This window comes from Terrisporobacter glycolicus ATCC 14880 = DSM 1288 (assembly GCF_036812735.1).
GTDB classification, from domain to species: Bacteria; Bacillota; Clostridia; order Peptostreptococcales; family Peptostreptococcaceae; genus Terrisporobacter; species Terrisporobacter glycolicus.
The window spans coordinates 865070-922740 of sequence record NZ_CP117523.1 but is presented as its reverse complement, the minus strand read 5'-3'; the positions used below and the strand labels follow the sequence as shown (position 1 = coordinate 922740).

Genomic DNA, 57671 nt, shown 5'->3' with positions numbered 1-57671 from the left:
AAGTGATAACATTGATTCATATCCTGCTTGTATTGTTGCACCATATGCATCAGTTAATGCTCCTGATGCTCTACATGGTAACTTATACATTTTAGCAAGTCTAGAAGCATATGCTGATTGTAATGCATATCCTGAAGAACCTATAGCTGCTTTTCCTGTTTTCATGTCAGTAGTCATAGCTGCTGAACCATATATTACTGGATTACCTGGATTAAGCATCTGAGCATATACTATAATAGCTAAAGCTTCTGCATGAGCTAATGCTATATTTCCAGCTAAACTTATAGGTCCTGTACCTCCTGCCATTGGTGCTGGAACTACTAATAATGGTTGGTTATATTTTACACAAGTTCTTAAACATCCTTCTGCGCTTTCATCTATTTTTAGCGGACTTAATGAGTTTACTATTGTAGCAAATCTTGGCTTTTCTTTTAATTTTTCAACTCCACCAAATAATATGGACATAAGTCCTGCTAGTTCTTCTATACGCTTTGCACTTCCATTAACAGATAGTATGCATTTATCTGATTTAGTTATAGTTGAATACATCATTATTAATTGTGAAAAACGTGCTTCCACATCTGCTGGCTGGACAAGTATTCCTCCATTGCACTTATATTGTTGTGATGAATGTACAATTTCTACTAATTTTAAGTAATCATCTAACATAGCATCTCTTACTGTCCCATCGTATTCCCTTATTTTAGGACAACCATATCCTGGCACATAATATACATCTTCTTGGTTAAGATTCATATCATACTCTGGATTTCTTGCACAAAGTTTGAACTCAGATGGACATTTAGCCATATATTCCATAATTTGATCTCTTGTAAAAAATGCTCTATCCTTTTCTATTTTAACACCATGTTCTCTAAGTACTTCCTTTGCCTCTGGACTAACAAATTCCATTCCTATAGTTTCTAACATTTCTATAGATGCATCATTAATTCTATTTAAATTTTCATTTTTAATCATTATTCTCCCCCCATACTTTTATTAATGGTACAAAAAAATTATGCTTTTCTTATGCTGTTGCTTCTGAACTTAACATATTTTTACAAAGTAAAACTGCTCCTGTAGCATCTTCAGAATAACCATCTGCTCCTATTTCAGCTGCAAATTCTTGACTTACTGGCGCTCCACCAACTGCAATTTTTACGTCTAAACCTTTTTCTCTAATAAGCTTAACTGTATCTCTCATTGCAGACATTGTAGTTGTTAATAAAGCAGATAATCCTACAATTTGAGCATTATGTTCTATTGCTGCATCCACGAAAGCTTGAGCTGGTTGATCTATTCCTATATTTATTACTTCAAATCCCGAACTTTCTAACATCATTGCTACTAGATTTTTCCCTATATCATGTAAATCTCCTTCAACAGTTCCTATAACTATTGTTCCTAAAGAGGTCATATCTCCTTCTTTTAACATTGGTTTTAAATAATTTAATCCTATTTGCATTGTTTCTGCACTCATTAATACCTCTGGGACAAATAATTCTCCACTTGCCATCATTGGCCCTATAATATTCATTGCCTCTATTAATGAATTGTTAACTATGTCACTTATATTAACATCACTTTCTATAGCTTCTTCTATAGCATCAACTATATCTTCATCCTCCCCATCAATAACTAATTGTTTAATATCCTCAATATAATTTTTCATAAAATAACCCTCCATAACCCTAAATTTTAATTTACTCTAACAGTCCTTTTCTATGTGCTTTTAAGTATTTTTTCGTGAATTTATCTTTATTTAATAAAGCTTCACTTGCAATTATCATGCTCATCATTTTTTTATTTCCTGGGTCTAAAACTGCTCCGTCAAGTCCAGCATACATACACATTGCAAGATAAGTTCTATTTAAAAGACCTCTTTGTGGAAGCCCAAAAGATACATTGCTAAGTCCACACATAAAATGTACATTAGGAAACTTTTTCTTTATTTCTGATATTGTACTAAGTGCCACATTTCCCATTGTGGAATCCGTACTTATTGGCTGAATAAGTGGATCCAAATATATGTCCTCATATTCAACACCATCATCTTTTAATTTATTAACCAAGTCTATTCCTATTTGAATTCTCACTTCATACTTAGGGCTTATCCCATGTTCATCATCTATCAATAAAGCAACAATCTTTGTATCATATTCTTTAACTAGTTTAATAACTTCTTCATATCTACTTTTTTCTGCTGTTATTGAGTTTAACATTGGTCTGCCTTTGTGAACTTTTAGAGCTGCTTCTAATGCTTTTGGATTTGGGCTATCTATACAACAAGGCTTATCAACAACCTCTTGTACTACTTCTACTAACCACGGTAAGATTTCTACTTCTTCATCTATCAAGGTACCACAGTTTACATCAATATAATCTGCACCTTGGTCACTTTGCCTTATGGCTAGTTCTTGTAAAAATTCTTTATCTCTATTTTTAATTGCTTCCGTTATACCTTTTAAACTAGTATTTATTTTTTCACCTACAATAACCAACTCTTCTTCCTCCTTTAAGTAAATATTTCCTTTATTAATTAAAGTATATGGTAGAAGAGTCTCTTATGTAGTTGCTTAATCTTGCTTATATTTGCTCTTTTTTGTTTTCAGTAGTTTTTTTATATTTTTATTTAAAAATATCTTCATTTCCATTGCATTGTCTGTAAAGTAGTCAGCGCCTATTTCTTTTGCATATTCTTGAGTTACAGGAAAGCCACCTACAAATATAATCACATCATCTCTTAGTCCTTCCTTTTTAATTTCATCTATTATTGACTTCATTTCATAAATTGTTGTTGTCAAAAGTGCTGATATCATAACAAAATTAGGTTTATACTCTTTAATCTTTTTTATAAAAGTTTCTTTTGATGCATTTACTCCCAAGTCGTAAACTTTTATACCCATAGTGGAAACAATTGCCTTAATAATATTCTTTCCTAGATCATGCACATCTCCTTCTACCGTTCCTATTATTGCTATTCCCGCATTTCTTTCTATATTTGGTAGATATTCCTCTATTATGTCTATTCCTGCATTCAGAGCCCTAGATACCATAAGTGCTTCTGGTACCAATACATCACTAGTCGTAAACTTTTCAGCCAATATATTAATCCCATTTACTAGACCTTTTTGAAAAATATGTTCTGCAGGATATTTCATTTTAATTGCCTTTTCTATTAAATCACATACTTCCTCTACTTCACCTTCTAATAACTTTTCTCTTATCTCTTCATAAACATCCATAACCCTTCCCCCTATAAGTATTTATTTCTATATACCCCTGGTGTAACGCCTAATATTTTTTTAAAGGTCTTTGTAAAATGGCTTTGACTTCTAAATCCCACCTCATACATTATATCTTTTATATTCATCTCTCTATTGTCCATAAGCTCAACTGCTTTTTCAATTCTAACTCTTGTTATATATTCATTTACTGTGTAATTTAAGTTTTCCTTAAATAAATGACATAAATAATAGTCACTAATATATAAGTAAGATGCTATTTTTTTTATAGTAATATCTTTGTTATAGTTGTCATTTATATATTCCTTTGCTTTTTTTAAGGTAGAGTGCTGATTATTATTGATCAATAAATATACCATATCTATCAATTTCAATATTATCTTATATATTCCATCAAATAATTCTTCTGATGACTTATAAAAATCTATTTTTATAGTAAATTCTCTGCATGTATCAAGAGATGTATTAATTTCTATACCTCCATCTATGGCTGCTCTTGATATTAATGTTATTAATTCCAAAGATGCCTTCTTTACGCCTTCTAAATTAAAATCAAATAATATTTCCATATCTGTACATACTTTTGGTAATAACTCTTCAACTTTTTCCCTATTTCCTGTTCTAATATATTGAAGTAAGCTTTTTTCTCTTTTCACATAAACGCTATTATCAAATTTTGTATTTTTATATTTTTCTTTTCTTTCTTTTATCTGCTTTGTCATGTAACTTCGCCATTCATTAATTTCATTTTGTCTATAAAAAAAACCTGTGTTAGATTTAGTTAAATAATTTACAAAAATATATAGCATGTTAGCTATAGATTTGCATTTTTCAGCAGAAATAATATTTAATTTTTCTACTTTTTCTTTTAAAATATCTATGTCTGATATATCATCATTGAATTGTTTTAATTGTTTATAAAAGTATCTATCTGGCTTCCACAACAAAACTTGTCCACAAACTATTGCTCCAACTTGTTCTTCCTCAATTACTATAGGAAAAGACCAAAGGACAATCCCTGCATGACAAGTAGAAAAATATGTATCCTTCCATCGATAACATTCTTTGCTTACGTTTTCATAAGATCTTATACATTTTTCCATACCTTTCTCAGTACTTTGTATATATTTACAAAATTCACATTTACCATAATTTCTATCTAATAAAAAACTCTTTCCTTTTGTATCTACTGCATCTATATAAATTCCTACTGACTTTGAAAAATCATCAAGTAATTTCGTTAAATCTCTTTGATCTATATAATCAGTTAGCCTCAATATGACCCCTCCCACTTACATAACTTAAATACCAAATAGTTTAGGCATTATCTAACGCAAAGATAGTATGCATTAAAAAATATGCATACTATCTTTTTATACACTTAAAAATCTTTATTGTTTATTTCTTCCCCTATATCTTTTACTATAAAATTTGCATCTACAATACCTAATAAAACATTTTCCATTATGGACAGATCGCCATCTATAATTTCATAGGATAAATCTAAATCATTACACAAATATTTTACTTTCTCCATTATGTCTTCCACATCATAAGCCTTTGTATTTATAATCCTTATGTATTCATAATTATCCATCATCATCCTATACATCTTTATTGTTTTTTTATCTCCGTACTTTTCTTTCATTTTTATAATCTCATTGTAAAGGCTATTATCATTTTCCATATATTTTTTTGTGAAAAAATAAGTTCTTTCACTTTTTTTTAATTTTTTTCTTTTCTCATCTCCACCCAAATATAAAGATACACAGTCACTTACTTTTGGCAAAATTAGTTTAGAGTAATCTGATTTAAGTCCTAAAGTTGCATTTCCACATTGTCCATATAATAAAGTTATAGTTTCATATTCTTTATTTTCATCTATTATTTCTTGTAACTTTAAATTTAATTTTTCTGGCATATTGTGATATTTTGAGTCCACATATATTATTTGTGAAGTATATTTTATATTATTATTTGGAACTATTTTTTCACTAAGTAAGGTAACTTCGTCCTTTAAATTATCACATATTATAATTAAATTTTTCAAAGTACTCTCTCCTTCATATATTTTATAACATTAAACAATTTGTAAAAATTTTATTGAAGTCCTTATGATTAGCCAATTCAACATGCTTTATATTATCAGTTAATTTTTTCATACTATCATATTTATTCTTATATAGAAGAATTTGAATAGCGCCACTTCCTGCCGCATTTCCTATTATCTGAACCTTTTTATTTTCAATATTTGGTATCATTTTTATTTTTTTTATGTTATCAATATCTAAGTTACTTCCAAAAGCTCCTGCTATAAGTATTTTATCTAATTTTTCTACCTTTCCTTCTCTCATAAGTAGCTCTATACCTGCTCTTACCGCTGCTTTTGCCAGTTGTAAATTAGCTATATCTTGTTGAACAATACTAATTTTTTTATTATTTTTATCATTAGAAAGTACAATTTCATAAGACTTTCCGTCCTTATTTATTCTTTCTTTAATTTTTTTAGATACATATTCTTCTAATTTTTGTGGTTTAACTATTCTTCCTTGTGGAAGAATTATATTTTTTTCTACTAAACAGCTTATTAAATTTATATATCCACTACCACAAATACCTACAGGGTTTTCTTTATTTTCTATTGTTTTTATATTAATATCATTTTCTAAATCTATTTCACATGAATATATTGCTCCATCACTGGCTCTCATTCCATATTTCATATTAGCACCTTCAAAGGCAGGACCAGCAGCCGTAGAACAAACTAAAATTTCCTTATCTGTTTTTAATGCCAGTTCACAATTAGTTCCAATATCTATAAGCAATATATTTCCTTTCATGTTTTTCATGTCACTACTTATTATTGCTCCTAAAGTATCCGAGCCCACATATCCACCTATATTAGGAAGTAATATAAATCTAGTATTTTTCTCTAGACTATGTAGATTTAATAAATTCAATTTTCCAAAAATTTCATCTGAAAATACTGAATTAAATGGAGCTCTTGCTATTCCATTTACACTGGCCCCCATAAGTAAATGACTCATCGTTGTATTTCCAACTATGCTGATAATGCTTATATTTTCCTTATTTATTTTGTTATTAGTAATAAGTTTTTCTGCTATTTTATCAATAGTTATTGATATTTCATTTTTAAGTTCTTCTTTATTTTTATTATTTTCTGTTGAGTAATTTATTCTAGATATTACATCTGCTCCGTATTTCTTTTGTTCATTAAGATTTGATTTAGCGTCTATAATTTCTCCATTAACTAAATTTATAAGATATGCTGCTACAGTAGTTGTCCCAATATCTATGGCAATACCATAGTTTTGATTTTCATGATTATTTCCTTGTATTTTAATTATTTCATCATTTAAAATAGTTGCTGTTACTTTATAGTAATTTTCTAATAAAATTTCTTGTAATTTTGGAATTAAGTTTATATCAAATTTATAGTTTCTTTTATGTTTTATCTTCAAATAATCCAATATTCTTTTAACATCACTTCTTTGATCTTCTAGTGAAGGCAAAGGTAATTCTAAATATATTTTTTCTACTATAGTATTTATATTTTCATTACTTTTTATGATTTTACCTTTTTCAACTATATCCTTATTTTTATCAATAATTTTTATGGTTATATCTCCAAATATACGTCTTTCACAAGCCAATACTATTTTTTCATTTATTTCTTTTTCGCTTAATAATTTTTTTTCATTCTCTGTTATATTACTAATTTTTCCTTCGAGTACTTTAACCTTGCATTTTCCACACTTTCCCTTTTTTGCACAAGTTGATTCCACTGATATATTATTTTCATTTAACACATCTATTATCTTACTGCCAGCTTCAACTTTTATATTACAATTATCTGGCAAAACCTTCAAATTAATTTTTTCCCCCATAGATTTTCCCCCACCTGATAAATTTTATTATCTAATTTTATTCTATATCATTAGATATAAATTCACAATTTCAATATAATATCTCTTAAAAAATTTATAATATCAAAATAGAGCTTGTAATTTATCAATATTAGATAATTTACAAGCTCTATTATATATTTGAAAAATATAGTAACTTTTGTGATAATTATATAAACCCATTATGCTACTATTCCTTTTCTAGTTTTTTCAATGCTAATATACACAGGAGTTCTTTCTTTAAACATACAAACATATCTGTAATCTAAGAATTCTAGCATATCATAAACCTTATAGAAATCCTTACAAAGATCCTTCGCTTGGTGTGAATCTGAGCCAACTGTAATAATTTCTCCCCCTAACTCTTTATATCTTTGAAGAATATTTTGATTAGGATGCATAGATTCCAGGTTGTATCTTATGCCAGATGTGTTTATCTCTATACCTTTTCCTCTTTCAATAATTGTCTTTAGCAAAATATCTAGCACATCTTTATAGTCATTATAAATTACCTTATTATTTTCATAATTTCCATATCTTACAATATAATCTAAGTGCCCATAAGTATCAAAGTTCTTAAATGTAGTTACTGTTTCCAAAATACTTGTAAAATACTTTCTATAAGCTTCTTCTTTGCTATATCCCTCAAAGAACTTAGAATCAGGCACATTAATTTTATCTACTGTATGAGTTGAACACAATACAAAATCAAAAGCATATTTGTTTATTATATTATTTATTTCATCTTTTAAATGATTTTGGTAACCTACTTCTATTCCTTTGTAAAGATTAATATAATTTTTATACTTCCATTGAAACTCTTCAATAGTCTTACAGTATTTTTCAAAATCAATACTAAATTTATCTGTGTTGTACTCCATATGATCCGTAAAAGTTAAATGAGCCACTCCCATATCCATAGCCTTTTTTATTACTTTTTCCATAGAGTCCTTCCCATCTCTTGAAAAAGTTGTGTGTACATGATTATCTAACATATTCATAATATCAATCTCCTTTATATTTTTTATTACAATAAATATCTTTTAATATGTGTTTTCCATCTTAATAAGATTATTGTATACACTTATATAATATATATTTTTTATGAGATTTCCATTAAGGCAATGTAAAGACTTTGTTATAAATAAGTTAAAATTCGCTTAGCTCATATCGCCAACGATATATCCTCGTTGCCACTTCGGATAAATCCGTTGCTCAAAATTCATTGCAATAAGCGCCAACTTTTATAGTTGGCGCTTTATGATTATTTTGCTGATTTTAGTGATCCTGATGAATTCGATTTTAATGATTTTTCATATCGTCTCCACATCATTAATCCAGAAATAATTACTAATGCTCCCCCACCTATCATTTCTATTTCATATATTATATTGTCTTTTAGAGTAGACATAACTGGAGTTGCTGTTAATATAACACCTAAAAGAGTAACTACTAATAAAAAGCGTCCTATATTTATAGCTACAAAATCGTTCTTAGTCATTGTATAATCTCTCTCTATATTTTTATTATCCTTTCTCAATTTTATATAAGATAAGAATAATAAAACATAAGGGAACAATGATGTTAATGCAGTCATTGTAACTAAAATATTATATATTGTGTCTACATTAGGTAATAATGCAGTTAGTGTTAATATAGATGAAACTAACACTGCTTGGAACATTACCGCATTTGCTGGTACATTATGTTCATTAATTTTAGTTAATTTCTTAGGAAATATACCTTCATTTACTGATCCAAATAACATCTTTATAGGAGAAGCTATGTAAAGTACTATTGCTCCCAGTACAGATATTGCTATACCTGCTGCTATTACTTGTATAAATACTGCTGGTATACCTAAAGCCTCACATGCTACTGCAAGAGAATCCAGTATTCCTTTTGATGCTGTGATTTCGTTAGGACTCATTAAAGATGTAATTGCAATTGATCCTAATACATACAGTGTTGCCACTATCAAGGCTGATACAATTACAGCTTTAGGGAAGTTTTTCTCTGGTTTATCTATTTGAGTTATGAAGTTTGCCAATGTTTCAGCTCCAGTAAATCCAAATATAATAGCAGAAATTGCTACAAGTGAATTTGGGTTAAAATCTGGAGTTATAGTTTGTACAGTGTAAGTTGAAGCACTTGGTATTTTTTTCAGTACAACTACTGCTAAGAAAGCAAATACTATAATCAAAATACTTGGTATTGTTGATCCTAATGCTCCTGTATTAGTGAACAATTTAGCAAATTTTATATCTTTTGTTGATATAAATGATAAGCCCCAAAATACTATTAAAGATAATACTAGAACAAAAATTTTATTATCTGCCAAGCCTTGATTTCCTATAGCATAAGAAACATTTATAGCTAAAAATGTTAAAAAAGAAGAATACCAAAATAATTTAGCAGTCCAATTTAACCAAGAAACCATAAATCCATATTTTTCTCCATAAGCCTCTACAACCCAATCATGAAGACCACCATCTTTTGATTTATATGTTGAAGCAAGCTCTGCGCATATTAGTGCACCAGGAATAAAATATAAAATTGCAAATATAAACCACATTGGAATAGCTCCTAAGCCTAATCCAAAGCTCGATGATGTAGATTTTGCAATCCATCTTATCCCATATAGTGCAGACACATTCATAAAAATTAAACTACTTAATCCAATTTTCTTTTTTGACATTTAGATCACCTCTATATTGTTAATAAATTTACTTTTATTAGTTACTTTGTTACTATTTTAGTGTTATACTAATATAACAATAATCTATAAAAAGTAGGGTTTGATATATGAATAATAGTAATAATAAAACTAGTATTAAAAAGAAGACTACATATACCACAATTACAAAGTTAATGGATGCTACTCAAGCTATAATTGACGAAAAAAGTGTTAACTCTGTAACAATCCGTGAAATTGCAAGCCGCTCTGGGTTTAATAGTGCAACAATATATAAACATTTTAAAAACCTTGATCATTTAATCTTTTTTGTTTTAATTAAATATACAGAAGAATATAACCAAGCTCTTACTGAGTATGTTAAAAACGCAACCTCTTCTATAGATTTTTTCCTAAGAGGATGGGAATGTTTCTTAATATATTCATTTAAAGATCCTGATATTTATTATAAGTTATATTTCACCAATTTAGATAACGATGATTCAACTTATATGGATGAATATTACAAGATATTTCCTTATGACCATAAAAATCTTAATTATGTTTTATCCAATATTTTATTTAACAAAAGTATTTCAGATCGTAACACAATTATACTTGACCCATGTGTCAAAGATGGTTACTTTAATGCTGATATAATAACTGAATTAAGCGAAATACAAATGTATATATACGAATCCCTTATTGCTCGTGTTAGTAAAAATAAAATGACTAGTGAAGTAGCTATGTATAAAGGTCTAAAATATATATATCATATAACAAAAAAATACTCAAATATTGATTTCACTTATGTAAGCCCAAAGTACGGAAATATTGAATAATGCCTAAACAATTTGTTTATTATAAAATTTGCTACCAATAAAATATTGGTAGCAAATTTATTTTTATCTAAAATCCATTTATCTTTATTTAAATATGTTTTTCTTAAAGCCCATTTCTCTTTACTTTAAAATCATATTCTCTTTCAAAGACTTGTTCTTCATTTAACTTAATTTTCATGTGACCTGTTATATAGAAGTTATCCATATCAGAACTTTGAGTAACAACTATATCTGCATCTGTCATCCAACCTTCTCTTCCTAATTTCATTTGTTGGTAAATTGTGTATTTAGCTGACAATGGATCTCCATTTGTTAAAGTTAATTCTCTCTTTAAGTTATGTTCAACCATTACATCAACTTCATCAAATCTGTAAACTCCTTCACCGAAAACTCCACCAACACCATCTGTAATACAAGTCCAAGTGTCAGTTAATATATCATAAGATACACTTCTATCAACTCTACCTTCTGATAAGAAAGTAGTAGGAGTAAGAGCCGCACACTCAGGGTTCATATTTGGTCCTACGGAATCAGAACCATTGAACTCTGGTAATATAAATTTAGCTGTTGATAAATCTAAGCTTAATGTGGCATCTTCAGGCATAGGCCAGAACATTGGCCAAAATGTAGTTGCTAAAGATAATCTTATACGATGTCCTTTAGGAAATTTATGACCACAGCAGTCAAGTCCTACAAAAGCCTTAACTTTTTCTCCTGGAGTTAATTCTACAACTTTTCCATGACCTTCAAGATGAGTTAAATTCATAACCCCGTATGAAACTCTAGTAACAGCGCCATCTTCATCCACATCAGATAATTGTGCAAATAACATAGCTTTCTTCTTATCGCTAGCTAATTCTACTTCAAATTTAGGATATCCTACTATTTCTAAATCTTCTCCTAATACATCTGTTTCAAATACTACAGCCATTCCATCATCTAACCTTTGGTCAGATGGACTTTCTCCAGGTACACCTGCACCCATCCATTCACCAGATAATAGTCCATGATTTTGTGGAGTTTTTATTTTAATTATTTCTTCTTTTTCATTTTCTTCATTTAATAATTTTCCATATGTTAAATTAAATACTTTTTTAGAAACATCTTTTGAAGGCCAGTTTTCAAGTCCTACCCATCTACCTTCACTAACATGTTGAATACAAGATGGTTTCATATGGTCCTCTAACCAAATATCTACCATTGGTCCATCTAAAGTATCTGTTTCTTTTCCTTTTAACCAGTGATCCCACCATTTAGTTGCTTCTTGTAAGAATCCCATAGCTGGTCCAGGAGCTCCATCATGTGCATATACGTGAGCCCATGGTCCTATTATTGCTTTTCTTGGAACACTTAAACCTTCCATAAGTGTTAACACTGAATTTTGATAAGAATCAGCCCATCCATCTACTGCAAATACTGGAATTTCTATTGCTGAATAATCTTCACAAACAGAACCATGCTTCCAATATTCATCTCTAGTTTGATGCTCTAACCATTGTCCAGCTCCTAAAGGCTGTTCTTCTAGTCTTTTTAACCAATCTGCTTTCCATCTCTCACCAACTACATGAGGATCAATTGGTCTGCATTGGTAAGCTAACATTATAGCCCCCCACCAGAAGTTATCATTTAATACACATCCGCCTTTGTAGTGTATATCTTGATTATATCTATCATCAGTAAATCCTACTGTTATTATCGCTTTTAATGCAGGTGGTCTTCTTGCTGCAACTTGTAGTGAATTAAATCCACCCCATGATTTTCCCATCATACCTACGTTTCCATCACACCAAGGCTGCTTACTTATCCAATCTATTACTTCTAGTGCATCATCTTGTTCTTGAAGAAGATATTCATCTCTCAATAAACCATCAGATTCTCCTGTTCCTCTCATATCAACTCTAACTACAACATATCCATTTCCTGAGAAGTATCCATGCATAGGCTCATCCCTAGCCCTTGTACCATCAGTTTTTCTGTATGGTATGTACTCTAATATTGCTGGTAATGGCTTCTCGCTTACCCCTTCTGGAAGCCATATTCTTGAACTAAGATTTGTTCCATCTGATAATGTGATCCATTGATTTTCCACTACATTAACTTTGTAAGGTAAATCTGTTCTTATTTTTTTTTCTTTTACTTCTACTGGCATGTTACTATTCCCCCTGTGTCTTAGATTTTTTGTTGAAATTGTTACCATATTTTTTTATCCATATAAAACAGAATATTGCTCCTATTGTTGCCACTACAGCCATCCCTATAAAATACATATGATAGCCTGTTACACCAGAAAATGCATCTAGTGTTTTACCTGCAGCTAATGGACACAATACTTCTGGCAGATAACCTAATGTTGAAACTAAGCCAATTGCTACTCCTGATTTTTCTAAAGGTATTCTTCCTTCAGAAAGTAATGAAAAATATATTCCAAAGTTTGAATACATTGCTAGATAAATTATTATACAAGCAAATATTAACATTCCAACTTGTAGCGAACCTTGTAATGAAGAAGCTAAAACTAAAATTAATGTACCTACTGCCATGGCTAAGAATCCAACTAACATTGTTTGACCTTTTCCAAATTTATCAGCTAAGCATCCTCCTGCTACTGATGATACTGGTCTTATATATTGTGCTAATACAGTAATTATTGCTGCAAAAACTGCAGAGGCACCAATTACATTTGATGCATATGGAGTAAAATAATAAAATGATATATTAAATACATAAGTTGAAAACGTTATTATTATAACCATCCATACAGCTGGCATTTTTATAACTTCTAACATATCTTTTAATTTTAATGATTGTGTTTTCTCTTTATTATCCTTTTCTGGCTCTTTTAACACAATTGCTAATATTATTGCACATACTATTGGACATACTGAGTAAAAAATAATAATCCAGTTTAATCCTAAGTTAGGTGCTGCTTTTGCTTGGAAAAATCCAAATATAGCAGTTGCTATAGCAAGATGCCCTGCATTAACAACTCCTCTACCACCTTCAAATATACCATATACTCTACTTTGTTCATCATCATTTCCTAAAGTTCTCATAACCTTCATAAGAGGAGGCCAAAACATTAATAATGATGTAAATCCCCATAATCCGTAAAGGATAACTAAACCTTCAAAAGAATTTACCACTAAGTGTAAAAATCCACCTAACCCAGTAGCTACTAGAGAAATTATTAACAATTTCTTTGCTGGAAACTTATCAGCTAATACTCCTCCAATAAAATATGAAACTAAACCTAAAAGACCATATGCACTACCTAAAGCTCCCATTTGAACATTATTAAGATTATACACAGACATATAGTCATTGTAATAATAGTTTCTAAAATACGGCATGGCATAAATTATTGAACCTGCAAAAGCTAGTATACATATTGTAAATAAGTTCTTTTTAAGTCCCGATTTAACCTTGCTTGACGATGATATATTAGTTGCTTGTGACATATAACCACCCTATTTTAACCTTTTCTTTTTATTTTTTATTTTTGGTAATCATGATTACTTTTCTTAAGCAAAGTATAACACCATCACTTAATAATTGCCATATTTTTTTGTTATTTTTTTATTTATTTTAATCATGTTTACATTTAAATTTTATTTGACATATTATTTTTTTCAAAATTATTTATATTTCAATAATTTTTGTGCACAAAAAAAGCGCCAACTTAAGTTGACGCTTTTTAATTATTTTATATTTTTTAATATAGCAACAAGATATTTCCAAGTTCTCTCAGTTGATGGTATATCTAAATGCTCATTTGGTGTATGAACATCGAACAAGTTTGGTCCTATTGATATTGCTTGTGCTCCTTTTATTGCATCTAGTAATAATCCACATTCTAATCCTGCATGTATTGCAACTATTTCAGGTTTTTTACCCATTAATTCTTCATATGTATTCACACAAATTTTCTCCAATTTGGAGTCTTTTGCATATTCCCACTCTGGGTAATCATCCATTAAATCTAATTTAACTCCTAATTTATTACATAATAAAGTCATTCTATTGTTTAAATCGTCTTTTAAACTTTTTACTGAACTTCTAGTAGCAAATTCAAATACAAAGTTTTCTTCATTGTTAGAAATAACACCTAAGTTAGTAGAACTTTCAACAAGTCCTTTAATATCCATACTCATTGTTTGGATACCTCTTGGCATTAAATTAATTAATTCAATTATACTTTCTTTGCACTTATCATTTAAAGCCTTATCATATACTGATTCGTGTTTTTCAAATTCTATTGTCACATCTGGATCTGAAGTTTTATATTCATTTTTGAATACTTTTAAAGTATTGTTTATTTCTTTTTCTAAGTTACTTTCATCATTGCTATTTACAAGTATTATACATTCTGCCTCACGAGGAATAGCATTGTTTTTAAGTCCACCTTCAACAGATACTAAATCAAATTCTATATTACAAACATTAGAAATATGATTTAGAAGTCTGCCCATCAGCACATTAGAGTTAGCTCTTTGCTTGTCTATTTCCATCCCTGAGTGTCCACCAAGAAGGCCTTTTATATCTATTTTGTAAGCTGATTTTTTATTTTCAACAGCCTTATATTCTTTATCAACTGTTACAACTGCAGTAACACCACCTGCACAACTTACAGTTATTGTTCCTTCTTCTTCTGAGTCAATGTTTATTATATATTTCCCTTCAAATAATTCACCTTTTATGTTCATTGCACCATTCATAGTTTCTTCTTCATCTGCTGTGAAAATAACTTCTAAAGCTGGATGTTCTATATCATCTGATGCAAGTAAAGCAAGACCCATAGCTACTGCTATTCCATTGTCTGCTCCTAAAGTTGTATCTGTAGCATATAAGTAATCTCCATCTACTCTTAATTCTATTGGATCTTTTGTGAAATCATGTTCTTTTCCTTTATTTTTTTCACAAACCATATCCATATGTCCTTGAATTATAACAGTAGGTGCATTTTCATATGATTTAGTAGCTGGCTTTTTAATTAAAACATTTAAATTTTCATCTTGTACTACTTCCAACCCTAATCGTTTTCCTTCACTAGTTAGGTAATCACTAATTCCTTGTTCATTTCCTGAACCTCTAGGTACTTTTGATATTTCTGCAAAATAATTAAATACTAATTCTGGTTGTAAATTTTCTATTTTCATTTTAATTCTCCTTTTAATTAAAAAGATTTAAAGAGAAAACATTTAAGTTTTCTCTTTTATTTGTAATTTTTTAATTTATATTATTTATTCTTTTAAGTTTTTTATAATATCAATTCTTTATTATACTAACATCATAGCTAAGCATAAGATTATTGATGATGATATAAATATTGCAACTAAAACTTTACTTACAAATTTAACCCATGTAGCATAATCTACTTTTGCTATAGCTAAAGCTCCCATTATTACACCACTTGTTGGTGTTACTAAGTTAACTAATCCACTACCTGCACTGAATATAGATATTATTAATTCAGCTTTGAATCCTAAAGATACTGCTAAAGGACCAAATATCGGCATTGATAAACCAGCTAAACCAGAAGTTGATGGTATAAAGAATGATAATACCATATATATTAAGAATGCTGCTATTGTAAATACTATAGGTGACATTCCATTTAACATTGATGACGCATGATTTAGTACATAATTATCTAATCCAGTAGTACTCATCATTACTGATATACCTTTAGATACACCTATAACTAGTGCAACTCCAACCATATCAGCAGCTCCATCCATAAATGATCCTACAATATCTTTTTCACTCATTCTGTAAACTACACCTATAATAATTGCCATTATTACAAACCACATACCTAATTCAGAGAACCACCAGTGACCTAGTGAAGATCCTGTTAAGAATGATGTATTTGCAAATATTGTTACTCCAAACTCTTCCCAAGGAATTACTGCTGCTACCATTACTAAAAATGTTAAAGTAAATAATCCAAGAACTATTCTTCTCTTAGTAGTAAATTCTACTACTTCTTCACTTTTATCATTTCCTATAAATGCGTCATGTGCTTCTTTTATTTCTCTTTCTGATAATATTGAAGCATTTTTATCTTTTTGAACTTTCTTCGCATATTTCATAACGAAGTAGATAGATATTAATAATGATGATAACCATAAAGCTACTCCAGTTCCTATAACTATTACCTGGTTAACTTCGATTCCTACTCCATTTAAAGCTCCTATACTAGTTGAAACTAAGAACGGGTTTACAGTAGAGCCTAAAACTCCACTACCTGCTCCAAGTATAATTGTGCCTACTGAAACTAATGGGTCAAATCCTGCAACTATCATAGTTGTTGTAACTAATGCAGCAAATGCTATAGTTTCTTCTGCCATACCAAAACTAGTTCCTCCTAAAGAGAATATTAACATAAGTACTGGTATTAATATTAATTCTTTTCCTTTTAATTTGGCAACTACATTTCCTATTCCTGCATCTAATGCTCCTGTTTTTGCTGTTACTCCTAAAAAACCACCTATTAATAAAACAAATATTGCTATTTCAATAGCCTCGTTTAAACCGTTTATCGGTGCCATAACTAAATCTGAAAATTTAGCTGCCTTAACTCCTGGTATAAATTGTGTTGCTAATGCTATTATTGCTGTAATAATTAATAACACGGTATAAGCCGATGGCAATGTAAATGATTTTTTCTTTTTATCTGGTTTACCCATTTTTCAATCTCTCCTTTTATGTCATTTTTAACAAACATTTTCTTTTTAAAGTCAAGTTGTTTCTATTTTCGACATATTTTGTTGAATATTTTTATTTTATATAAATAATACCATATTTCGTCAAAAATTTACATAGAAATTTTTTCCATTTTATTCCAAAACAAATCTAAAAATTATAAATTTTCATAATTATTAAAATTTGTTTTTCCTTTTTATTTTATTTTTCACACAAAAAAAACTAGGCTTTTGCCTAGTTTATTATTGGAGCTGGTGATAGGAATCGAACCTACAACCTGCTGATTACAAGTCAGCTGCTCTACCGTTGAGCCACACCAGCTAATCAAGTTTCTGTTATACTAATTAGTTAATTAGTACTTTCAAAACTGCTAACATTTAATGTTTTCATTAACTATTTTTAGCAACTAAAATCTTCCTTATAATTATATAATCAAAGATTTAGTTGGCGATATAAACCTTTAGGTTTATTTTGGTCAAGTCCTCGACCTATTAGTATCAGTAAGCTACATATGTTACCACACTTCCACCTCTGACCTATCAACCATGTAGTCTTCATGGGGTCTTAACCTTACGGTGGGAAATCTTATCTTGAAGTAGGCTTCGCGCTTAGATGCTTTCAGCGCTTATCCTTTCCGTACTTAGCTACCCAGCTATGCCCTTGGCAGAACAACTGGTACACCAGCGGTACGTCCATCCCGGTCCTCTCGTACTAAGGACAGGTCTCCTCAAATTTCCTACGCCTGCGACGGATAGGGACCGAACTGTCTCACGACGTTCTGAACCCAGCTCGCGTACCACTTTAATGGGCGAACAGCCCAACCCTTGGGACCTACTACAGCCCCAGGATGTGATGAGCCGACATCGAGGTGCCAAACCTCCCCGTCGATGTGGACTCTTGGGGGAGATCAGCCTGTTATCCCCAGGGTAGCTTTTATCCGTTGAGCGATGGCCCTTCCATGCGGTACCACCGGATCACTAAGTCCGACTTTCGTCCTTGCTCGACCTGTATGTCTTGCAATCAAGCTCTCTTCTGCCTTTACACTCTACGTACGATTTCCGACCGTACTGAGAGAACCTTTGAGCGCCTCCGTTACTCTTTAGGAGGCGACCGCCCCAGTCAAACTGTCCACCTGACAGTGTCCCACTACCTGATTCAAGGCAGCTGGTTAGAATCCCAGTACTACAAGGGTGGTATCCCAAGGATGGCTCCACACAGACTGACGTCCATGCTTCATAGCCTCCCACCTATCCTGTACATGTAGCACCGAGACTCAATGTCAAGCTACAGTAAAGCTCCATGGGGTCTTTCCGTCCTGTCGCAGGTAACCGGCATCTTCACCGGTATTACAATTTCACCCAGTCTGTTGTTGAGACAGTGCCCAAATCGTTACGCCTTTCGTGCGGGTCGGAACTTACCCGACAAGGAATTTCGCTACCTTAGGACCGTTATAGTTACGGCCGCCGTTTACTGGGGCTTAAGTTCACTGCTTCGGTTACCCTAACAGATCCCCTTAACCTTCCAGCACCGGGCAGGCGTCAGCTCCTATACATCGTCTTGCGACTTAGCAGAAACCTATGTTTTTGGTAAACAGTCGCTTGGGCCTATTCTCTGCGGCCATGTTTCCATGGCACCCCTTCTCCCTAAGTTACGGGGTCATTTTGCCGAGTTCCTTAACAACAGTTCTCTGGCTGGCCTTAGGATACTCTCCTCACCCACCTGTGTCGGTTTGCGGTACAGGCACCTTTAACCTCGATAGAGACTTTTCTCGACAGTGTGAAATCAGCTACTTCGCTACTAAATTTCGCTCCGCATCGTACTCCAGCATTATTCAGGCGGATTTGCCTACCTGAACTGCCTCAATACTTGCCCGCACATAACCAACAGTGCGGTTAGCTTATCCTACTGTGTCATCCCATTTCTCAAACGGTTATTGGTGGTACAGGAATATCAACCTGTTGTCCATCACCTACGCCTTTCGGCCTCGGCTTAGGTCCTGACTAACCCAGGGCGGACGAACCTTCCCCTGGAAACCTTGGGTTTACGGCCTGTGGGATTCTCACCCACATCTCGCTACTCATGCCAACATTCTCACTTCTATACAGTCCACATCTCCTTACGGTAATGCTTCAATCCATATAGAAAGCTCTCCTACCCATCATAAATGATGCCGTAGCTTCGGTAGTACGTTTTAGCCCCGGAAATTTTCGGCGCAGGATCACTCGACCAGTGAGCTATTACGCACTCTTTAAATGAGTGGCTGCTTCTAAGCCAACATCCTGGTTGTCTGTGCAATCCCACATCCTTTACCACTTAACGTACATTTAGGGACCTTAGCTGACGATCTGGGCTGTTGCCCTTTTGACTATGAATCTTATCACCCACAGTCTGACTCCCAAGCATAAGAATACGGTATTCGGAGTTTGATAGTCTTCGGTAAGTGCAATACCCCCTAGGACATTCAGTGCTCTACCCCCGTTTCTCTAAATCTTGAGGCTAGCCCTAAAGCTATTTCGGAGAGAACCAGCTATCTCCGGGCTCGATTGGAATTTCACCGCTATCCACAGGTCATCCCCGAGCTTTTCAACGCTCGTGGGTTCGGTCCTCCACGAAATTTTACTTTCGCTTCAACCTGCCCATGGATAGGTCGCCCGGTTTCGGGTCTACGTCAACTAACTATACGCCCAGTTAAGACTCGCTTTCGCTGCGGCTCCACACCTTAAGTGCTTAACCTTGCTAGGTAACGTAACTCGTTGGCCCGTTCTACAAAAAGTACGCAGTCACACAAATAATGTGCTCCTACAGCTTGTAAGTGTAGGGTTTCAGGTTCTCTTTCACTCCCCTCCCGGGGTTCTTTTCACCTTTCCCTCACGGTACTATACGCTATCGGTCACTAGGTAGTATTTAGGCTTGGAGGATGGTCCCTCCTGCTTCCCACAGGGTTTCACGTGTCCCGTGGTACTCTGGATCATATCTGAAGTCTTCTTGTTTTGACTACGTGGCTTTTACACTTTATAGCGGAGCTTTCCAACTCTCTTCGTCTACAATAGCCTCTTCGTTATGATATGTCCGCAACCCCAGTGAAGAAAACTTCACTGGTTTGGCCTGTTCCGCGTTCGCTCGCCGCTACTTACGGAATCGAATTTCTTTCTCTTCCTCCGGGTACTTAGATGTTTCAGTTCCCCGGGTTCCCCTCGCATAGCTATGTATTCACTATACGATACTTAGACATTACTCTAAGTGAGTTTCCTCATTCGGAAATCTTGGGATCACAGTTTACGTGCAACTCCCCCAAGCTTATCGCAGCTTATCGCGTCCTTCATCGGCTCCTAGTGCCAAGGCATTCGCCCTACACCCTTAATAACTTGACCAGTTATTAAAAATTAGCGCCAAAGTCTTTGTCTTCATATACATTCAGACAAATCCCTTTGCTTAAAGTTGATATTTTTAAAAGTTATCTTCTTCTTTATATAATGTCATATCACTAAATGTTATGCAGTTTTCAAAGTACTATTTTTATTTTTAGCCATTTTTTAAAATTTTTTTATATAATTTTTCCCTTATAATATAAAATGACACAAAAATATGGTGGAGATGAGGAGGATCGAACTCCTGACCCCTTGCGTGCAAGGCAAGTGCTCTCCCAGCTGAGCTACACCCCCATGTAAAGATACATTAGTGATTAAAAACCGCTAATGTATTTATATGAGAAAGTAAAAAACTCTCAAAATTAAACAGTAGGTTAATTCTCCCTAGAAAGGAGGTGATCCAGCCGCACCTTCCGATACGGCTACCTTGTTACGACTTCACCCCAGTTATTGATTTCACCTTCGACACTCGCTTCCCAAAAGGGTTAGCTAAGTGGCTTCGGGCGCCCCCAACTTCCGTGGTGTGACGGGCGGTGTGTACAAGACCCGGGAACGCATTCACCGCAGCATTCTGATCTGCGATTACTAGTAACTCCAGCTTCATGTAGGCGAGTTTCAGCCTACAATCCGAACTGAGAATGGCTTTAAGGGATTAGCTCGGCCTCACGACTTGGCTGCCCTCTGTACCACCCATTGTAGCACGTGTGTAGCCCTAAGCATAAGGGGCATGATGATTTGACGTCATCCCCACCTTCCTCCAGGTTATCCCTGGCAGTCCCTCTAGAGTGCCCAACTTAATGCTGGCAACTAAAGGCAAGGGTTGCGCTCGTTGCGGGACTTAACCCAACATCTCACGACACGAGCTGACGACAACCATGCACCACCTGTCACTTCTGTCCCCGAAGGGAAAAATGCGATTAGGCATCGGTCAAAAGGATGTCAAGCTTAGGTAAGGTTCTTCGCGTTGCTTCGAATTAAACCACATGCTCCGCTACTTGTGCGGGTCCCCGTCAATTCCTTTGAGTTTCACTCTTGCGAGCGTACTCCCCAGGCGGAGTACTTAATGCGTTAGCTGCGGCACCGAGGGGGGTAACCCCCGACACCTAGTACTCATCGTTTACGGCGTGGACTACCAGGGTATCTAATCCTGTTCGCTCCCCACGCTTTCGTGCCTCAGTGTCAGTTACAGTCCAGAAAGCCGCCTTCGCTACTGGTGTTCCTCCTAATATCTACGCATTTCACCGCTACACTAGGAATTCCACTTTCCTCTCCTGCACTCAAGTCTCCCAGTTTCAAGAGCTTACTACGGTTGAGCCGTAGCCTTTCACTCCTGACTTAAGAAACCACCTACGCACCCTTTACGCCCAGTAAATCCGGATAACGCTAGCCCCCTACGTATTACCGCGGCTGCTGGCACGTAGTTAGCCGGGGCTTCCTCCTCAAGTACCGTCATTATCTTCCTTGAGGACAGAGTTTTACGACCCGAAGGCCTTCATCACTCACGCGGCGTTGCTGCATCAGGCTTTCGCCCATTGTGCAATATTCCCCACTGCTGCCTCCCGTAGGAGTTTGGACCGTGTCTCAGTTCCAATGTGGCCGATCACCCTCTCAGGTCGGCTACTGATCGTCGCCTTGGTAAGCCGTTACCTTACCAACTAGCTAATCAGACGCGGGTCCATCTCATACCGCCGGAGCTTTGATAAGAAATACATGTGAATCTCTTATATTATCCTGTATTAGCATACCTTTCGGTATGTTATCCATGTGTATGAGGCAGGTTACCCACGCGTTACTCACCCGTCCGCCGCTCTTCACCGAAGTGAATCGCTCGACTTGCATGTGTTAGGCACGCCGCCAGCGTTCATCCTGAGCCAGGATCAAACTCTCATAAAAAAGTTGTCCATCGCTCAGACTAATCATTATCTGAATATCTGGCTTGGTTTGTTTGTTGTTTCAGTTTAATTCTTAAAGAATTAATTTATTGTTAACCTACTGTTTAATTTTCAAAGTTCTTTGCTTGTTTCAGCTTTTTAAGTTTATCAAAATCAAAACCTTATGTCAACACCTTTTTTATATTTTTTATTCGGTGTTTGTCTCTCATTTGAGGACATGTATAACTATATCATCATAATAAATATTGGTCAAGACCTTTTTTTATTTTTATATAATATTTAAAACCTCTTTAGTGTATCTTATAAGCATATATGCTATGGACATACAAATTAATATTACTATTACTGATAAAAACAGAACACTAATTCGCATAAATCATCTCCCTTAATTACCCAATATTTTTATTATGTATAATATATAGACAACATTTTGGCTTAGATAAACATTTTAATTTTATAAAATAAGCCGAAACATAAATTTATGTTTCGGCTTATTTTTAAGATATATTAATTTTTAATTGTTTTTATTTTTTCTAACAAAGAATAATCCACCTACTGCTAATATTCCCATTGCCAAATACCCAACTGATGAAGGGTCTCCTGTTTGTACATTACTACCACTTCCAGAAGAATTTTGGTTTGAATTATCATTATTTTGATTTCCACCTTGGTTTTGATCATCCTCTACATCTTGATCTTCATCTGAGTCTGGCTTTTGATCATCCCCTTGGTTATTATCATTATCTTGATCATTATCATCATCTTGATTCCCATCTCCAGGATTTGTTGAATTATTACCTTTTAAAACTGTTTTTATTACTTCTAAAGTTTCATATCCTTCTTTTGTCATTTTAATAGATACTGTTTTTCCTTCTTCTAATTCAGGTATTTCTACTTCAAAAGTTCCATCTTCATTTACTGACCCATTTCCTACTAATATTTCATCAACATAAATGTCTATATTAGCCCCAGCTTCACCTTTACCTGTTACTACTTCATCTGTAGATTTTATATCATTTACTTCTAATTTTTTTTCAAATTTTTCTAGTATTTGACTTAATGCGTTGTTTAATTTATCAATATTTTCTACAAAACCTTTTTGATCATATGTTAATGCATCATATTTTTCTTTTACTGATAAAACCATTCCATGGTCAGATTCAGTTATTTTTTCTGGTAATGCATTTATTAAATCATCAACTTCCTTAGCTTTTGCTAAATTTTCTTCTGCTTTAAATATGGCAGATTTTAATGATTCAACTTTTTCTTTTTCTGTTACATATGATTTTACTTCATCACTTAATTTATTATATGTATCTAATTTAGCTCTTGCTGATTTCAATTTTTCTTTGCTGTTAATATTATCTACAACATAATCTCTTATAGCGTTATCAAATTCGTCTGCTGTAGCTATTTGTTCTATATTTACTTTTATTTTATCTAAATTCTCTACTGCTTCTTTGTCTTCACTAAAATATAATTTAGCTCTATCATTTAACTCTTTATGTCTTTTGACTAAAGATTTAGCAGTTTCTAATTCTTTCCTATTCATTGGTGTATTAAACTTTTTCACATCTGATGCAAGTTCTTTCGCCATTTGTTCATAAGCTTTTTCTTCATCAATTTCTAATAATATTTCATCTATCTTAGCTTTTGCATTTTTAACTTCTTCTTTAGATTTTTGAGAATCACTCATAGCATCATATGCTGCTAAAAATGCGGTTACTTTATCTAAATCCTCTTCAGTTGCAGGTATTTGTATACTATCTAATATAGATAAAAGATTTTTAACCTCTAATTTATCAATTTCACTTAAGCTATTAGTTAATTTGTGTAATGTTGTTTGAGGTACTAATGATTTTTGATATTTATCTAAATTATCATATATTTCTTTTAATCCTAAAACATAGCCTTTTACTTCTTGTGAAAATCCTCCAGATAAATCAATTTTATTAACTTTCGAAACAAATTCATCTACCACTTTTTGATTTTCTTCTTTAATTTCAGATATTGTTTTTTCAGCATCAATTAATATATTTAGGTTAGTAACTTTTCGTTTAAACTCATCACTTAAATCTTCATAAGCTTTTCTAACTTCTTTTACTTGTTCTTCTTTTGCCAAAGTAATTTCACCCAAAGCATCTATTTTTTCCATTACTATTTTAGCAGGATTTTTCTTTACAGTTACTGTTGCTGTTATTGTTTTACTTCCTATTTTGGCGCTTACTTTTGCAGTTCCTGCTTTTTTAGCTGTTAAAAGTCCTTCATCTGATATAGTAGCTACATCTTTGTTTTCTACTGACCAATTTATTTTACCTAATGAACAACCTGGTGCACCTTTAACTTCTAATTGTTTAGTTTCATCATCATATAACTCTACATCATCTAATGTATAATTAATTTGGTCTTGCATATCATAAAGTGAAGATTTGCCATCTAAAAATCTTTGATAAGCAACTAAAGCATACATTCCTTGGTCTGTTGCCATAGCATCTGTATTCATATCTAATACGTGTTTAAATCCTCCACCTTCACTGTAGAATTGCATTATTCCACTTAATAAATTACTTTCTTTTCCTGTTTTACTATTTACTTTTATAAATCTTTCATCTTCTAATGGATCTATACCAAGTGCAGTAAGAGCCACTATAACTTGAGCTGTAGATTCACTATTCATTGTTCCCCAGCTATTATATGCTCCGTTGTCTAATTGTAATTTCGAAAGTTGAGTTACTCCTCTATCTACTGCAGATTTTACTTTTTCATTAGTATTATAGTATGGTGCTAAAGATTGAATGGCCATAGCTGTTATATCCGGATCTGGTGAATTACCACTTAACGCCCATCCTCCAATTTCTCCTGATGTTTGAGTTATTTCTTTGCCTAATATATAATCTATTAGCATTTCTCTTGTAGTTTGAGTTTTACCCTCTGGTGCTTTTGGTATTTCATATCCTCTAGTATCTAAAGCTATAAGAGCAAATATAGGTCCATTTATACCTTGTCTTTTAACTCCATTAAAATCTCCAAGTGGTGCTACCATATTATAAGTAACCATTTCACTAGTATTAGGATCTTTTACTTCTATTTCAGTAGCATCTAGTCCTATTGAAGAAAATCCTAAAATAAGTCTAGAATACTCAGTATATTTAGCTTTATGTAGTACACCTTTTTTCTCAGCTATAACTTTTTTTACATTTTCAACGTATTTTTCGTTGTATCCATTTGGTACTTCTATTCCACCTCTAGCTAAGCCTAAAACAGTCCATTCTCCGCTAAATGTTCCAAATCCAGCTTCTGGTACAGTTTTTAATAAGTAAGTACCTGTTTCTTTTATTGCATTAGAAACAGATTGGTTTATTTTATCTTTTTCATATTTTTTAATACTTGATTCTAGATTTTCAGTTGCAGATTTTACTTTTGATTCAGTAGTTTCCATGTCTTGAGCTACTTTCATAGCTTCATCATATGATTTTTTTACTTCTTTATTTTGAAGTAATTTTTCTTTTTCTTCTGAGCTATTAACTGTCGCTATAGCTGTAGTTAACTTGTCTTTTACTGGTGGATTTACTAGTGCATCTCCTCCACCCATAAACGTTGACCCTAAATCGCTACCATATCCCCAAGTTGTAAATTGCCATCTCATTACGTCTCCATCTTTTAACTTATATTGTCCACATCCGTAATTTGGAAACCAATTGTTAACGGCATACATCCAACCTGACATGAAAGTATAGTCAAACTCCCCTAACCAATCTTCTCTATCTCTTCCATATGGTTCATCACATTCTTTAAGAATATATTCTGGTATTTTAGCATCTCTATGATCCTTATCTTTAACACTTGCCAAATAGAATGATTGTCCTACTTCTCCTGATTGATCACCTATACTTCCTGTATATTCGTAACTACCTTTTCCTAAATTTTCGTCGATCATTCTAGTTATTACTGTCGCTCCTGTATCACCTTCATATATAGGCACCAAAACTGGTTCAATAATATAACCAAGGCCTAAAGTGAATTTTTCCATACTTACTGTAACGTGTCCTACAGGCTTCTTTTCATCTGCATAAGCAGTAGGTACTTTTACAAAACATGCTGAAAATGTAAGTATTAATGCTGTTAATACTGATATAAACCTTTTCAATACCCTCTTCATATATTCTCCCCCTTCTACTAATTTTGTAACTATTTTGTTACTATTTAATTGTAATTGTATTTCCATGTCTATTCAGTATGATTTTAGAGTAGCACTAAGGTAGTAATACTATTAAACTACTACTTTTCAAGGCTCAGTTATTTTCTTGCAAAAAATTAGTGCACCTATAAATTTAGGTACACTAATTTTTTATTATTTATTTTTTCAATAATCTAATTGTCTAAAACATTCTTTTTCAAAAGTATATCCAGGAGTTTTAAATGGATATTTAATATCAGACACATAATACCAAGGATTATTGTCTTCTCTGTTACTTTTTAATATATGAAACTCTTGAGCAGGCATATATCCTTGAGCTAATAGAAATGCTTTTTCTCCCTTTTCATTTTCGCACATATCAACAACTATTACCACATGTCCTGGACTTCCTCCAGTAATAAAAATATCCCCTATTTGCATTTCATCCAATTTAATTTTTTTAGATTCTTCTTCAAGAGATAACGTACTTGCATAAGCAAAAACCATATTAAGATAATTTTCAAATGATTCTTTGGAATCGTCAAATTTACTTGTTTTTACCCATGATGAGCTATTTCCATTAGTCTTAACTCTGTACCCATTTCTCCATTTTTCATAATCACATAGGAAGCCATCTACAAAGTGAAATTTAATTTTATCAAACTGTTTTTGTTCATAAAAATATTCTGCATATACTCTAATCACAGAGTCTGCACATTGTTGTAAATTTCTATCCCCAAGATGCATATCAAATACAGCTGTATGAGCACTTTGATTGGCCTTTTCTTTTCCATTATAAAGTAATACAGGTGAGCCATCTTTTTTTAATGGATATTGACGTAAAAATTCTCCCATACTGTTTTTATCACATGAGATTCGAGTAAATCCTTCTGGAGTATTAATTCTACTTTCTAAAGTTCCACCCTCTTTATTAATATAATTGTAAGTTGATGTATCTTTGCTAGATGTCTTATTTTCTGATGTTCGACTTGTTTTTGATATGTTTTTCCATAATAAAGGTAAACCAATTAATGATATAACTAATATTATTAATAAAATAATTCGTAATGATTTTTTCATAAACCCCTCCTCATAATTGTGATTATTTCCCATATATAATACCATAATCTTTTAAATTCACCTAATTATTATAAATTAATATAATTTACGCTACAAAAAAGATAGGATATCCAATACCCTATCTTATGTTTGCCATAATTTTATTTTTTTCTTCTTACAAAGTATCTAGTATGAAGTAATTCATGTGCTTTATGACTTAATGGATAATCTAAATACTTGTCATAAATAGCTTGTACAGCTGGATTTTCCTTAGAAACTCTCATATCCTTACTTCTGTCTATACTATTTAGTCCTTCTCCACGTTTTTGTAAAATTTCGTCTCTGTTTTTTCTAACTTTAGGTTGGCCTCCACCACCAACACATCCACCAGGACAAGCCATGATTTCTATAGCGTGGAAAAATTCTTCTCCACTTCTTATTTTATCAAGCATTTTACCTGCTTCTTCTAATCCGTGAGCTACACCTATTCTAAGTTTAATATCTCCAACTTCCACATCACAAGATCTAAATCCATCAAATCCTCTAAGTGAGTGAAATTCTACATTATCAATTTGTTCACCTGTCATATTTTCAAGAGCAGTCCTAAGAGCTGATTCTATAACCCCACCAGTTCTACCAAATATTACACCTGCTCCTGTGTATTCACCAAGTATTTGGTCTATTTCTTCATCTTCAAGCTCCTTTAAATCTATTCCTGAATCTTGGAATATTTTTATTAATTCTCTTGTAGTTATTACATAGTCAACATCGTAGTTTAAACCACGAGAAAATTCTGGTCTAGATGCTTCGTATTTTTTGGCAATACAAGGCATTATAGCAACAGATGTTACTTCATTTCTTTTTAGGCCTTTTTCTTTTGCCCAAATATCTTTAGCTACTGTTGCGAACATTTGCATCGGAGATTTTGCCGTTGATGGTACATCTAGCATGTCACCGTAGTTTTGTTCTATAAATTTTACCCATGCTGGACAGCATGATGTTAGCATTGGTAATTTTACACTTTCGTCTCCTGCAAAATGTCTTTCTAATCTATCTTGAAGTTCTGCAGCTTCTTCCATAATTGTTAAATCTGCTGCCCAGTTTGTATCAAATACATAGTCTACACCTAATTTTCTAAGGCCTGCTGCAAGTTTTTTCTCCACATTGTCTCCTGGTTCAAAACCAAAAGCTTCACCTATGGTAACTCTTATAGCAGGTGCCATTTGTGTAATTACAAGTTTATTAGGAGTAGATAAGTCTCTTATAAATTTTAAAGTATTGTCCCCAGCTGTAATAGCATCCACTGGGCATGTTGATACACATCTACCACAATGAGTACATCTATTATAGTCTATTTTATGTTGTTGCTTACGCTCACCTGCTATACAGTCTACTGGACATACTCTTTTACAAGCTCCACATCCTATACACTTATCAGTAATAGTAAGTTTTATTAAGTTATTACACTGCAGAGTGTAGCATTTGTCTTCTTCTATATGTTCACTAATTTCATCATAGAAATTTTGTAAAATTTCTTCCATAATATTGTGTTCTTGATTTAAATCTTCTTTTATTTGTTCTGCAATAGTTCTAAGTAAGTAAACATCACGCATATTTGATTTTCCCTTACTTATTCTGTCTAAAATTTTACAAACTCTTTCAATTTGATCTTTTACTTTAGCATAATCCTCTAATGATTTTCCATTTTGCATTGACCCTATTACAGAATCCATATAGAATTTGGAATATTGAACTATACAATCTTCTTCTGATAATACATTGATTGCCCTAATATAGTTATCAAATAATGCAAAATCTAATTCTTTGTCTAAATCTTTTTTACATAAAAATCTTCCATATGGTGGAACCCCAACATGTGCTCCTTTGAAAGTCCTTTTATTTAATATGCCCCCAGCCAATTCAATAATATCTGCAAGTGTGGCACCTTCTGGAACATCAACAATTCCACTGTTATTTACTCTTCCACATATAGCTACTTTTCTTGCGCTGTTTTGGGTCATGTTTTTTAATTCATCTTCACTAAATACAGAAAAAACAGATCCTCTATTACTATGTAACATAGTTGGCTTAGTATTTGTCATATAATCCACTCCTTTTTACACTTATGCTTAAATTATGCTACTTTCCCACATTATATACTCTAAATATATTTTTTACAATTGCCTCCAAAATAGTTGGAAAATTGTGTATTTATAAACTTATTAAATACATTTAAATAAAACACTTTATATAGATAACTGTATAAATTTTCTATACCTAAATAAAAAGCTTTACTCTAATAATGTTAAAATAAAAAAGACTGGTGTAAATAAGAAGTAATATTCTTATTTGCATCAGCCTTTATATGAATTTAGGTATTATTAATTAGCTTGTCCTGCACTTTTTACAACAACCATTTTCGACTTAACATATTCTTTTACTTCTTCTCTACCTTGAGAGTTGTATTTTTTAGGATCTATTGTATCAGGATTTTCATCTAATACTTTTTTTACTCCCTTAGTAAAAGCTATTCTTAAATCTGTTGCATAGTTTACTTTGCAAATCCCTCTATTTACACATTCTGTGACTATCTCATCAGGCACTCCAGATGTTCCATGAAGTACTAGAGGAATATCTACTACTTCTCTTATTTGTGATAATCTATTTAAATCTAACTTAGGTTCTCCCTTATATACACCATGAGCTGTTCCTATTGAAATTGCTAGAGAATCTGCTCCAGTCCTTTCAATAAACTCTTTTGCTTGTGAGGGGTCCGTATATCCCCCATCTCCACCGTCCAAGTCGTCTTCTTTTCCACCAACTTTTCCAAGTTCAGCTTCTACTGGAACTTTTCCAAATTTACAAACATCTACTACTGATTTTGTTAATGCTATATTTTCTTCAAAGCTACCATGTGAGCCATCTATCATTATTGATGTATATCCATTTCTATATGCTTTCATTGCCAATTCAAAACTATTTCCATGGTCTAAATGTATTGCCACTGGAACATTTGCTTTCTGAGCTGCTACTTTTACATTTGCATAAAAGTAATCAAAGTCAGCATATTTTACTGTTGATGGAGTTGTTTGCATTATAACTGGAGATTTTGTCTCTTCAGCTGCACTTACAACTGCCATTACCATTTCCATATTTTCTACATTAAATGCTCCTACTGCATATCCATTTTTTTGAGCATCTAATAACATTTTTTTTGTAGTAACTAAAGCCATTTTTTTCTCTCCTTTATGCCAATAAACCAACTATTTCTTTTGCGTCTTTACTTGCTAATATTTGATCTACATATTCTTTTTCCATTAAGTTTTGCGCTAATGAAGATAAAGTTCTTAAATGTAAGTCATTATCTCCTTTTCCTGCTGCTATCATAAATATTAAGTGTACTGGTTTTCCGTCTGCTGAATCAAATTCAAAACCTTTTTTAGATATACCTACTGCAACTCTTGGTTTTACTACTGATTTAGTTTTAGCATGAGGTATTGCCACACCATTTCCAAATCCAGTTGATCCACTTTCTTCTCTTTTCTTTATTTCACCTAAGAATTCTTCTTTATTTGTTAAAACACCATCTTTATATAATAAGTCAGTCATTTCTCTTAAAACTTCTTCTTTTGTATTACCTTTTAATTCTAAAGCCACTGTATTTTCATTATATAAAGATGTTACAACTCTATCTATTCCTTGATTAGTTACAGCTTCTTTTATTTTATGATCTTCCTTAACTTCTACTTTTGGTGTAACTAATACATAAAGTAAAGCACCTACTGCAGAACCTACTAATATACAAGCTACCCACATCATTGGTTTGTTTACTAATCCTAGTATTAAGAATCCTCCATGAGGAGCTGGAACTTCTATTTTCATCATATAAGTTAATATTGCTGATACTGATGAACCTATCATTAATACCGGTATAACTTTTAATGGATTTTTAGCAGCAAATGGTATCGCACCTTCTGTTATATGAGTAAATCCAAGCACGTAGTTTAATAAACCAGCTGTACGATCATCATTTGTAAATCTGTCTTTTTTGAATGTTGCTGCAAGAGCTATTATTAATGGAGGAGTTATACAAGCAGCAGATACTCCCGCCATAAACAAGTAGTTTCCTTGAGCTAATAACATAGTACCTGTAACATAAGCCGCTTTGTTTACTGGACCACCCATGTCAAATGCTGACATACATCCTATTACTAATCCTAAAGCTATTGGGCTTGATTCTTGCATTCCTGCCAAGAATTTCATCATACTTTCATTAAGAGATGCACAAGGTCCACCTAAAGCTATCATCAATAATCCTGAAGCAAATACTGTTATTATTGGAACTATAAATATTGATTTTAAACCTTCTAGTTGTCTTGGAAGTTTTCTTAAACTATTAACTATTAATAATGTGAAATAACCTGCAAAGAAACCACCGATTATACCTCCAATAAATCCAGAACCATTATCATTTGCCATCATACCTGCAACAAAACCTGCAAGCATCCCTGGTCTTCCTGATATTGACTGAGCTATGAAAGCTGTAAGAACTGGAACCATAAGACCCATTGAGAATCCACCAATAGATTTTATTGTTGCAGCTACTGTATTATATTGTTCATTAGTTGGTTCTGCTGAGTATATTCCCCATAAGAATGATATTGCTATTAGTACACCACCAGCTACAACTAGTGGAAGCATGTGAGATACACCATTCATTAAATGTTTATAAATTTGATGTCCAATAGAAACCTTTTCCTCAGCTTCATTGCTTCTTCTCACATTCCCTTTTCTTATAGGAGCTTTATTTTCTAAACATTTTTGTATTAATTCTTCTGCTTTGTTTATTCCTTCACTTACAGATACTTCTATTACTGGCTTTCCATTAAATCTGTCCATATCAACATTTTTATCACAAGCCACTATTATTGCATCTGCTTCTTGTATTTCTCTTGCTGTTAAAGCATTTTCAACACCTATTGCTCCATTTGTTTCTACTTTTATTTCACAGCCTAACTCCAGTGCTGCTAACTTTAAGGCTTTTTCAGCCATAAAAGTATGTGCAATTCCTGTTGGGCAACCTGTAACTGCTAATATCTTTTTACTCATAGATTATTCCACCCTCCTGATTTTAATTTCATTCATGTATTCTTCAACCTTTTTTAAATCACCAATAGCATTACTCTCTGCCACGTTGGCACCTGTTGCTGATGCTCTTTTTAACGCTTGTTTAATATTTTCTTCATTATCAATATCATCAAGCCAAATACTTAAAAACCCTGCCAATGCTGAATCTCCTGCACAAGCTGAACTTAAAAGTTTTACCTCGTGAGCACTTGCATAGTATATATTTTTTCCATTATAAAAATAAGACCCTTTTTCACCTAGAGTTAAGAAAATATTCTGTGCTCCTTGTTCATTTAAATATTTCAGAACGTCTTTTATATCTTCTTCATCTCTAACAATAATTCCAAAAATATCTGCTATTTCTTCATCATTTGGTTTAATTAAAAATGGTTTATATTTTAATAGACATTTTAGTTTTGGTGAACTAATGTCTAAAATTACCTTTATATTCTTCTTTTCACAAATCCTTAGTATTTCTTCATAATATGAAGGGTCTATTCCTGGCGGAAGACTTCCACTTATGGATAAATACTCAAGATCCTCAAAACTTTTCATCATCTGCAACATCTCTTCTTGCTTTTGCTTTTCAACAAAAGAACCTGAGTTAACAAATTTAAACTCTCCTTCACCATCATTAAGAAAAATATTTATTCTTGTTGTATCTTCTACTTCTACTGGAAATATCTCTATATTTTTCTTTCTAGTTTCTTCAATTATATATTTCCCTGAGAATCCACCAAAGAATCCAAGTACCTTCGAATCTACTCCAAAATGTTTAAGTACAAAACTTACATTTAATCCCTTTCCATTTGCAGAGTACACAGCATCATGGGTTCTATTTACGATTTTTCTTTCTATTGAATTAGTACATATATTCATGTCTATGGCAGGATTTGTAGTTAAAGTATAAATCATTCATCTTTCCTCCCTTTATCTTATAAATTCATTATAAAAAAAAAGAGAATGAAAATCTTTTCATAATATGAAAATCTTTTTCATCCTCTTTTCATTATTTTTCTAATTCTATATTTGCAGCCATGTAATCAATTATAATTCTAGACATCATAAACAATGAAACTCTAGAAGATACTTCAAACTTTTTAATAGAAACGTGATTATGCTTAAATCCTATTAAGTTGTAATGTGAGTGCTCTAAAAGTGGAGAGTTTTCACTACAACAACATGTTATCACTTTTGCTCCACATAAGTTTGTATTTTTGGCAGACTCTATAAGTTCACTAGTTTCTCCATTTAATGAAAATATAAAAACTACTTCGTCAGAGCTTAGACTTTTTGTTTTTATTTGCATAATATTAGGATCATCTATAAAAATAGCATTACATCCTAATAGTTGAAGTTTCAAAGTAAACTCTTGTCCCACATACTCAGTAAGGCCTCTTGCCAATACATAAATTCTCTTAGCATTTGCTAAGCAATTTATAATATTTAGTACATTTGTAACAGATATTCTATCTACAACTTGTCTAGCTTCCACAAAAGATTTGTTGATAATTTCTCCCATATTGTGAATTTCATCATCATTATTTTTAGATGTAATTCTATATCTAAGTTCATTAAATCCATTTACTCCACATTTTCTAATTGCTCTAGAAACAGTTGCAGGTGATGAATAAGTATCAAAAGCAATATCTACAATGGATAACTCTGACATTCTTTCTTCATTATCGTTTATAAATTTTATAATTTCACTCTCTGTCTTTGTAAGACTTTGCATTATTTCCTTATTTAATTCTATTAGCATAGTACTTACCTCCTCACCATAAGCATTTTTTATTATAACGTACTGTTAAAAACTTCTTTTTTTAGTTTAATACTTATAAATTATATTATAATTAATATATTAGTAAAGTAAAGCAAAAGGGGGTAGATAAAGTTGAGTAGATTAAATAAAAATAAACTTCAACAAAAAAAGAAAAAAAGAGTATTTATAATTTCTTCATCTGTAATAATAGCTGTATTAATTTTAAGTATAATTATCTTTCCTAAGATAAGTAATTGTGTCAGCATTTCTAAAACAAATTGGACGGTTTTGTCTAATAGTAATGATATTGACGATATGGAATATGTAATATCTGAACAACCTAAAAAAGCTCCAGAAAAAATTGATTTAGATGGTTATTTATTTTTAGGTGACTCTTATACAGTATTACTTAAAGATACTATTAAAAAACATAATGAAAATGCTATTATAAAAGCTGTTGAAGGTGTTCAACCTGATTATTGGATAGACAACTTTAACGATTTGCCTAATGATGAGGATGTTAAAGGTGTAGTTTTGCTAATTGGAGTTAATGGAGCTACTTATTCCAATAATGTTTCAAATAAAGAAAAACTTATTTCATCCTTAGTAGAAAAGTATAAAAATAAAACTATCTATGTTCAAGAAGTTTTTCCTGTGGGGAAAAAATTTTCAAATGCAAACCCAAAATCCTTTAACAAAGCTATAAAAAATCACAATAAAGAGACTGAAAAGTATTGCGACAATTATGATAATGTTTATTATATAAATGCAACTAACAATTTAATAACTAAAGATGGGTATTTGAAATTTACACGTGATGGTCTTCATATAGCTGGAAATAAGCAAGAAACCTTTTATGAAAATATTGTATCAGCTATTAATAAATCAAACTAAAATTCACTTCGTATATATCCATTGCTTAAAATATGATTTTCATATATCGCCAACGATATATCCTCGTTTCACTTCGTATATATCCGTTGCTTAAAATAAAAATAGCTAACACTTATAAGACTTTATATCTTGTAAGTGTTAGCTATTTAAGCACAAATTATTGCGATTTTATTTCTGTCCAAGCATCTTCGTATTTTTTTTGTACATCTGGTGGTAAATTTAAGAATACTTCTGACTTATCTAATATTTTTTCATCCGGATAAGCAGCTGGATCATTTTTAGTTTCGTCATCCAACAGATCATAAGCTCCTTGGTTTGGTGTTGAATACTCTATATACTCTACATTTTTAAGAGCATTTTCTGGATCTAATATAAAGTTTATAAATTTTTCTGCATAATCCTTATTTTCTGCTATTTTAGGAACACACATAGCATCAACCCATCTATTAGTACCTTCCTTAGGAACGGAATAAGCTAAGTCAGGATTTTCATCCATTAAAACTAAAGCATCTCCATTATATACTATACCCATAGCAGCGTCTCCAACTATAAGTCTATCTTTTCCATCATCATTTACATAAGCTTGCACAAGAGGTAGCTGTTTTATTAACTCCTTCTTAGCTGCTTCTATTTCTGATGTTTTGTGCGTATTAATTGAGTGTCCTAGTCTTATTAAAGATATTCCCATTGTATCTCTAACTGAGTCTAACATTTGAATTTCACCTTTATATTTAGGATTCCAAAGTACATCCCAACTTTGCACGTCTTTTTCATCTACCATAGTTTTGTTATATAATATTCCAAAAGTACCCCATAAATAAGGAACCGAGAATTTGTTTCCTGGGTCATAGTCAGGATTTCTAAAGTCCTTCATTATATATTTATAATTAGGTATTTTTGAATAATCTATTGTTGATACTAAATCTTCGTCAATTAATTTCTCCACCATATAATCTGATGGGAATATTAAATCATATTTAGTACTTCCACTTTTAAGTTTTTGATACATAGCTTCATTAGTGTCATAAGTTTCATATACAACAGTAATTCCCGTTTCTTCTTGAAACTTTGCTATTAAATCTGGATCAATATAATCACCCACATTATATATGTTTAAAACTTCAGCAGATTTTTTAGATTGACCACAACCTACTAATAAAGTGGACGACATGACTACTGTTAATGCTATTGAAATTATTTTTTTAAGTTTCATTTTATGTCCTCCCTTTAATTATGATCTTTGTGCTGCCTTTTTGTTTGCTGTTATATTTGATAAAAGTAATAATATTAAAACAGCAACAAACATTAATGTTGATAAGGCATTTATTTCAGGAGTTAATCCTCTTCTTGTCATTGAGTAAACTTCTATTGCCAAGTTTGTTACACCATTTCCTGTTGTAAAGAAACTTATTACAAAGTCGTCTATAGACATAGTAAATGCTATAAGCATACCTGATATTATACCTGGCTTTATTTGAGGAAGAATAACTTTTCTAAGAGCATACCAGGGAGTAGCTCCCAAGTCCATTGCTGCATCTTCTATGTTAGCTGGTAATTGTTTTAATTTTGGAAGTACTGATAAAATTACATAAGGTATATCGAATACTATATGTGCCAATAACATTGTAGTAAAACCAAATTCTAATCTTACAAAGACAAATAGTGACATTAATGCCACCCCTGTTACTATATCAGGGTTTAATACGGGTAAATAGTTTATATTTAGAAGTAATCCTCTTACTTTTCCTTTTCTCATTTTATGAATTCCTATAGCAGTAATTGTTCCTACTATAGTTGCTATTACTGATGCTACTAAGGCAATAAAAATTGTGTAATAAAGTGCATCTAATATTCTTTCATTTTGTAATAACTCTTGATACCATCTAAGTGAAAATCCATTCCATTTTGCCATGGATTTTGAATCATTAAATGAAAACACTGCCAGTGATATTATTGGTGCATATAAGAATATATACACAAGAGTTAAATATATATTTGATGTGAATTTCTTTATAATAGTAATCCACCGCCTTCCTTATCTGATTCGTCACTAAATTTATTAAGTATTGCCATTGAAATTAAAATGACTATCATCATGAAGATTGATATTGCTGAACCAAAGTGCCAGTCACCAACTGACATAAATTGTTGTTCTATTAAGTTACCAATTAACATGAATTGTCCACCACCTAGTAATTTTGAAATTACGAAGGTAGATACTGCTGGCATAAATACCATTGTTATTCCTGATGCAACTCCAGGCATACTAAGTGGTAATATTACTTTTGTAAACACTTGTCTGCTATTTGCTCCTAAGTCTTTAGCTGCATTTATTAAATCTTGATCCATCTTTGATAAGATTGTATATATTGGCAGTATCATAAACGGTAAGAAGTTGTAAACCATACCTAGCATTACCGCTGTATCTGTATAAAGTATATTAACAGGACTAAATCCTAACCCTGTAATTATTGTGTTTAATATTCCGTTTCTTCCTAGAATTGCTGACCATGCATAAGTTCTAAGTAAGAAGTTCATCCACATAGGAATTATAGCAAGCATAAGCAATGTATTTTGTCTGCTTGCTTTTGTTTTAGATATTATATAAGCAGTTGGATATCCTATTAATAAACATAGTATTGTTGATAATACTGCTAGTTTAATTGATCTAAAGAATATCCTAAAATACATAGGTTGCATTAATTCTTCAAAATATTTTAAAGTGAAAGTGTACCCTTCATTAGTACTTTTTGTAAATGCAAAGAATACAATTAAGAATAAAGGAATTACAATGAATAATCCACTCCAGATTATATATGGAGAAGATATTTTTAAGCCTAATTTGTTTTTATTCTTCATTTGACTCATCATCCCCTGTTTTTCTCATGATATGTATGTCTTCTGGATAAATATCTAAGCCTAACTCATTTCCAACTTCTGCTGATTTAGTATTATGAAGTAACCAAGTTAATCCACTAGATTTAACTGTCATTTCATAATGAACTCCTTTAAATACGCAAGAAGTAACTTCTCCTTTTAACATACCATCTTCTGGTTTAACCATTTTTATATCTTCTGGTCTAATTACTACCTGAATTTCTTCATTTTTTTTAAATCCTTTATCCACACAATCAAAGATTTTTCCACAAAACTCTACTAAAAAGTCTTCATGCATTACACCATCTATTATATTACTTTCACCTATAAATCTAGCAACAAAAGCATTCTCAGGCTCATTGTATATATCTTGTGGTGTTCCCATTTGTTGTATTTTACCTTTATTCATAACAACAATAGTATCTGACATTGATAATGCTTCCTCTTGGTCATGAGTAACAAATATAAATGTTATTCCTAATTGCTGTTGTATATTTTTAAGTTCTCTTTGCATTTCTTGTCTTAGTTTTAAGTCTAATGCTCCTAAAGGCTCGTCTAGTAAAAGTACTTTTGGCTCGTTTACTAAAGCTCTAGCTATAGCAACCCTTTGTTGTTGCCCACCACTTAATGAATCAATACTTCTACCTTCAAATCCTGGTAGTGCCACAAGTTTAAGCATTTTCTTAACTTTTTCATTTATAGCCTTTTGATCCATTTTTTTTATTTTTAATCCAAAAGCTATATTTTCATATACATTCATATGAGGAAATAAAGCATATTTTTGAAAAACTGTATTTACTGGTCTTTCATATGGAGGTATTTCATTTACATCTTTGCCTTGAAATAAAACACTTCCATCATCAGCAAATTCAAAACCAGCTATTATTTTTAAAGTAGTTGTTTTCCCACATCCACTTGGTCCTAGTAAAGTTAAAAATTCATTTTTTCTTATATCTAAATTAAGGTCTTTTAGCACCTCATTTTCTTCATATGTTTTTGAAATATTCTTTAATTCAATTATGTTCTCTTGTTTCAAATATAAACACCTCTTTTATTCTAAAAATTCGCTTCACTTATAGCGTCAATGAGATGTCTTCGCTATCCGCTTCAGACAACTACATTACTTAAAATTCGCTTCACTTATAGCGTCAACGATATATCTTTGCTTAAAACATTGGTGGCGTACTTACCCAAACAACTTTTGCTTCTTTTTTACCTGAGTTTGATATATAGTGATTAGCTCTAGGTTTAAAGTAAAAACTTTCGCCCTTTCTTACTTTATTTTTCTTATCTCCTAAATGAAGGAAAATTGATCCTGCTAGAACATATCCAAATTCTTCTCCTTCATGCGGCTTATCTTCTTTATATTGTCCACCTGGTTGTAAAGTTATTATTATAGGTTCCATATCATTTTTTTGTGAATTTGGAACTAACCATTTCAATGTATATTTTAAATCCTCGTCTTCTGTTTCAAACATATCATCCTTTGTAAAGGTGATTTTTTCATCACTTATTTCATTGAAAAACTCTCTTAAATTTGTTCCCAAGATATCTAATATATCTATTAAGGTTGCAATAGAGGGTGAAGTTAAATTGTTCTCAAGCTGAGATATAAATCCCTTCGATAGTTCGCATCTGTTTGCCAATTCTTCCTGGGTCAGTTGCTTTTCTATTCTCATACGTTTAATTTTTCCACCTATATCCATAGCAACACCTCCCTTTTATCATATAAAATTTATTTTTATTATTTTATGTCGACTTTTGTTTTTATTATTAGTAAATTTTTAGTTTAGTATATTAAACTCAATTTTTACTTTTCATGTTATTATATGTAAACATTAAGTTTATAATTTCTAAACAACAATAGCTATTATATAAAATTCCGAGCTATTTTTCAATAGTTTTTTTATTTTTTTATTTTCTATAGAAAACTTTAAAAGCCTGTAGGTAACTTGTTTATATTATTTCAATCTTTATAATTGTTCATATTAATTATTTAAAAGTTTAGTATCTCTAATTGTTTTCTTATTAAATATGATTTTTATTATTGAAATATACTAATATTAATAATAAATTCATTTAATATAAATTTAAATTTTATTAATTTTTTCCAAAACAATTTGTCCTAAGTAAATTGCAATATCTAGTTCTTCTTAAACTAAAAAAGTATTGATTATATAATCAATACTTTTAGTTTATTATTCTCTATTTTTATAAATTAAATCATTCTCAATTTTAATTACTTATTTTTTAGCTTATTATCTTTTTCATTATAATCTTCAGATAATATATTTTTTACTGATTCACTATATTTGTTAACTAAACTACCTAAGTTATTTATGTCTAAATTGTGTTTATTAATTTCTTTAACTTTATGATCTCTTGTATCTTTATTATTAATTTTAGTTATAAAGCTTTGCCATTTTCCTCTTACATTATTTTCTATACATATATTTTTCAAACTCTTGTTTTCATTTTTTTTAAAATTAATTACTAAAGCGCCACATTTCCTGCAGTATTCCTCATCATGTTTAATCATCGCACCACATTCTTTACAAATCATTACAATACCTCACTTCATTTATTAATTTTGTACTCTTTATCTATACTACAATTTTAAATCATTATATGTAAAAAGTCTTTATTTTAATTTAATTTGGAAATTAAATCATTTATGCTTAACATATCCTAAATATGGCTCTATAATTAGAGTATAAAATGAAAAAAATCATATAAATATAATATATTTAGCTATTCTTAAACTTTAATTGGAGGATTTTTTATGATTATTTATAAATTTTTTACACTTGGTAAATATGAAAAAAAAGAAGAATGGATAAATATAATGTGTTCAAAGGGATACGCTTTAAAAAGTTGTAGCTTTTGCAAATATAAATTTGAAAAATGTAATCCTGGTGAGTATCACTACTTTCTTGAATTATTTGAAAATCTTTCTTCTTCTCCTAATCAAGAGGACTTTCTCAATTATTTGGAAGATGAGTGGAGTGTTGAATATGTATGCCACTATAGAAATTGGGTATTTTTTAGACGAAAAAGAATGTTAGGTAAATTCAGTATGTTTTCTAATTTAGAGTCTAAGATTGATTATTTTAGAAGAATATTATTATTTAGGATTTCTGCATTTATATTTTTAATTTCTTTTTCAATACTAAATATTTTATATTCTCCTGTAGGGTCTACAGATAAAACTTTTGCATTGTTGTTAATTTTAATAGCCATAATAGTTTTTGCTGTAAATATACCAACTTTTATAAAATATCGTAAATTAAAAAAATCAGATGAATCCTAAGATAACTTTAGGATTCATCTATTTTGTATATATTTTTTATTTTATTTTTCAATTTCTCTAAGCCTTTCTGTAACACTTTTTAGACTGGAATATTTATAAACTACCAATGGAGTAATTAAACATATTATGAATATAAAAACTAGTAAACATATAAAAGGTAATTTAGGAAATGCAAATTTTGCATAACTAGCAATTTTCTTAGTTGATTTTGCTATTTCAAATATAATTACCATACCAAAAGTTGATATAAGAAAAGTAGTTATTGCTGCATAATATCCTCCTTCAAACACTAACATATTCTTAATTTGTTTCTTTGTCATTCCTATACTTTCCATTATGGCCAATTCTTTTCGCCTCGTGTTGATACTTGTAACCGTAACATTGATAAAATTTAACACACCTATTAAAATCAATATTGCAGACATACTAGTAGATATAATATTCATGATTGTTACATTGCTGCTGAACTCCTTAACTAGTTGTGATCTTGACTCTACAAATAAATACTCAGAGTCTATCATTTCATTGAGCCTAGAATATATTTCATATTCGCATTTCTTATCTACGTCTATATACAACATACTATTAACGGATTTATTATCTAACTTTTCTATCTGAGATGAGCTAATATAAATAACAGGCAATCCTATATCTGGTAATAAATTAGAATCATTTTCAAATTTTACTATTTCAAAAGTCAGAGAGTTACTATGCTTACCTTTTAAAGTAATTTTATTATCTAGATTATTTTTCTCTTCTTTTGAATAACATATTGTATCTATTAAAGCAACTTTTCCTGACTTAAAATCATCTAAATTAAATTTAGCATTACTCATTTCACTGAATTTTTCTATTGCTAAATCATCCACTCCAATTATAAAAGACCTATAATACATAGGTGTTTCCATTTTCATTTTCTCTTGAAAATCCATTATTTCTTGTATATCATCTTTATCATATACAAATTTGCTTAATAAACGCGGTATTTCATTTGTATCACTTTGTAAATTAGAAAATTTAAATTTACTAACTGACTCCACACCTTTAATATTTTCTACTTTTTTTATAAAATCATCGTTCATTTTTTCGTCTATAGCTTGAATATTTTGTACTCTAAAATCATTGCTTATATATGTATCAATATAATTATCCACACTTAAACTACTAGTAAAAGTATAAATACTTAAATATGTCATGATTCCCATAAAAAGAGATAAAAATACTAAAATTGCACGTTTTTTGTCTCTAAATACGTTGTGATATGCCATCTTATAAATCTTTCCACCATTAGTACTTTTTCTATAACTATTGTTCTTATTTTTCTTTTCTTTATTTCCTATTGAATATTTAAGAGCTTCTGTTGGCGATATAAAACTTGCTATTTTTGCTGGTTTTCTACAACTTATACTTACTGTTAGTATTGAAAATATGGTTGCTGATATAAATATTACGGGATTAAATGATATATCACCTGGCATTGCATTAGCATTAACATTAACAGAAAAACTTTCAAGAATCATAGGTACAACTCCAAATGATACCGTTGCACCTAAAAACAGTCCTATTGGAATACCTATAATAGCTAGTCTAAACGCCTGTCCATTTACAATTTTCTTAATTTGTTTTGGAGATGCGCCTATAGTCTTTATTAATCCATAAAAATGTATATCTTTACTAACGGATATGTACATTATATTGTATATTAGCAAGTATCCACTAAATACTATAAATAATCCTATGACTCCCATCACAATAACGGATTTTATCTTTACTTCTTTTCCATCTTCATCAACATCATTATAATAGTCAAATTCTTGCATATCATCTAATTTAATTTTGGACTTTAAAATCTCTTGTGCATTATATTTTTCACCAGATTTAAAACAAATAGTAATTGAGCCCTCATGGCCTACACTTAAATTATTATTTTTTATATAATCCTTTGATAGCGCTAAGTATCCTATTTTTTCAGTAACTGAATAAGTCTTATATTTACCACTTAATACAAACTCTTTCTTATTTTTATTTCCTTTTGCATCTATATATTCAAACTTAATTTTTTCTCCTATTTTCGCATCTTCTTTTCCTAAAAACTCTAATGCTTTCGTAGATACCATAACTTCATTTTCACTTGTTGGATAATTTCCCTCTACATTACTTATTGTAGGTGTAATTTGTTTTTCCCAGTTTTCTTTATCATAATATTTTAAAAATATCTCATGATTGTCCTTTTCTAGTTCTTTATTAATAACATTTCCTACTAAAATTTCCTCACCAATTGATGTGGTTATACCCAAATTCTTTATAGCTTCAATTTGCTCTTTTTTAGGATTTGACAACATTGCATCTGATGTTGTTCCTCTTATTCTAATATTCATAGTATTATAATTATTTACAAGACTAACTCCTATAGTAAATATTGAACACGTCATAAATGTAGTAAGCACTATAGCAAGGACTACAAATATATTTCTTCCTCTGTTAAACTTTAATGATGATTTTGTTATCTTTTTTACTATATTTTTATTATTATTTTTAAACTTCATTTTTGCCACCCTTTTTCATCTATCTATTCATCATGCTATAGTTATATAATAATAAACACTTCTGACAATTTTCTGACATAAAAAAATCAGATTATAATATTTTCTTACTTCTAATCTGATTTTTATTTATTATATTTTATTCTTTATATCATTTAACATAAATACGGAAAAGGTACTACCTGTATCTTGTGATTTCACTTTTATATATCCATCTTGTTTTGTAATTATTTGTCTACTTAAATAAAGACCTATTCCTATTCCTTCTTTGTCTTGTACATTCTGGCCTCTATAAAATCTAGAGAATATCTTTGGAATTTCTTCTTCTTTTATGCCAATACCATTATCTTCAATATCAATTCGTGTAAACATCTCATATTTTTGTATTGTTATAGTTATTTTGCTATTTTCTTTAGAGTATTTTATTGCATTTTCAATTATGTTAAAAATAGCTTCACATGTCCATTTTTTATCGTGATATAAGTTAACTTTATCTTTTTGTCTAAAATCAATAGCTATATTTTTTATTTCAGCTTTTTTATAAAGTTGTGTAATAGCCATTAAAATTGTATCATTTAAATCTTCATATTTTTGATTTATACTAATTACTGAACTTTCCAGTCTAGACATTTTTATCATACTTTCCACTAAAAAACAAAGTTTGTCTAAGGATAAAATAATAATTTCATTAAACTCTTGTCGCTCTTCTTCTGTTAAATCTTCATCTTGTAAAAATTCACTGTACATTTTCATATTGGTTAAAGGTGTTTTTAACTGATGAGCTATATCAGAGATTAATGATTTTATTTCATTTTTATCATTTTCTATTTTGTTATTTTGAGTTTTTAAAATATTAGTTAATCTTAAAGTCTGATGTTGTAGTTTTGAAAATAGAGAATCATCTATCATAGAAAATACTTCGGTTTCCCTCATATCAGATATGGTAGCTAACATATCTGATAGTTTTATTAGTATATCTTTCATATAATTTTGAAACATTCTTTCATAAATAAAAAACATGAAAATTATAATTAAATTAAATACTAAAACAATTAAAGTAATTTTAAAACTTTTGCTTAAAAAACCAATTAACATATTAAAAATTAAACAAATAATTATAAGACATATCTTAAATGCAGTATTTTTTCTATCAAATTTTTTATCCATAAATTATTCTCCCATGATATATCCAATTCCAAATAAGGTAACTATATATTCAGGATTTTTCCCACCGTCTTCTATTTTCTTACGAAGTCTTCTTATGTTTACAGATAAAGTGTTTTCATCCACATAGTTTCCATTATTATCCCAAAGTTTATCCAATAAAATCTCCTTAGTCATAGCTCTACCTTTATTTCTGCTTAACACTTCCAGTAATTTGTACTCTGTAACAGTTAAGTAAATTTCTTCATCATTTTTATAAACTTTTCTACTAGTAAAATCAATTTTTAAATTTTTATATTTAAATATATCTTTATTTTTAGCACTGTTTCTTTTTAAAATAGCACTTATTTTTAATTTTAATACATCCATAGAAAAAGGCTTTGAAATATAATCATCACATCCACACTCAAACCCTTTAATCATATCTTCTTCTGTATCATTGGCTGTAAAAAATACTATAGGAAAATCTATCTTACCGTTTATATTACTACACAAATCTAGTCCACTTCCATCAGGTAGATTAATATCTAAAAGCAAGAAGTCTATTTCATTTTGTAAAATAGCATTTTTCCCTTCTTCCATATTGTATGCGCTTATAATTTTGTAATCTTCTTTTTTTAATGCAAAGGCAACTCCCTTATTTAGTACCCTATCATCTTCTATTATTAAAATTGTAGCTATAATAATCACCCCTTTAATCAAATGTCCTATCTAATTATAGCAATAGTGGTAGATTTTTCATACCTACCACTATTGCTTATTTCTTATTTTCTAATTCTCTATTTCTCTTAATCTTTCTGTTACACTTGCTTTGCTACTGTATTTGTAGACTACACTTGGAATTATTAAGCAAACTGCAAATATTAATGTAATCAGGGAAACCAAAGGCACAGTAGGAAAAACAAATTCTGCATAATCAGCAATTTGTTTTGTAATTTGTGCAATAAAATACACTACTCCCATGCCTAAGGTACATGTGGTTAAAGTAGTTATTCCGGCATAATATGCACCTTCTAAAGTTAACATCTTTATAATTTGTTTTTTAGTCATGCCTATACTTTCCATTATGGCAAGTTCTTTTAATCTTACATTTACATTAGTAACCATAACATTAATGAAGTTTAATAGACCTATAATTATTAAAATTATGGCAATTCCACCACCTACCAAATTCATCATCATAGAACTTTTCTTAAAATCATTCATAGTATCTGTTTTAGATGTAAGATGGAAACGATTTTTACTGGCTAATGTTTTTAATTTACTTTTTACTTCACTGTCATAGTTATCTGCCACGTCAACATATACTAAATGATTTCTAGTATTTTTAGTCAATTTATTTAAAGTAGAAGAACTAACATATATTACTGGCATACCAGTTTGACTTGAACCTATGGATAAAATTGCATTTTCATCTGGCATTAGCTCTATATTTATTTCCTTGGATTTATGTTCTTTAGTATTTCTAAAAGTTATTTTTTCTTTTGAGAAATCTAGTTTTTCTTCATCATTGTAATAAAATCCATCAATTAGAGCTAAATCTCCTTTTTTGAAATCTTCTATATCTATTTTTTTATTAATTGCATCGTTATACCTTTCTATTGTTTTATCCTCTAACCCAACTACCATTGGTGCTAATTTACTAGGATCTTTTTCTATATCTTTTAAATACTTGTCTAATTCGTCTATGTCTCCCCCATGCATGCTATATCCTCTTTCTAAAGCAGGCATAAGCACTTTTTTATTCATGTCCATTTGTATAGATGAAGATGCTAAAATTTCTACAGAATTAACACCTTTTATAGTTTTTATTTCCTCTATAACTTTATTATCTAAAGTTGAATTGTCATCATAATAATTTTGTATTTCAAAATCATTAGGTAAATATCTATTGGCATAATTTTCTAAACTAACACTATTCATAAAAGTATTTACACTTAAATATGTCATAATCCCCATAAATAAAGATAAAAAAACTAGTATTGCGCGTTTTTTATCTCTAAAAACATTGTACCAAGCCATTTTATAAAGTTTTCCACCATTAGTAGAGTTTCTATTTTTCTTTTCTTTTTTTGATTTTTTACCGCTAAATTTCATAGCTTCTATTGGTGAAATACTACTAGCAATTTTAGCAGGTTTTTTGCAACTTATTAATATTGTAATTAGTGCAAATAATATGGTTCCCACAAAAACTAGTGGAGTGAAATATATCTCACTTGGCATCATAGGAGCATAATAAGTTCCACTACTCATTCCTTCAATAGCCGATGGCACAATTAAATAAGAAACTATTACTGATAAAATTACTCCTATTGGTATACCTATGGCTGCTAATCTAAGACCTTGACCTCTTACTATTTTTTTAATTTGTTTTGGCGATGTTCCTATAGTTTTAAGTAATCCATAGAACTGAATATTTTTAGTAACTGCTATATATAAAATGTTGTAAATAAGTAAATATCCACTAAGGACTATAAATCCACCTATAATAGCTATAATACTTACAGATGCCATCATTATACTTTCTGAGTCTTGCTCCACATCATAGTTATATTCAAATTTTTGATTTTTCTTTAAAGATACTTCTTTTTTTAAAAGTTCTGGTGCCTGATTTTTTTTATTTTTTTCCAAAGTAATTAAAAGTTGCCCATTTTTTTCTAAAGACAAATTGTTATCTTTTATAAAACTTTCTGATACAAATATTTCTCCACTATCTTGAATATAAGCATAAGAAGTGAAATATCCACTTATTACAAATTCCTTTTCACTTATTTTTCCACTTATATCACAAGGAATTTTTATTTTATCTCCTATTTTAGCATTTTCTTTGTCTAAAAACTTTAATGATATTTTAGATATCATAATTTCATTTTCTTTAGTAGGATAATCTCCTTCTATATGGCTTATACAGGGACTCAGTTGTTTTTTCCAGTTTGTTTTATCTAAGTATTTAAGTGATATAGTAGTTTTAATTTTACTTAATTCTTTTGAACTTACAATACCTGCATTTATTTCCTTGCCAATATTTTTAGATACATCTAAACCTATAATTTCTTTTATCTGTTCATTTGTTGGATTTGGTAAAAAAGTACTTGCTGTTGTTCCTTGATCTCTTAAATTCATTGTTGCGTAGTTTTTTGCAAAACTCATTCCTAAAGTAAATACAGAAGATATCATAAAAGTAGTTAAAATAATTGCTACTACTACGAAAATATTTTTAGTCTTATTAGATTTAAGAGATGATTTTGTAATTCTCTTTATTATATTTTTATTATTGTTTTCTATTTTCATTATTTATCACCTCTAGCCACCTTACCATCTTCAATTCTTATAACTCTATCAGCTAATTGTGATATCTCTTCGTTGTGAGTTATCATTACCATTGTTTGATTGAATTTTTGACTAGTCATTTTAAGAAGACCTATTACATCCATTCCTGTTTTACTATCAAGATTTCCAGTAGGCTCATCTGCTAAAATTATAGCTGGTTTAGTAGCTAGTGCTCTTGCTATTGCCACACGTTGCTGTTGCCCCCCTGATAAGTTATTAGGCATATTTGTCAATTTATCACTTAATCCTAAAGTACTTATTATTGAATCAACGTACTCTGTATCTATTTTTACGCCATCTAATTCTATAGGAAGAACTATGTTTTCATAAACATTTAGTATAGGCACTAAGTTATAATTTTGAAAAATAAAACCTATATTTCTTCTTCTAAAAATAGTTACTTCTTCATCGTTCATTTCACTTAATTTTTTATTATTTATAATTACGTTTCCTTCAGTTAACCTATCTAAGCCGCCTAACATATTTAACAGTGTAGATTTTCCACTTCCTGATGTTCCAATTATAGCAACAAACTCCCCCTCATTTATCTCAATATTTACATGATCTAATGCCTTTACTATATTTGGTTCCTGTCCATATATCTTAACTAAATTTATCCCTTTTAATATACTCATTTTATCCACCTCTTAATTTATTTTTATATTTTATATATTAATAAACACTTATTACGATCCTCTGATATAAATATAAATATTTAATTTATAGGTATGTCTACAATTGATTTATAAACATTTATAGCTTCGTCTAATGATTTTGCTGGAGCCGAAATTATATAATTGCCTTTATAAATGCAAATTTTATCTAAATTTTTCGAAAAACTAATTTCATAATCAGATATAAGCTCATCTTTTTCTTTTGTTAGTATTCCTTGTATAATTCCATCTTTTGCTACACTAGAGGCTCTCACATAATACATTTTACCTCCTATGCTGACAGTACCTTTTAACTCTTTGCTAAATTGTAAGTATCTATATATAAAGTGCGTATCAGATAAATTACCTTTAATCTTTATATCTACATTGTCTACCAGTCTATTATCTTCAACAATAGTAGCATTATTAAAATATTTATCAATCTTAGTTACCTTTTTATGATAATTAATGTATAAGTTAAAACAAAGAAAAATTGATATTAATATTAATAAGACTACAATGATTTTGTTTTTTATTCTCATAGCTATTTACCTCCACATAAATTTTATACTTACATAATACCTTTTACTTATGACAAACTTCTGACAGAAAAAAAGAGTTACTACACAAAATTTGTGTTGTAACTCTTTTTATTAATTAAACAAAATTTTCTCTTTCAATTTTTCAAAGAAACTATTGTTATAGTATCCTAATGTCCTTATATTATTACCAAAACTAGCTAAAATATGAAGTTCACCACTACACAGACCCAACTTACTACTTATAGGACCTTCTTTAACATCCATATATTGTACTTTTTCATATTTAATAATACTAATTTTTTTAGCAAAAATACCCCAGGACATTGCCATATTGTCATTGCCTATATAAAGACCACGAGTTATATAGGACATATAATAAAATAATACTAAAATTAAAAATATTACAAAGTCAATTCCCACAAATATTAATGGTGAAATACCTATATCAAACTTATATATACAATATAAAATCACAGAAGAAAATATTGTTCCAAGTATAATATCAATAATTTTTATTATATGATGATTTTTAGATTCTTTTTCCAAGTTTAAGTATTCCTCCAAATTTAATTCTGGAATTAAAATTTTCATATTTTTTATAAAATCTTCTTTATTACTAGATAATAAGATTTGAGATCCTTCAGAATCATCATCTCCTACACCAATAGTTACTATATCACTTTGATATCTTTTAAATACCCTAGATATGTAAGATTGTTTAACATTTAAAGCGTTAATTCTACTTATTGGCACAGCAAATTTTTTTATTTTTAATAAACCATAACTTATGTAAAGCTTGTCTTTTTCACGTTTAATTGAAAAATTATAATATTTAATTAAATCGCCAAAAAAGAATTTGAATATGGAAAAACAAGAAGTAATTAATACTATCCCCAATGCAAAAAAGCCTTTGGCTCCATCAAATCTAACTGAAGCAAATGCTACAAATCCTATAATCGCTAAGTTAAATATAAGTCCAAATAATGATAAATTATAAAAACAATGCTTTAATACATCATTTACAGAATAAACTATGTCATACTTTATATTTTCATCACCAAAATATATCTCATCTCCTGATGTGTTAATACTTATATTATTTTCATCTCTCTGTACATTCTTTAATTTTTCATTATTCATAAGAGATAAAACTTTATTTTTGAAATCATAAGCATGCTTTTTCGAAAGTACAATTTCTATATCTGTTGAATTGGCTGTAGATAAGCTATCCGTATCAATTTTTATTTTATAAGTTCCAATTATTCTTTCAAAGATATTTTGCTCCAAGTTTACATTAGATATATTTCTGATTCCAAATGTATTCTCCTTTGAATTAATTGTATTCCTTTGAATAACTATTGTATTTTCTTCTATGCTTATAAAAGTTTTAGCCCAAACCATAATATTATAAATTAAAATTAGAATTAGGACGCCCAGAATAATGCCTAAAATTAATACGTTTCTACTGCTAAATCCTTTTCTTGCCATTTCTTCTAAATCATCTAAGTTTCTAAAAAATATAAAAAACAATGCTATAATAACTCCACATGTTTTTTCAATAATAATACTTGGATGACACCTAAATTTTTGTTCACTCATAAATGTCACCCCCCTTATAATAAATTGTCTTGTTTGTTTAATCTTGACTCTATAGCTACTTCATTTATTTTTTTCTTAAGAGTATCTGCTATAAATTCAGACTTTTCATCTTCTAAAAACCTAATTGTAACATCTCCACCAGCTGTAGTTACAATCACTTTTGACAGTTTAAACATTCTATCAATAGGTCCTTTTTCTATGGCTATTTTGTGAAGTCTTTCTATTGGAACTATATTTCTTTCTATAAATATAAATCCTTCTTTAACATCAATGGCGTCTTCTGTAATAGAATATCTATATCTTTCGTATCTTATTTTGGGTGATACTATTAGATATAAAAAATCTAATAAGACTAACCCTGCCATAATATTTACAATAATTTGTGGAAAATGATGCCCAAATATAAGCCAAATCACAAATAAAATACTACTACTCACTAAAAATTGTACTAATGAAGCTACAAACATACAATTTATAGATTTTTTGCTTAACTTTTCATATTTCATTAAATTTCCCCCTTTCAAAATAAATTAAGTACTTCAAAGTTATCAAGTCATTTTCATTATATTACAAATAGAAAATGATTCCTATGAAGTTATGATTACAATTTGTTAAGGAAATATAAAAAAGCAGCTTATTAAATTCATAATAAACTGCTTTTAGTAATTATCCTAATATTAATTTTAAATGTTCTTGTAGGATATGTATACCTGTAGTATTCTCTCCACCTCTTGGTATTATTATATCTGCATGCTTTTTAGAAGGCTCTACAAATTGTTCATGCATTGGTTTTACCGTATTAACATATTGTGATAATACTGACTCAACACTTCTTCCTCTTTCTTTTGTATCTCTTAGTATACGACGCATTAAACGTTCATCTGCGTCTGTATCAACAAATACCTTTATATCCATAAGGTCTCTAAGTTCTGGATCTTCAAATATTAATATTCCTTCTACTATAATAACTTTTTTAGGGTGAGCAAGCACTGTTTCTTTAGCTCTAGTATGTTTAGTGTAATCATAAACAGGAACTTCTATTTCATTTCCTGCTTTTAACTTTTTTATGTCTTCTATCATTCTTTTTGTTTCAAAAGATGATGGATGATCGTAGTTTAAATTTTTTCTTTCTTCAAGAGTTTTATCATCATTTGCTTTGTAGTAACTATCATGACAAATTAACTCTATATCATCCTTGAAAAACTCTTTAATATAATTTACTATAGTTGATTTTCCTGATGCAGTCCCACCTGCTATACCAACAACACTCACTTGTTTCATATTATCTTCCACCTACTCATATATTTTTACACTTACTTTTACCCAGCCGTAAAAGTCCGTTAATTATCTATATCTGAAATATTTTATCATATTTTTATGGATAATTAACATGGGAAAAATAACCATATAATTTCAATTATACAAATAATCTCACTATATTTTATGTTATGTATCTTATAAATTTTTATCAAACCATTTTAACATTTTAAGTTTATTTGTACATTAATAGTCATTATTCCAACTTATTATAACATAATCGCATATTTTTTTACCATTTTTTTACACGTAAATATATATTATAATTTATAATACAAAAAACTACTGGAATTATTTATCCAGTAGTTTTTTGTATTAAAATTTGTCATTACTATAATGAACTTCTTCATAAGAAGGTAATTTAAAATTTCCTTCTTTCTTTATTTTTTTACTTACTTTTTCATTCTCATCCTCTATTAAATCAGTTAATTCTTCAAAATTTCTTGCATGATTTACAAAGTTGTTTATATCACTTTCATGGAGTTCTTTTCTAGTTTGATTTACTTTTCGCATTTTTGCCTCCTTTTTTCTTCTATGAAATTATAGATTTATTATAGATTTCCACATGCACATATTTTTATTACTAATAAAGCCAAGAATTCATTTCCAAAATTTAAAGTTTTTTATTTTTTTATCATTGAAGGATTTTTATAAATATAATAGAAATTATATCTATATCAAAATAAGAATCACAGCTCCCCCAAATAGCTGTGATAATACAATACATCTTTTTGAATTTCCCTAAAAGAGTTGCTTTTAAAATGGTTAAATTTAACCATTTAACAGCTCTTGTACATGATTAGAAAGATTCATTGCTCAAGTTAAGTGATTAAAAATTAAAAAAAGCTATCTTTTTGCAATGATTATCATATCATTCATCAAGATAGCTTTATTTTTATATATTTTTTTATAAACCGATTGGTGTCCATATTATTACCCTTTTATTATATCCCCATTTTTATTTAATATATTATCCACTAGCTCCTTATCTAAATCCCATATCGATACAGGATTTTTAACATCATTTTTAAATTCCTGTAATACTTTATTCATCCATATTACATCCATCCATTTGTCATGTTTATGCACTGAATTTGGAAAAATACTCATCACTTTAAATCCATACTTTTCATGGAATTTTATACTTTTTTCATTTATAGATAATATACAAGCATACACATTGTAATACCCCTGTTCCTCTAATAATTCTAATAAACTTTCATATAGGGCAGATGCTAATCTTCTTCCATGGTATTTCCCATCAGCATATACTGAAACTTCTGCATTCCATTTGTACCCTTCTCTTTTAAATGGCTTTCCTGCATATGCATAAGCTACAACTACATCTTCTATTTCACATACTAACCATGGAAATTCTTTAGTTACTAAAGCAAATCTTTCTTCTAATTCCTCCATGGTTGGTACTCTATGCTCCGAGTTTACAACAATATCTTCTTGTTCAACATAAGGTCTATATATTTCTTGTATTCTCGCTAAATCTTTTACTGTTGCTAGGCGTATCTTCTTGCTCACTATCTTCCTCCTTATTATTGTTGTTGGCATAGTAAAATATAGTCCACAAGTAATTTTATAATACAATTGAAGGTTAATGCAATATTTATTTTATTTTTTTACTATGTTAAAATAATTTTTTTAAATTCTTATAAGTTTTGAGTATAATTAAGGCTAAATATGTTATTATATTTAATTATGATATATATATTACAAACATAATAAGGAGATGAAAATTTGATAAAATTAGGACAGTATAACAAGCTTAAAGTTAAAAGAAAAGCTGAATTTGGATATTTTTTAGATGCTGAAACTGGACATACTAGCGATGACGTACTTCTTCACAATAGACTACTTAATAAAAATAAAATTGAAGTTGGTGACGAGGTAGAGGTATTTATATACAAAGACTCTGAAGGAAGACTTGCTGCTACTATGGAATACCCAAAAGCTCAGGTTGGAGAAATTGCTTATTTAAAAGTAGTAGCTCACACAAAAATAGGAAGTTTTATAGATATTGGTCTTCCAAAAGATATCTTAGTTCCTTTTAAAGCACAAAAATACGAAATGACTAAAGGAAATAGATATTTATTCTATATCTATGAAGATAAAACTGGTAGACTTGCTGCTACTACTGATATATTCCCTTACTTATCTGTGAAACATTCATATAAAGTTGGTGACAGCGTTGATGGTATCGTTTATGGATTCCAGACTAATAATTCTGCAACTATCTGTGTAGACAATAAGTATGATGGAGTTATATTAAAGAACGAATACTTTACAGAACTTAATATAGGAGACAAGTTAGAGGACCTTAAAGTTATTAAGATTTACGAAGACGGAAGACTTGGACTTACTCCTAGAGGAGAAAGAAAAATTGAATTGGATATGTTAGAGTTAGCTATAATGAACTACATGGAAGGAAATGACGGATTTATGAGATTTAATGATAAATCTTCTCCCGAAGAAATAGCTACTGTATTTAATTCAAGTAAGAAAAACTTTAAAAGAGCTTTAGGTGTTCTTATGAAAAAAGGACTATTAATGCAAAATGAAGAAGGAACTTTCCTAAAATAAACTTAACGATGTTAAGTTTATGGCGCCAACGATATACCTTCGCTACCGCTTCAGGTATCTCCGTTGCTTAAAATAAACAAGTTTTACGAGGTTAAACTAACAATTTTGATTAAAATAAAGTGAGGAGTAATAGCAATTCTATTACTCCTCTTTTAATTATCCATGTTAATATCCCTTTTATTTTATTAAAAATTTATTATATATTGGCTAAAATATCCTCTTTACTCTTCAAGTGTCCAAGACCTATACTATCTAAAGTTAGTCCTTCTTTATAAAAATCTCTTCCTATCAATGTTCCACCAAGAACTATTATAGAGTCAATATTAGGCGTAGGTACATTTAAAGCTTTTCCTAAATCAGACCAAAGCACAAGACCTGTTGATATATCTTCAACCATATATCTTCCTTCCACGCTTGCTGGACCTTTTATATATTTGAAAACTGGACTTGTGTTAAAAAGCTCATGCAAAGGTTTGTCTTCATTTGCAAAGTAACCTCTATTTATACGAGCCTGTTTAGTATCTTCTAATTTAATATCTAAAGCTTTTGCTACAGCCTCTCTTTCATCTTCAACTGCCTTAACTATATTTACTGTATGTTCAGTTATACCTTCTTTGTATAACCAAAACTCTCCCTTAGTATAATCAATTCTTCCTGCATTTAATAAAGTTGGTCCTGGATGAACTAATGGATTTGGATTTTCTAAGTTTACCACAATTACATTATCTGCTTTTACAAAACAATCATATATTTGTACACATGTATTGAATACTTCATCTGTGTTGCATGATGGATAACCAGCTAAATAAACTTTTCCTGCTTTTAAAGAAACATCCACTCTTCCTTCATTCACATATGCTCTTGTAGCATATGTTAAAGAATTAGTTTCTCCAATTTTAAAGTCTTTTTCTATACCCATTTCTTTTGCTTTTTTTACAAATCTAACAGAAGCCATGGCTGGTGCAGAGTTGATTAAAATTACCTGTTCTTCTTTAACCACTGGAGCAAGTATCTCTGCAAAATACTCTATTCCCATTCCGGGTACTGTTATCATAATAATTTGACAACCCTCAATTGCTTTTTCTAAGTCATCAGTTATTAAATTAATTTTTTCTACTGATTTATTACCTTTGTACTCTATGACTATTTCATTATTTTTTTTAATAAATTGCAAGTCTTTGCAAAATTTTTGCGATTCAAATATATTTACTAAAAATCCCTTCTGAGTTAAATCTGCCGCTGCAGTAATTCCTCCATTTCCTCCACCTAATATTGCTACTCTTTCTACTTTCATATAATATGATTTCCCCCTTCGTCTTTTGTTGTTATTTATAATACATAAAAATAATTTTATGAATTTTGCATAATTATTTTAAATCAATTCATAATATATAGTAATTCTACATAATTTAGGCAAGTTTTTGTCATGCCTTATACTTGTTACTTTATTCTTTTTTAAAAAAGAAGTGCTATACTTATTATTCCCTTAGCACTTCTTTTTATATTTTCTATTATTAAAATATTTGCATATTAATTTTTATTAAATATGCATATTGCTTGTCTCTAGCTTTCTAACTATAAAAATCAAACTTAAAAAATCCGTATTAAACAAAGTTCTATGACTGACCTTTCCATTGAAGTTGGCACTTTGAATATTTTATAACAATCTGTCTTCTATATAGATTTATTATTAATTCACGAAAAAATAACCTATTAAGATAATTTAATAGGTTATTTTAAATAATAACTCATTTTTCAAAAAATTTCAATAACGTAAATTATTAATATTTTTTAAACCATTTTGTCATATCTTCCATTGTTTTAATATCAATGGAATCATCAACAATAAAAAACATGCTACTACTATTATTTCCCACAAAATCTATATAATAACTATCAACTTTAATATTATTTAAATAAAAATTGCAGGATTGATACCTGCATCCATTAGAATAAACATTATTATTTCCATATGGAGATACAAATATTTTTTCAATTGAAAAAGTATCTCCTAAGTAGTAGTTGTCCAAGAAATACCCTGACTCAGACTGATTTTTATCTAATGAATAATCT

The 57671-nt window shown here is 30.3% G+C and carries 43 protein-coding genes, 2 tRNA genes and 2 rRNA genes (2 of these 47 running past the window's edge); 4 read left to right on the top strand and 43 right to left on the bottom strand.

Annotation, left to right across the window (positions count from 1 at the left end; translation table 11 throughout):
• The 9 genes from TEGL_RS04610 to TEGL_RS04570 form a co-directional block, all read right to left on the bottom strand.
• A protein-coding gene (locus TEGL_RS04610; RefSeq protein WP_018590352.1) for a trimethylamine methyltransferase family protein crosses the window boundary here: on the bottom strand, positions 1-978 show its 5' portion. Its footprint begins 474 nt before the window's first position; the window shows 978 of its 1452 coding nt (coding positions 1-978); its start codon is at positions 976-978; its stop codon lies off the left edge, out of view.
• 49 nt (positions 979-1027) lie between these two features.
• A complete protein-coding gene (locus tag TEGL_RS04605) occupies positions 1028-1672 on the bottom strand; it encodes a cobalamin B12-binding domain-containing protein (RefSeq protein ID WP_018590353.1) in 645 nt (214 codons plus the stop codon).
• Positions 1673-1703: 31 nt separating this feature from the next.
• On the bottom strand, positions 1704-2501 hold the full coding sequence (locus TEGL_RS04600) for a methyltetrahydrofolate cobalamin methyltransferase (protein ID WP_018590354.1): 798 nt from the start codon (positions 2499-2501) through the stop codon (positions 1704-1706).
• Between the two features lie 75 nt (positions 2502-2576).
• The gene (locus tag TEGL_RS04595; RefSeq protein WP_018590355.1) at positions 2577-3245 is read right to left on the bottom strand and encodes a cobalamin B12-binding domain-containing protein; all 669 of its coding nucleotides are present in this window, start codon (positions 3243-3245) and stop codon (positions 2577-2579) included.
• Positions 3246-3256: 11 nt separating this feature from the next.
• A complete protein-coding gene (locus TEGL_RS04590; RefSeq protein WP_018590356.1) occupies positions 3257-4522 on the bottom strand; it encodes a PocR ligand-binding domain-containing protein in 1266 nt (421 codons plus the stop codon).
• Between the two features lie 104 nt (positions 4523-4626).
• Positions 4627-5295 (bottom strand): DUF1638 domain-containing protein, encoded by a 669-nt coding sequence (locus TEGL_RS04585; protein ID WP_018590357.1) that lies wholly within the window; start codon positions 5293-5295, stop codon positions 4627-4629.
• A 22-nt stretch (positions 5296-5317) separates the two neighbouring features.
• Positions 5318-7153 carry an ASKHA domain-containing protein gene (locus TEGL_RS04580; RefSeq protein WP_018590358.1) on the bottom strand — a complete coding sequence of 612 codons (1836 nt, stop codon included), beginning with the start codon at positions 7151-7153 and terminating at the stop codon, positions 5318-5320.
• A gap of 200 nt (positions 7154-7353) precedes the next feature.
• The gene (locus TEGL_RS04575; RefSeq protein WP_018590359.1) at positions 7354-8172 is read right to left on the bottom strand and encodes a histidinol-phosphatase HisJ family protein; all 819 of its coding nucleotides are present in this window, start codon (positions 8170-8172) and stop codon (positions 7354-7356) included.
• 263 nt (positions 8173-8435) lie between these two features.
• A complete protein-coding gene (locus tag TEGL_RS04570) occupies positions 8436-9869 on the bottom strand; it encodes an APC family permease (RefSeq protein ID WP_018590360.1) in 1434 nt (477 codons plus the stop codon).
• A 107-nt stretch (positions 9870-9976) separates the two neighbouring features.
• Between TEGL_RS04570 and TEGL_RS04565 the strand changes: the two genes are divergently transcribed.
• A complete protein-coding gene (locus TEGL_RS04565) occupies positions 9977-10687 on the top strand; it encodes a TetR/AcrR family transcriptional regulator (RefSeq protein WP_018590361.1) in 711 nt (236 codons plus the stop codon).
• 103 nt (positions 10688-10790) lie between these two features.
• Here the strand turns inward: TEGL_RS04565 and TEGL_RS04560 are convergent, their stop codons facing one another.
• The 15 genes from TEGL_RS04560 to TEGL_RS04490 all read right to left on the bottom strand — a co-directional run bounded on the left by TEGL_RS04560 (position 10791) and on the right by TEGL_RS04490 (position 34777).
• Complete coding sequence (locus TEGL_RS04560) at positions 10791-12836, bottom strand: CocE/NonD family hydrolase (protein ID WP_018590362.1); 2046 nt, start codon at positions 12834-12836, stop codon at positions 10791-10793.
• 4 nt (positions 12837-12840) lie between these two features.
• Positions 12841-14145, bottom strand: coding sequence for an MFS transporter (locus TEGL_RS04555; protein ID WP_018590363.1), 1305 nt, complete (start codon positions 14143-14145; stop codon positions 12841-12843).
• Positions 14146-14385: 240 nt separating this feature from the next.
• A complete protein-coding gene (locus tag TEGL_RS04550) occupies positions 14386-15843 on the bottom strand; it encodes an aminoacyl-histidine dipeptidase (RefSeq protein ID WP_018590364.1) in 1458 nt (485 codons plus the stop codon).
• A 120-nt stretch (positions 15844-15963) separates the two neighbouring features.
• The gene (locus TEGL_RS04545) at positions 15964-17376 is read right to left on the bottom strand and encodes a YfcC family protein (protein ID WP_018590365.1); all 1413 of its coding nucleotides are present in this window, start codon (positions 17374-17376) and stop codon (positions 15964-15966) included.
• A gap of 262 nt (positions 17377-17638) precedes the next feature.
• Positions 17639-17713 (bottom strand) — tRNA-Thr (locus tag TEGL_RS04540).
• Between the two features lie 150 nt (positions 17714-17863).
• A 23S ribosomal RNA gene (locus TEGL_RS04535) occupies positions 17864-20763 on the bottom strand.
• Positions 20764-20978: 215 nt separating this feature from the next.
• Positions 20979-21054 (bottom strand) — tRNA-Ala (locus TEGL_RS04530).
• A gap of 94 nt (positions 21055-21148) precedes the next feature.
• Positions 21149-22653, bottom strand: a 16S ribosomal RNA gene (locus TEGL_RS04525).
• Together the 16S and 23S rRNA genes with 2 tRNA genes alongside form the textbook arrangement of a ribosomal RNA operon.
• A 513-nt stretch (positions 22654-23166) precedes the next feature.
• A complete protein-coding gene (locus TEGL_RS04520; protein ID WP_018592906.1) occupies positions 23167-26811 on the bottom strand; it encodes a DUF4430 domain-containing protein in 3645 nt (1214 codons plus the stop codon).
• 204 nt (positions 26812-27015) lie between these two features.
• Positions 27016-27909 carry a DUF4846 domain-containing protein gene (locus tag TEGL_RS04515; RefSeq protein WP_018592905.1) on the bottom strand — a complete coding sequence of 298 codons (894 nt, stop codon included), beginning with the start codon at positions 27907-27909 and terminating at the stop codon, positions 27016-27018.
• Between the two features lie 140 nt (positions 27910-28049).
• The gene (locus TEGL_RS04510) at positions 28050-29990 is read right to left on the bottom strand and encodes a [FeFe] hydrogenase, group A (protein WP_018592904.1); all 1941 of its coding nucleotides are present in this window, start codon (positions 29988-29990) and stop codon (positions 28050-28052) included.
• A gap of 279 nt (positions 29991-30269) precedes the next feature.
• Positions 30270-31121, bottom strand: a complete 852-nt coding sequence (gene fba / locus TEGL_RS04505; protein WP_018592903.1) for a class II fructose-1,6-bisphosphate aldolase — start codon at positions 31119-31121, stop codon at positions 30270-30272.
• 13 nt (positions 31122-31134) lie between these two features.
• Positions 31135-32997, bottom strand: coding sequence for a fructose-specific PTS transporter subunit EIIC (locus tag TEGL_RS04500; RefSeq protein WP_018592902.1), 1863 nt, complete (start codon positions 32995-32997; stop codon positions 31135-31137).
• A 3-nt stretch (positions 32998-33000) separates the two neighbouring features.
• Positions 33001-33930, bottom strand: coding sequence for a 1-phosphofructokinase family hexose kinase (locus TEGL_RS04495; protein ID WP_018592901.1), 930 nt, complete (start codon positions 33928-33930; stop codon positions 33001-33003).
• A 94-nt stretch (positions 33931-34024) separates the two neighbouring features.
• Positions 34025-34777 (bottom strand): MurR/RpiR family transcriptional regulator, encoded by a 753-nt coding sequence (locus TEGL_RS04490; protein WP_018592900.1) that lies wholly within the window; start codon positions 34775-34777, stop codon positions 34025-34027.
• Between the two features lie 132 nt (positions 34778-34909).
• On the opposite strand from TEGL_RS04490, the gene TEGL_RS04485 reads away from it, so the two are divergent.
• Positions 34910-35671, top strand: a complete 762-nt coding sequence (locus TEGL_RS04485; protein ID WP_018592899.1) for a hypothetical protein — start codon at positions 34910-34912, stop codon at positions 35669-35671.
• Between the two features lie 157 nt (positions 35672-35828).
• On the opposite strand, the gene TEGL_RS04480 is transcribed toward TEGL_RS04485, so the two are convergent.
• From TEGL_RS04480 to TEGL_RS04455, 6 genes are all read right to left on the bottom strand, one after another.
• On the bottom strand, positions 35829-36884 hold the full coding sequence (locus tag TEGL_RS04480; protein ID WP_018592898.1) for an ABC transporter substrate-binding protein: 1056 nt from the start codon (positions 36882-36884) through the stop codon (positions 35829-35831).
• Between the two features lie 18 nt (positions 36885-36902).
• Entirely contained in the window at positions 36903-37583 is a 681-nt protein-coding gene (locus tag TEGL_RS04475; RefSeq protein ID WP_018592897.1) for an ABC transporter permease, read from the bottom strand.
• 98 nt (positions 37584-37681) lie between these two features.
• Positions 37682-38530: an ABC transporter permease gene (locus TEGL_RS04470; RefSeq protein WP_018592896.1), complete on the bottom strand. Its 849-nt coding sequence runs from the start codon at positions 38528-38530 to the stop codon at positions 37682-37684.
• Positions 38520-39584, bottom strand: coding sequence for a spermidine/putrescine ABC transporter ATP-binding protein (gene potA / locus TEGL_RS04465; protein ID WP_018592895.1), 1065 nt, complete (start codon positions 39582-39584; stop codon positions 38520-38522). Before potA ends, TEGL_RS04470 begins: the two co-directional genes overlap by 11 nt.
• A 130-nt stretch (positions 39585-39714) precedes the next feature.
• On the bottom strand, positions 39715-40254 hold the full coding sequence (locus tag TEGL_RS04460) for a helix-turn-helix domain-containing protein (protein ID WP_018592894.1): 540 nt from the start codon (positions 40252-40254) through the stop codon (positions 39715-39717).
• 533 nt (positions 40255-40787) lie between these two features.
• Complete coding sequence (locus TEGL_RS04455) at positions 40788-41111, bottom strand: hypothetical protein (protein WP_018592893.1); 324 nt, start codon at positions 41109-41111, stop codon at positions 40788-40790.
• 219 nt (positions 41112-41330) lie between these two features.
• On the opposite strand from TEGL_RS04455, the gene TEGL_RS04450 reads away from it, so the two are divergent.
• Positions 41331-41858 carry a DUF2812 domain-containing protein gene (locus TEGL_RS04450; protein WP_018592892.1) on the top strand — a complete coding sequence of 176 codons (528 nt, stop codon included), beginning with the start codon at positions 41331-41333 and terminating at the stop codon, positions 41856-41858.
• A 41-nt stretch (positions 41859-41899) separates the two neighbouring features.
• Here TEGL_RS04450 and TEGL_RS04445 read toward each other — a convergent pair whose 3' ends face one another.
• From TEGL_RS04445 to TEGL_RS04395, 11 genes are all read right to left on the bottom strand, one after another.
• The gene (locus tag TEGL_RS04445; protein ID WP_018592891.1) at positions 41900-44404 is read right to left on the bottom strand and encodes an ABC transporter permease; all 2505 of its coding nucleotides are present in this window, start codon (positions 44402-44404) and stop codon (positions 41900-41902) included.
• A 129-nt stretch (positions 44405-44533) separates the two neighbouring features.
• Positions 44534-45568, bottom strand: coding sequence for a sensor histidine kinase (locus tag TEGL_RS04440; protein ID WP_018592890.1), 1035 nt, complete (start codon positions 45566-45568; stop codon positions 44534-44536).
• Positions 45569-45571: 3 nt separating this feature from the next.
• Positions 45572-46255 carry a response regulator transcription factor gene (locus TEGL_RS04435; RefSeq protein WP_018592889.1) on the bottom strand — a complete coding sequence of 228 codons (684 nt, stop codon included), beginning with the start codon at positions 46253-46255 and terminating at the stop codon, positions 45572-45574.
• 81 nt (positions 46256-46336) lie between these two features.
• Positions 46337-48856, bottom strand: coding sequence for an ABC transporter permease (locus TEGL_RS04430; RefSeq protein ID WP_018592888.1), 2520 nt, complete (start codon positions 48854-48856; stop codon positions 46337-46339).
• Positions 48856-49530 (bottom strand): ABC transporter ATP-binding protein, encoded by a 675-nt coding sequence (locus tag TEGL_RS04425; protein ID WP_018592887.1) that lies wholly within the window; start codon positions 49528-49530, stop codon positions 48856-48858. The genes TEGL_RS04430 and TEGL_RS04425 overlap by 1 nt, the downstream gene beginning before the upstream one ends.
• Positions 49531-49610: 80 nt before the next feature.
• Positions 49611-50090, bottom strand: a complete 480-nt coding sequence (locus TEGL_RS04420) for a hypothetical protein (RefSeq protein ID WP_018592886.1) — start codon at positions 50088-50090, stop codon at positions 49611-49613.
• 111 nt (positions 50091-50201) lie between these two features.
• Positions 50202-51689, bottom strand: coding sequence for a PH domain-containing protein (locus TEGL_RS04415; protein WP_018592885.1), 1488 nt, complete (start codon positions 51687-51689; stop codon positions 50202-50204).
• A gap of 14 nt (positions 51690-51703) precedes the next feature.
• Positions 51704-52195: a PH domain-containing protein gene (locus TEGL_RS04410; RefSeq protein WP_018592884.1), complete on the bottom strand. Its 492-nt coding sequence runs from the start codon at positions 52193-52195 to the stop codon at positions 51704-51706.
• A 160-nt stretch (positions 52196-52355) separates the two neighbouring features.
• Positions 52356-52970: a uridine kinase gene (gene udk / locus TEGL_RS04405; protein WP_018592883.1), complete on the bottom strand. Its 615-nt coding sequence runs from the start codon at positions 52968-52970 to the stop codon at positions 52356-52358.
• Between the two features lie 351 nt (positions 52971-53321).
• The gene (locus tag TEGL_RS04400) at positions 53322-53519 is read right to left on the bottom strand and encodes a hypothetical protein (protein ID WP_018592882.1); all 198 of its coding nucleotides are present in this window, start codon (positions 53517-53519) and stop codon (positions 53322-53324) included.
• Between the two features lie 420 nt (positions 53520-53939).
• Positions 53940-54539 (bottom strand): GNAT family N-acetyltransferase, encoded by a 600-nt coding sequence (locus tag TEGL_RS04395; RefSeq protein WP_018592881.1) that lies wholly within the window; start codon positions 54537-54539, stop codon positions 53940-53942.
• 216 nt (positions 54540-54755) lie between these two features.
• Here TEGL_RS04395 and TEGL_RS04390 point away from each other — a divergent pair, with 216 nt between their 5' ends.
• Positions 54756-55598: a CvfB family protein gene (locus tag TEGL_RS04390; RefSeq protein WP_018592880.1), complete on the top strand. Its 843-nt coding sequence runs from the start codon at positions 54756-54758 to the stop codon at positions 55596-55598.
• 196 nt (positions 55599-55794) lie between these two features.
• On the opposite strand, the gene TEGL_RS04385 is transcribed toward TEGL_RS04390, so the two are convergent.
• Complete coding sequence (locus tag TEGL_RS04385) at positions 55795-56892, bottom strand: NAD/NADP octopine/nopaline dehydrogenase family protein (RefSeq protein WP_018592879.1); 1098 nt, start codon at positions 56890-56892, stop codon at positions 55795-55797.
• A 487-nt stretch (positions 56893-57379) separates the two neighbouring features.
• A protein-coding gene (locus TEGL_RS04380) for a hypothetical protein (protein ID WP_018592878.1) crosses the window boundary here: on the bottom strand, positions 57380-57671 show its 3' portion. The gene runs 230 nt beyond the window's last position; the window shows 292 of its 522 coding nt (coding positions 231-522); the start codon falls outside the window, past its right edge — the gene reads right to left on this strand; it ends in the stop codon at positions 57380-57382.

What these genes read in the sequence shown, in the direction of transcription:
- TEGL_RS04605 (WP_018590353.1), bottom strand. Translation starts at nt 1,672, where the DNA reads ATGAAAAATTATATTGAGGATATTAAACAATTAGTTATTGATGGGGAG.
- TEGL_RS04595 (WP_018590355.1), bottom strand. Translation starts at nt 3,245, where the DNA reads ATGGATGTTTATGAAGAGATAAGAGAAAAGTTATTAGAAGGTGAAGTA.
- TEGL_RS04580 (WP_018590358.1), bottom strand. Translation starts at nt 7,153, where the DNA reads ATGGGGGAAAAAATTAATTTGAAGGTTTTGCCAGATAATTGTAATATA.
- TEGL_RS04575 (WP_018590359.1), bottom strand. Translation starts at nt 8,172, where the DNA reads ATGAATATGTTAGATAATCATGTACACACAACTTTTTCAAGAGATGGG.
- TEGL_RS04570 (WP_018590360.1), bottom strand. Translation starts at nt 9,869, where the DNA reads ATGTCAAAAAAGAAAATTGGATTAAGTAGTTTAATTTTTATGAATGTG.
- TEGL_RS04565 (WP_018590361.1), top strand. Translation starts at nt 9,977, where the DNA reads ATGAATAATAGTAATAATAAAACTAGTATTAAAAAGAAGACTACATAT.
- TEGL_RS04560 (WP_018590362.1), bottom strand. Translation starts at nt 12,836, where the DNA reads ATGCCAGTAGAAGTAAAAGAAAAAAAAATAAGAACAGATTTACCTTAC.
- TEGL_RS04555 (WP_018590363.1), bottom strand. Translation starts at nt 14,145, where the DNA reads ATGTCACAAGCAACTAATATATCATCGTCAAGCAAGGTTAAATCGGGA.
- TEGL_RS04550 (WP_018590364.1), bottom strand. Translation starts at nt 15,843, where the DNA reads ATGAAAATAGAAAATTTACAACCAGAATTAGTATTTAATTATTTTGCA.
- TEGL_RS04545 (WP_018590365.1), bottom strand. Translation starts at nt 17,376, where the DNA reads ATGGGTAAACCAGATAAAAAGAAAAAATCATTTACATTGCCATCGGCT.
- TEGL_RS04520 (WP_018592906.1), bottom strand. Translation starts at nt 26,811, where the DNA reads ATGAAGAGGGTATTGAAAAGGTTTATATCAGTATTAACAGCATTAATA.
- TEGL_RS04515 (WP_018592905.1), bottom strand. Translation starts at nt 27,909, where the DNA reads ATGAAAAAATCATTACGAATTATTTTATTAATAATATTAGTTATATCA.
- TEGL_RS04510 (WP_018592904.1), bottom strand. Translation starts at nt 29,990, where the DNA reads ATGACAAATACTAAGCCAACTATGTTACATAGTAATAGAGGATCTGTT.
- fba (WP_018592903.1), bottom strand. Translation starts at nt 31,121, where the DNA reads ATGGCTTTAGTTACTACAAAAAAAATGTTATTAGATGCTCAAAAAAAT.
- TEGL_RS04500 (WP_018592902.1), bottom strand. Translation starts at nt 32,997, where the DNA reads ATGAGTAAAAAGATATTAGCAGTTACAGGTTGCCCAACAGGAATTGCA.
- TEGL_RS04495 (WP_018592901.1), bottom strand. Translation starts at nt 33,930, where the DNA reads ATGATTTATACTTTAACTACAAATCCTGCCATAGACATGAATATATGT.
- TEGL_RS04490 (WP_018592900.1), bottom strand. Translation starts at nt 34,777, where the DNA reads ATGCTAATAGAATTAAATAAGGAAATAATGCAAAGTCTTACAAAGACA.
- TEGL_RS04480 (WP_018592898.1), bottom strand. Translation starts at nt 36,884, where the DNA reads ATGAAACTTAAAAAAATAATTTCAATAGCATTAACAGTAGTCATGTCG.
- TEGL_RS04475 (WP_018592897.1), bottom strand. Translation starts at nt 37,583, where the DNA reads ATGGCAAAATGGAATGGATTTTCACTTAGATGGTATCAAGAGTTATTA.
- TEGL_RS04470 (WP_018592896.1), bottom strand. Translation starts at nt 38,530, where the DNA reads ATGAAGAATAAAAACAAATTAGGCTTAAAAATATCTTCTCCATATATA.
- TEGL_RS04460 (WP_018592894.1), bottom strand. Translation starts at nt 40,254, where the DNA reads ATGGATATAGGTGGAAAAATTAAACGTATGAGAATAGAAAAGCAACTG.
- TEGL_RS04455 (WP_018592893.1), bottom strand. Translation starts at nt 41,111, where the DNA reads ATGATTTGTAAAGAATGTGGTGCGATGATTAAACATGATGAGGAATAC.
- TEGL_RS04450 (WP_018592892.1), top strand. Translation starts at nt 41,331, where the DNA reads ATGATTATTTATAAATTTTTTACACTTGGTAAATATGAAAAAAAAGAA.
- TEGL_RS04445 (WP_018592891.1), bottom strand. Translation starts at nt 44,404, where the DNA reads ATGAAGTTTAAAAATAATAATAAAAATATAGTAAAAAAGATAACAAAA.
- TEGL_RS04440 (WP_018592890.1), bottom strand. Translation starts at nt 45,568, where the DNA reads ATGGATAAAAAATTTGATAGAAAAAATACTGCATTTAAGATATGTCTT.
- TEGL_RS04430 (WP_018592888.1), bottom strand. Translation starts at nt 48,856, where the DNA reads ATGAAAATAGAAAACAATAATAAAAATATAATAAAGAGAATTACAAAA.
- TEGL_RS04425 (WP_018592887.1), bottom strand. Translation starts at nt 49,530, where the DNA reads ATGAGTATATTAAAAGGGATAAATTTAGTTAAGATATATGGACAGGAA.
- TEGL_RS04420 (WP_018592886.1), bottom strand. Translation starts at nt 50,090, where the DNA reads ATGAGAATAAAAAACAAAATCATTGTAGTCTTATTAATATTAATATCA.
- TEGL_RS04415 (WP_018592885.1), bottom strand. Translation starts at nt 51,689, where the DNA reads ATGAGTGAACAAAAATTTAGGTGTCATCCAAGTATTATTATTGAAAAA.
- TEGL_RS04410 (WP_018592884.1), bottom strand. Translation starts at nt 52,195, where the DNA reads ATGAAATATGAAAAGTTAAGCAAAAAATCTATAAATTGTATGTTTGTA.
- udk (WP_018592883.1), bottom strand. Translation starts at nt 52,970, where the DNA reads ATGAAACAAGTGAGTGTTGTTGGTATAGCAGGTGGGACTGCATCAGGA.
- TEGL_RS04400 (WP_018592882.1), bottom strand. Translation starts at nt 53,519, where the DNA reads ATGCGAAAAGTAAATCAAACTAGAAAAGAACTCCATGAAAGTGATATA.
- TEGL_RS04385 (WP_018592879.1), bottom strand. Translation starts at nt 56,892, where the DNA reads ATGAAAGTAGAAAGAGTAGCAATATTAGGTGGAGGAAATGGAGGAATT.